At 74.6% G+C, this 40,645-nt stretch carries 33 protein-coding genes and 1 riboswitch; of the genes, 21 read left to right on the top strand and 12 right to left on the bottom strand.

Annotated features, from left to right (window positions below; all coding sequences use genetic code 11):
• Positions 1 to 477 (top strand): 2-phosphosulfolactate phosphatase (locus FMEAI12_RS10890; protein ID WP_200835250.1); only part of this gene is annotated, 477 nt, incomplete at its 5' end.
• Here the strand turns inward: FMEAI12_RS10890 and FMEAI12_RS10885 are convergent.
• The 3 genes from FMEAI12_RS10885 to FMEAI12_RS10875 form a co-directional block, all read right to left on the bottom strand.
• Complete coding sequence (locus tag FMEAI12_RS10885) at positions 465 to 1,700, bottom strand: TIGR00300 family protein (protein WP_112105924.1); 1,236 nt, start codon at positions 1,698 to 1,700, stop codon at positions 465 to 467. The two genes, FMEAI12_RS10890 and FMEAI12_RS10885, sit on opposite strands and share 13 nt — an antisense overlap.
• Positions 1,701 to 1,823: 123 nt before the next feature.
• The gene (locus FMEAI12_RS10880; RefSeq protein ID WP_146776673.1) at positions 1,824 to 3,038 is read right to left on the bottom strand and encodes a hypothetical protein; all 1,215 of its coding nucleotides are present in this window, start codon (positions 3,036 to 3,038) and stop codon (positions 1,824 to 1,826) included.
• Positions 3,031 to 3,849, bottom strand: coding sequence for a carboxylesterase (locus FMEAI12_RS10875; protein ID WP_112105922.1), 819 nt, complete (start codon positions 3,847 to 3,849; stop codon positions 3,031 to 3,033). Before FMEAI12_RS10875 ends, FMEAI12_RS10880 begins: the two co-directional genes overlap by 8 nt.
• A 733-nt stretch (positions 3,850 to 4,582) precedes the next feature.
• On the opposite strand from FMEAI12_RS10875, the gene FMEAI12_RS10870 reads away from it, so the two are divergent.
• The 5 genes from FMEAI12_RS10870 to FMEAI12_RS10850 all read left to right on the top strand — a co-directional run bounded on the left by FMEAI12_RS10870 (position 4,583) and on the right by FMEAI12_RS10850 (position 10,190).
• The gene (locus FMEAI12_RS10870) at positions 4,583 to 5,491 is read left to right on the top strand and encodes a 1-acyl-sn-glycerol-3-phosphate acyltransferase (protein ID WP_112105921.1); all 909 of its coding nucleotides are present in this window, start codon (positions 4,583 to 4,585) and stop codon (positions 5,489 to 5,491) included.
• A gap of 104 nt (positions 5,492 to 5,595) precedes the next feature.
• On the top strand, positions 5,596 to 6,987 hold the full coding sequence (locus FMEAI12_RS10865) for a hypothetical protein (RefSeq protein ID WP_235013885.1): 1,392 nt from the start codon (positions 5,596 to 5,598) through the stop codon (positions 6,985 to 6,987).
• A gap of 57 nt (positions 6,988 to 7,044) precedes the next feature.
• Entirely contained in the window at positions 7,045 to 7,611 is a 567-nt protein-coding gene (locus FMEAI12_RS10860; protein ID WP_112105919.1) for a polyadenylate-specific 3'-exoribonuclease AS, read from the top strand.
• 113 nt (positions 7,612 to 7,724) lie between these two features.
• Positions 7,725 to 8,750, top strand: a complete 1,026-nt coding sequence (locus FMEAI12_RS10855) for a 6-phosphofructokinase (RefSeq protein ID WP_020459439.1) — start codon at positions 7,725 to 7,727, stop codon at positions 8,748 to 8,750.
• A gap of 81 nt (positions 8,751 to 8,831) precedes the next feature.
• Positions 8,832 to 10,190, top strand: a complete 1,359-nt coding sequence (locus FMEAI12_RS10850) for a class II 3-deoxy-7-phosphoheptulonate synthase (RefSeq protein ID WP_112105918.1) — start codon at positions 8,832 to 8,834, stop codon at positions 10,188 to 10,190.
• A 42-nt stretch (positions 10,191 to 10,232) separates the two neighbouring features.
• On the opposite strand, the gene FMEAI12_RS10845 is transcribed toward FMEAI12_RS10850, so the two are convergent.
• Both FMEAI12_RS10845 and pknB read right to left on the bottom strand, forming a co-directional pair.
• The gene (locus FMEAI12_RS10845; protein ID WP_146776672.1) at positions 10,233 to 12,428 is read right to left on the bottom strand and encodes a DUF5667 domain-containing protein; all 2,196 of its coding nucleotides are present in this window, start codon (positions 12,426 to 12,428) and stop codon (positions 10,233 to 10,235) included.
• Positions 12,429 to 12,638: 210 nt separating this feature from the next.
• Positions 12,639 to 14,615, bottom strand: a complete 1,977-nt coding sequence (gene pknB, locus FMEAI12_RS10840) for a Stk1 family PASTA domain-containing Ser/Thr kinase (RefSeq protein WP_235013884.1) — start codon at positions 14,613 to 14,615, stop codon at positions 12,639 to 12,641.
• Positions 14,616 to 14,879: 264 nt separating this feature from the next.
• A riboswitch (TPP riboswitch) is annotated at positions 14,880 to 14,994 on the top strand.
• Between pknB and FMEAI12_RS10835 the strand changes: the two genes are divergently transcribed.
• The 10 genes from FMEAI12_RS10835 (at position 14,989) to FMEAI12_RS10790 (ending at position 23,453) form a co-directional block, all read left to right on the top strand.
• Positions 14,989 to 15,876 carry a thiazole synthase gene (locus FMEAI12_RS10835; protein ID WP_235013883.1) on the top strand — a complete coding sequence of 296 codons (888 nt, stop codon included), beginning with the start codon at positions 14,989 to 14,991 and terminating at the stop codon, positions 15,874 to 15,876. It overlaps the preceding riboswitch by 6 nt.
• The gene (thiH, locus tag FMEAI12_RS10830; RefSeq protein WP_112105915.1) at positions 15,876 to 17,042 is read left to right on the top strand and encodes a 2-iminoacetate synthase ThiH; all 1,167 of its coding nucleotides are present in this window, start codon (positions 15,876 to 15,878) and stop codon (positions 17,040 to 17,042) included. Before FMEAI12_RS10835 ends, thiH begins: the two co-directional genes overlap by 1 nt.
• Before the next feature lie 117 nt (positions 17,043 to 17,159).
• A complete protein-coding gene (locus FMEAI12_RS10825) occupies positions 17,160 to 18,464 on the top strand; it encodes an NAD(P)/FAD-dependent oxidoreductase (protein WP_112105914.1) in 1,305 nt (434 codons plus the stop codon).
• A gap of 166 nt (positions 18,465 to 18,630) precedes the next feature.
• Positions 18,631 to 20,196, top strand: coding sequence for a Gfo/Idh/MocA family protein (locus tag FMEAI12_RS10820; RefSeq protein ID WP_112105913.1), 1,566 nt, complete (start codon positions 18,631 to 18,633; stop codon positions 20,194 to 20,196).
• A gap of 56 nt (positions 20,197 to 20,252) precedes the next feature.
• Entirely contained in the window at positions 20,253 to 20,576 is a 324-nt protein-coding gene (locus FMEAI12_RS10815) for an Rv2175c family DNA-binding protein (protein WP_041253898.1), read from the top strand.
• Positions 20,577 to 20,635: 59 nt separating this feature from the next.
• Positions 20,636 to 20,923, top strand: coding sequence for a sulfur carrier protein ThiS (gene thiS / locus FMEAI12_RS10810; protein ID WP_112105912.1), 288 nt, complete (start codon positions 20,636 to 20,638; stop codon positions 20,921 to 20,923).
• The gene (locus FMEAI12_RS10805; protein WP_112105911.1) at positions 20,904 to 21,593 is read left to right on the top strand and encodes a thiamine phosphate synthase; all 690 of its coding nucleotides are present in this window, start codon (positions 20,904 to 20,906) and stop codon (positions 21,591 to 21,593) included. The genes thiS and FMEAI12_RS10805 overlap by 20 nt, the downstream gene beginning before the upstream one ends.
• A 46-nt stretch (positions 21,594 to 21,639) precedes the next feature.
• Entirely contained in the window at positions 21,640 to 22,053 is a 414-nt protein-coding gene (locus FMEAI12_RS10800; protein WP_071061975.1) for a lycopene cyclase domain-containing protein, read from the top strand.
• Positions 22,050 to 22,352, top strand: coding sequence for a lycopene cyclase domain-containing protein (locus FMEAI12_RS10795; RefSeq protein ID WP_071061876.1), 303 nt, complete (start codon positions 22,050 to 22,052; stop codon positions 22,350 to 22,352). Before FMEAI12_RS10800 ends, FMEAI12_RS10795 begins: the two co-directional genes overlap by 4 nt.
• A gap of 54 nt (positions 22,353 to 22,406) precedes the next feature.
• Positions 22,407 to 23,453 (top strand): hypothetical protein, encoded by a 1,047-nt coding sequence (locus FMEAI12_RS10790; RefSeq protein WP_235013882.1) that lies wholly within the window; start codon positions 22,407 to 22,409, stop codon positions 23,451 to 23,453.
• A gap of 121 nt (positions 23,454 to 23,574) precedes the next feature.
• Here the strand turns inward: FMEAI12_RS10790 and FMEAI12_RS10785 are convergent, their stop codons facing one another.
• From FMEAI12_RS10785 to FMEAI12_RS10775, 3 genes are read right to left on the bottom strand one after another with little or no spacing between them, the layout of a single operon-like run.
• On the bottom strand, positions 23,575 to 28,704 hold the full coding sequence (locus FMEAI12_RS10785) for a hypothetical protein (protein WP_235013881.1): 5,130 nt from the start codon (positions 28,702 to 28,704) through the stop codon (positions 23,575 to 23,577).
• Between the two features lie 10 nt (positions 28,705 to 28,714).
• Entirely contained in the window at positions 28,715 to 29,668 is a 954-nt protein-coding gene (locus tag FMEAI12_RS10780; RefSeq protein WP_071061870.1) for a hypothetical protein, read from the bottom strand.
• A gap of 2 nt (positions 29,669 to 29,670) precedes the next feature.
• On the bottom strand, positions 29,671 to 31,188 hold the full coding sequence (locus FMEAI12_RS10775) for a hypothetical protein (RefSeq protein ID WP_112105907.1): 1,518 nt from the start codon (positions 31,186 to 31,188) through the stop codon (positions 29,671 to 29,673).
• A 276-nt stretch (positions 31,189 to 31,464) separates the two neighbouring features.
• Here FMEAI12_RS10775 and FMEAI12_RS10770 point away from each other — a divergent pair, with 276 nt between their 5' ends.
• Complete coding sequence (locus FMEAI12_RS10770; RefSeq protein ID WP_071061866.1) at positions 31,465 to 32,046, top strand: TerD family protein; 582 nt, start codon at positions 31,465 to 31,467, stop codon at positions 32,044 to 32,046.
• 625 nt (positions 32,047 to 32,671) lie between these two features.
• On the top strand, positions 32,672 to 33,331 hold the full coding sequence (locus FMEAI12_RS10765) for a sulfotransferase family protein (RefSeq protein WP_112105906.1): 660 nt from the start codon (positions 32,672 to 32,674) through the stop codon (positions 33,329 to 33,331).
• A 169-nt stretch (positions 33,332 to 33,500) separates the two neighbouring features.
• Here the strand turns inward: FMEAI12_RS10765 and FMEAI12_RS10760 are convergent, their stop codons facing one another.
• Positions 33,501 to 33,779, bottom strand: a complete 279-nt coding sequence (locus tag FMEAI12_RS10760; RefSeq protein ID WP_071061863.1) for a type II toxin-antitoxin system RelE/ParE family toxin — start codon at positions 33,777 to 33,779, stop codon at positions 33,501 to 33,503.
• Entirely contained in the window at positions 33,776 to 33,961 is a 186-nt protein-coding gene (locus FMEAI12_RS36170; protein ID WP_146776671.1) for a hypothetical protein, read from the bottom strand. Before FMEAI12_RS36170 ends, FMEAI12_RS10760 begins: the two co-directional genes overlap by 4 nt.
• Positions 33,962 to 34,076: 115 nt before the next feature.
• Here FMEAI12_RS36170 and FMEAI12_RS10755 point away from each other — a divergent pair, with 115 nt between their 5' ends.
• Together FMEAI12_RS10755 and FMEAI12_RS10750 are read left to right on the top strand one after the other, a co-directional pair.
• Positions 34,077 to 34,784, top strand: a complete 708-nt coding sequence (locus FMEAI12_RS10755) for an HAD family phosphatase (protein ID WP_071061861.1) — start codon at positions 34,077 to 34,079, stop codon at positions 34,782 to 34,784.
• A gap of 132 nt (positions 34,785 to 34,916) precedes the next feature.
• Positions 34,917 to 35,333 carry a CoA-binding protein gene (locus tag FMEAI12_RS10750; RefSeq protein WP_112105905.1) on the top strand — a complete coding sequence of 139 codons (417 nt, stop codon included), beginning with the start codon at positions 34,917 to 34,919 and terminating at the stop codon, positions 35,331 to 35,333.
• Positions 35,334 to 35,424: 91 nt separating this feature from the next.
• Here FMEAI12_RS10750 and FMEAI12_RS10745 read toward each other — a convergent pair whose 3' ends face one another.
• Both FMEAI12_RS10745 and FMEAI12_RS10740 read right to left on the bottom strand, forming a co-directional pair.
• On the bottom strand, positions 35,425 to 37,872 hold the full coding sequence (locus tag FMEAI12_RS10745; protein ID WP_235013880.1) for a hypothetical protein: 2,448 nt from the start codon (positions 37,870 to 37,872) through the stop codon (positions 35,425 to 35,427).
• A 90-nt stretch (positions 37,873 to 37,962) separates the two neighbouring features.
• Positions 37,963 to 39,630, bottom strand: coding sequence for a glycosyltransferase family 2 protein (locus FMEAI12_RS10740; RefSeq protein WP_112105903.1), 1,668 nt, complete (start codon positions 39,628 to 39,630; stop codon positions 37,963 to 37,965).
• Between the two features lie 339 nt (positions 39,631 to 39,969).
• Between FMEAI12_RS10740 and FMEAI12_RS38015 the strand changes: the two genes are divergently transcribed.
• Positions 39,970 to 40,329: a DUF5999 family protein gene (locus FMEAI12_RS38015; RefSeq protein WP_112105902.1), complete on the top strand. Its 360-nt coding sequence runs from the start codon at positions 39,970 to 39,972 to the stop codon at positions 40,327 to 40,329.
• Positions 40,330 to 40,645 lie beyond the last annotated feature (316 nt).

Below are 40,645 nucleotides of genomic sequence, written 5' to 3'. Positions count from 1 at the left end.
GAGGGGGAGGGGGAGGATCCGGCAACGCCGTGGTCCCTGTCGCCCACCGACCTCGCCCACATTCCAGCCGGCACCCGTCTGGTCCTGCCCTCGCCGAACGGCGCCGCTCTGCCAGCCGCAGCAGCCGACATCGGGGCGACCCTGATCGCTGGATGCCTGCGCAACGCGGCGGCGGTGGGTAACCTGCTCGCGGACGAAGTCGCCGCAGGCCGGTACATCGCGGTCATCGCCAGTGCCGTCGACGCGGGTGCGCTGCCCCGATCACGGGTCTCCCCGGAGGCCCGAGCTGCCATGGCCGCCTTCCGTTCGGCCGAGCCCGACCTTCACGACGAGCTACGTGGGTCCGTCTCCGGGCGGGAGCTGTTGAACCTGGGCTGGGACGACGACGTCGCATCCGCCGCGCAGCTCAACGCCGACCCGATCGTGCCCGTTCTGCACAGCGGCGCGTTCTCGTCCTCCGCGGATCAGGTCTGGTAGTCGGGGACGAGCTCGGTCGCGAGCTGCTCGAGGAACAGCCCGGCGTCTGCGACGACTCCGAGGGCCTGGGCCGAGGTGCGGTCGGTGAGGCCGGAGACGATCGACGGGTTCGTGTCGACGCAGGCCACCGGGACCGACGCCGGCAGGATGTTGCCGGTCGCGACCGAGTGCAGGGTGGTCGCGACCATCACCGTGAAGCCGACGCCGCGCAGCGCGGCCCGCATCGCCCGCTGCCCGGCGACGACGTCGGTGTGGACGTCGGGCAGCGGGCCGTCGTCGCGGACCGAGCCGACGAGGACGAACGACTTGCCGGCCTTCACCATCGCGTGCATGACACCCTTGGTGACCAGGCCGGACTCGACCGCGGCCCGGATCGACCCGGCCCGGCGGATCGTGTTGACGGTGCGGATGTGCTGCTCGTTGCCACGCTGCACCCGCCGGCTGTGCGGCGAGCCCAGGCCCAGCGCGCTGCCGAACAGGGCGCGCTCGAGGTCGAGGGTGGCCAGCGCGTTCCCGCCGAACAGCACGTCGACGTAGCCCGCCTCGACCAGGGCGGTCAGCGCGCGGGAGGCGCCGGTGCTGACCACCGCGCGCCCGGCCACCCACAGCACCTGGTAGCCCTCGGCCTTGACCTCGCGGATCTGGCGGGCGATCGCCTTGACCAGGACGGCCTGCGGCTGGGCCGCGGTGGAGCTGAACGTCGACATCGACGCGAACTCGCCGTGCAGCCGGGTCGAGTGGTCCGAGACGGGCAGGACGACCTTGACCCCGTCGATGCCACAGACGATCACGTCGCCGGCGCGGACGTCGGCCACCGGGACGGTGCGCACCCGGCCGCCGGAGACGATCAGCCCACAGTCCATCTCCGGGTGCTCGACAGGCACCCACTGCCCGTCGAGGTGCACGACGGTCTCCAGGTTCGTCGTCGAGTAGAAGTCCTCCGGGAAGACGCCGTCCGCGTCGGCCACGCACATCCGCGCCTCGCCGGGGACGAGCTTGTTCACCCCGTGCACCTGCACCCGCATCAGGATCCGGGCCAGCCTGGACGCCGACTCCGCCCCGACCGTGACCACGGCGTGCGACTCGTCGTCGTGGGTCCGGCCGAGGTCGATCTTGTCGACCCGGTAGTCACCGCCGTAGGCCAGGACGTCGTCCAGCACCCGCGCCAGCACACCGGTGTCCATCAGGTGCCCGTGCACCTCGACCTGCTCGTGGAAACGCACGCCGCCGTCCTTCCGCCGTCATCTGTCGGTCGCCGTACCCGACGCCGCGCCGGCAGGTCGGGCTGGTTGGAGCAACGCCGACGGACCGGACGCGCCCCAGGCGCGTCCGGTCCGTCGGCGCGATCAGACGACCGCGCCGTCGTCCGGTCCGTCGAAGTCCGTCGGCGGCCGGTCGCCCATGCGGGCCACGAGCGTCCCGACGCCTCCGAGAATGAGCAGGACGCCCGCGACGTCCTGGGAACGTGAATGGTTGAGCCCGATCAGGGTCGGGACCACCAGGATCGCGACGCCGAGCGCGATGGAGCCCAGCGCCCAGCGGGTGACCGGCCGCAGCTTCGGGACCGGCGGTGGTGGCGGCGGCACGTAGTGATCGTCGTCGTCCGCGCCCGGATACTCGGGAGCGTCGCGACCCGCGGTGCCGAAGGCGGCCCGCACGGCGGCGTCGAGCCCCGCGATGCCGTCGAGCGGGGAGCGGTTGTCCCGCCCGCGGCTGTTTCCCGCGCGGTCCGCTTCGTCGGCGGCCCCGGCCTCGCCCCGGCCGCCGCCCTGGCGGCCCGTGCCTGCGTTCCCGGCGCCCGTGCGATCGGTGCCGGTGCGATCGGTGCCGGTGCGGTCGGAACCGGTCAGGCCGGCGTTGGGGCGGTCCTCGCTCGACCCGTCGAGATCCACCGGGGCGGCGCCGTCCGTGCGGCGGCCGAGCGGGGACGCCGGCTCGGTGCGCTCGGTGCCCGGGTCGGTGTCGTCGCCGGCGAGGTGGCGCCCGTCCGGCGGCATGCCGTCGGGCTGCCGACCCGCGGGCCTGATGATGATGACGGACGGCCGTCGGGGCTCGTCGACGTCCTCGGCGGCCGGCCACAGCCGCTCGCCCGGCGGCGGCTCCTGGTCGAACCGGGCGATCAGCTCGAGGAAGGCCGCCTCGTCGGCGGCCGGTGAGCGGCGCTCCCGGGGGGTCCGCCGGCCCGCCGCGCCCGCCCCGTCAGCCCCGCTGTCGGTCAGGCTCGGTGAGGCGGTGTCGGCGCGCGTGGCCCCCCGGTCCGGGGAACCAGCCGTGTCCGGACCAGCCGCCTCCGGGGAACCAGCCGTATCGGGGGAACCAGCCGCCTGCGGCGAACCGGCATCCGGTGCCGTGCCGTCCTCTCGTCCCTCGCCAGAGCCGGCGGCTCCCGCTTCCGCGTTCGGCGACTCCACCGGACGGCCTGAGCCGGGGGCTCCCGCGGAGCCCGAACCACCGGCAGCCGCTTGATCCGCCGCCGCTGCCGCGGGGGGTGACGTCGGCTCGGTGGGGATCTCGTCGGGGTCAGCGTCCGGCTGCCCGAAACCCGCCGGGTTCTCAGGCATGACGGCCCGGCCTCGGCTCGGGCTGGCCGGAGCCGGCCGGCCCCGGTGTCGCGGTGACGAAGTCGATGCTCCCCTTGAAGATCGTTTCCTTGTCGTGGTCGAGGGTGGCCACGTGGTAGCTGTAGTGCAGCAGCTGTTCCTCGGCGGGCGCGGACGTGAGACCCGCGAGCAGCAGACGCCCGGACGTCGGCTCGACCACATGATCGGTCACGCTGCGGTAGGCCAGCACCGGGCACACCACCCGGCCGAGGTCCGCCAGGGTCACCGCCCACAGCTCGCGCAACGAGGCGAACGCCCTGGTCGGAACACGCGAGTAGCCGACCTCCGTCGCGGCGGGATCACGGATGTCGTTCGCGACCCCGGGCACCGTCGGCAGGATCCGCCACAGCAGCGGCGCCAGCGCGGCCGTCCGCCGGTCCGTGCCGAGGCTGGCGTTGACGGTGACCGCTCCCGCGACCTTGTCGCCGTGCTCCTCGGCGAGGCGCAGCGTGAGCGTCCCGCCCATCGACAGGCCCATGACGAAGACCCGGTCGCAGGAGGCGCTCAACCGGCCGAAGGCCGCGTCGGCGGCGCCGTACCAGTCCTGCCAGGTCGTGCCGGCCATGTCCTGCCACCGGGTGCCGTGCCCGGGCAGCCGCGGGCAGCTCACGCGCAGGCCGGCCGCGGCGAGGTGGTCCCCCCACAGTCGCATGCTCTGCGGCGAGCCGGTGAAGCCGTGGACGAGCAGCACGCCCACGCCGTCGACACCGCCGCCGTCGAGATCGAAGGGCTCGGCGCCGGGCAGGATCGCCGGCTCCGGGACTCCCGCCATGGTGATCCGCTCCCTCCGCGTCGAGCGCCCGCGACGCGCCCGCCGCGGTTCATGACGTGGGCGCCTCCGTGACCGTGCGTGCGCCGGCTGGCGTCGACCGCCGGCCCGCATCGCCTGTCGGCCCGCATCGCCTGTCGGCCGGCAGCGACCGCCGGTCACCCGACTGTCACCTGCCGTCCGTCGCCGTGCTGGGAAACGACGCCGACCTTCGCATGCTCGCACGCCCCGGGCCGACTGGCCATGGCCGTGTGCCTTTCCATCATCCTGGACGAACCGGTCGTTGCCGGAGTGTGTTCCCTCCGGTGCGCTCTGCGTGCTCCCGGCGCGTTCCCGCTGGCACCGGCCGGCAGGATGTCGGCGGGACGTCTCCGCGATGTCGGCGGGATGTCGGGGTACGGGATGTCGGGTGAGGCCGGTGGGATCGATGGAGGTCCGCCCGCCCGGCGTGGGCCGGGCCGGCTCTCGCCGTGGCCCGCGGCGGGCCCGCTCCCGGCTCACCGGGCCCGCGCCGGACAATGACACACCGACGTCTGTGCCGCGTGGGTGGACGACGTCGTGAGGGGTCCATATGGTCACCCCGGGCAACCCGTTCATGTCCGATCCCCGTCCCGGGGTCGTGGCGCTCGCCCTGACTCACCGTGTCGGGCACGCGTCCGGCCGTCGGGTGGGTTCGGGCGCGGACGTCCGGGAATGCCGCCAGAGGGCGGTAGGTGCGACGAAGCGGGGAGCTTGCGTGTTGTACTGGGTCGTCAAGGCCATCCTGACGCCGATCCTGCGGGTGTTCTGGCGTCCGTGGGTCGAGGGTCTCGAACACGTGCCCGCGCGTGGGCCGGTGATCCTGGCGAGCAACCACCTGAGCTTCCTCGACTCCTTCTTCCTGCCGCTGGTCGTGCCGCGGCGGATCACCTTCCTCGCGAAGAGTGACTACTTCACCGGTGTCGGGCTGAAGGGCTGGAGCAAGCGGAAGTTCTTCTCCGGCGTCGGCCAGGTGCCGATCGACCGCAGCGGCGGGAAGGCGAGCGAGGGCGCGCTGCGCACGGGCGTGCGGGTGCTCGGCAACGGCGAGCTGCTCGGCATCTACCCGGAGGGGACCCGCTCGCCCGACGGCCGGCTCTACCGCGGCAAGATCGGCGTGGCCCGGATGGCGCTGGAGGCCGGGGTGCCCGTGATCCCGGTCGCGATGATCGGCACGTTCGAGGTCCAGCCGCTGGGCCGGCTCGTCCCGCGGATCCGCCGGGTCGGCATCCGGATCGGCCGTCCGCTCGACTTCAGCCGGTACGCCGGGATGGCCGATGACCGTTTCGTGCTGCGCTCCATGACCGACGAGATCATGTACGAGCTGATGTCCCTGTCGGGCCAGGAGTACGTCGACATGTACGCGCAGCGGCGGAAGGAGGAGCTCGCCGCGGCCCGCGAGGCGCAGGCCGCCTCCGCCGCGCCGGCCGACCCGCGCCCCGAGGCCGGCACCCGCTCCGAGCCGGACCCGCGGCCCGACACCGGCTCGCGTTCCGAGACCGCCGCGCGCTCCGAGACCGGCCCGCGGTCCGAGAACGGTCCGCGTCCGCTGCAGGACCGGCGCGCGGGGGACTCTTCTCCCGGCGTACCCCCTGCCGGTGAGCCGCCGGTCCGCAGGGCGGTCTGAGCGGTTCCGCGCAGGCACGGCAAGATTGCAGGGTGCGCGGCTTTGCGGGTGGTTCGCGAAAGGGAGACGGCCGCCGGGGCGGCCGCCCGGCCAGGTGGGCGACGGTGGTGCTCACGGCCGCCCTCGTCGCCGTCCCCCTCCCGTCCTACGTCGGGATAGGCCCGTCCGGCCGGGCCGCCGCCACGACCGCGCGGGTCTCGACGTCCACCCCGGCCCAGCCGCCGGCGTCCGTGCCCGGCGGTGCCGGCGCGCCGACCGCCGTGGCCCCCCAGGTCCCGTCGGGCACCGTGACGCGCACCGGCACCCACCTCACCGACAGCGCCGGACGGGTCGTCCTGCCCCGCGGTGTCACCGTCCCGGCCGGGCGGGTCCCCACCGCCGGCGAGATCGCGCAGTGGCTCGACTTCGGCTTCACCGGCCTGCGCCTGGAGATCCCGATGACCCGTGGCGGGCTGTTCCCGCCGTCGGGCGAGGCCCCGCCACCGGGCGACCGGGAGCTGGGCGGCCTCGACCAGGCGGGCATGGTCGTCCGGGAGCTGACCGGCCGCGGGTTCACCGTGGTGCTGCGGATCGTCCCGGGCGCCGCCGGCTACACCCCCTCGGCCGCGGATCTGACGTCCGGTCTGACCCGCCTGGCCGGCCGTTTCGGCGGGGTGGCCGGGCTGATCGGCTACGAGGTGCCGGCCGGGGTCGGCTCGGCCGATCTCGCCGGCGCCGTGCGGGCCGTCGACACGAACCACACGCTCTGGGTCGAGCAGCCGGCGCCGTTCGACCCCGCGGCGCGGGTCGCGGCCGCCGAGGGGGCCGGGTACGTCACCGGCTGGGTGGACGGCTCCGCGCGCCGGGCCGCCGCGCTGGCCGACGCCGGGGACGCGTTCGGGCTTGGCTGGTTCTTCGACGGCCCGGCCGTCGAGTCCTCCGCGACCGGCATCGGGCCGGGTGAGGTGCGGGCGCTCACCGCGCCCCCGGCGGAGATCGTGCGGCCCTACCCGGCCGCCGTGGCGGGCGCGCCGGAGTCGTTCAAGCGCGACGGCGCGGGCGTCTTCCGCCTCGTCTACCAGCCGTCCCGGGCCGGCGGCGGGACGTTCGCCCCGGGCACGGCGACGGCGGTCGTCCTGCCCGCGTGGGCCTATCCGTCGGGCTACCAGGCGCGGGTCACCGGTGGCCAGGTCACCTCCCCGCCCGGAGCCGGGGTGCTGTGCGTGGTCGCGGGGGCGGGCGCGACCCGGGTCAGCGTGGAGGTGACGCCTGCCGCCGGCGCGCCGGCGCCGGTCGCGCCCACCCGTGCGGGTGCCGTCAACTGCGCCGCCGCCCCGGGAGCGGGGCCGGGGAGCGCCGGCGCGGCGGCGGGGCAGCCGCCGTCCGGGGCGCCCGCGGCGACCTCCGCGGCCGACGACTCCGACCCCGTCCTGCTCCTGCTGGTCCTTCCGCTGCTGGGCGCCGCCGCGGCGGCCGCCGTGCTCGGCCCCGTCTTCGTCCGGCTACGCCGCCGCTGACCGGCGCCGCCCCCGGCCCCTGGCCGGCGCCCCGGCCGGGCGGAGCACACTGGGGGTGTGGGCGGCCGTTTCTTCTATGACACCGAGTTCATCGAGCGCGACGACGGCGGCCATCACTGGCTCGACCTGGTCAGCATCGGGATCGTCAGCGAGGACGGGACGAGGGAGCTCTACGCCGTCTCGACGGAGTTCGACCCCTCGCACGCCGTCCCCTGGGTGCGCCGCAACGTCCTGGACCGCCTGCCATCGCCGTCCAGCCCGGCCTGGATGTCGCGGGAGCGGATCCGGGACGAGGTGGCGCAGTTCCTCACGGCGGACGGCTCGCCGGAGCTGTGGGCCTGGTACGCCGCCTACGACCACGTCGTGCTCTGCCAGCTCTTCGGGAAGATGCCCGCGCTGCCGCGCCGGTTGCCGCGGTTCACCCGAGACCTGCGCCAGCTCTGGGAGGACGTCGGCAGCCCCAGCCTGCCGCCGCCGCCGCCCGACGCGCACGACGCGCTGGCCGACGCGCGGCACAACCTGGCCCGCTGGGCCGTCCTCGCGCCGCTGCGCGCCGAGCTCGCCCCGAAGGCGCCGGGGCACTCCGCCAACCGACGGAACGATCGGTCGACGGAACGTGTTTGATTGGCCACGCCGTGTTTACGGTGAAGGGCTGGTCGGGGTCTCCGGGGAGCTAGGCTGCCGCCGGCAGATGTGCCGCAGATCGGGGGCGACTCGAACAGAGAGGGCCCTGGGGCGTGAAGATCGGTGTGCTGACCGGCGGTGGCGACTGTCCTGGTCTGAACGCGGTGATCCGTGCCGTCGTACGCAAGGGCGTCGGCGTCTACGGGCACAGCTTCGTCGGGTTCCGGGACGGCTGGCGCGGACCACTGGAGAACGACACCGTCCCGTTGGACGTGACGGCCGTGCGCGGCATCCTGCCCCGCGGCGGGACCATCCTCGGTTCCAGCCGGACGAATCCGTTCGCCTCGGCGGACGGTCCGTCCCGCATCCGGGAGACCCTTGACCGCACCGGCGTGGACGCCATCGTCGCCGTCGGCGGCGAGGACACCCTCGGCGCCGCCGCGCGCCTGCACGCCGAGGGCATCCCGGTCGTCGGGGTGCCGAAGACGATCGACAACGATCTCTCCGCGACCGACTACACGTTCGGCTTCGACACCGCGGTGAACATCGCGATGGAGGCCATCGACCGCCTGCACACGACGGCGGAGAGCCACCACCGCGTCCTCGTCGTCGAGGTGATGGGCCGCCACGCCGGGTGGATCGCCCTGCACAGCGGGATGGCGGCCGGCGCGAACGTCATCCTCATCCCCGAGCGGCCCTTCGACATCGACAAGGTCTGCGCCTTCGTCGAGCAGCGCTTCGCCACCCGCTACGCGCCGATCATCGTGGTGGCCGAGGGCGCCCGGCCGATCGCCGGCACCGCCATGGCCAGGGAGGGCGAGCTGGACGCCTTCGGTCACGTGCGCCTGCAGGGCATCTCCGGCCTGCTCGAGACCGAGATCCGCGGCCGGACGGGCCGGGAGACCCGGGCGACGGTGCTCGGCCACGTCCAGCGCGGCGGGACGCCGACCGCCTTCGACCGCTGGCTGGCCACCCGGTTCGGGCTGCACGCCGTCGACGCCGTGCACGAGGGCGACTTCGGGACGATGGTCGCCCTGCACGGCACGCGGATCGACCGGGTTCCGCTCAGCGAGGCGACCGGCGAGCTCAAGACCGTCCCCGAGCACCTCTACGGCGAGGCGGAGGTCTTCTTCGGCTGACGCACCGGTGGATGAGGGGAGCGCGACCGGCCGGCGCAAACCGCAGGAGATGTCGGCGCCGTAGCCGTACCCTGGTGACTCGTGAGCAACGACCTGGACATCTGGCGGAGCCTCCCAGCCAGGCAGCAGCCCTCCTGGCCCGACCAGGAGGAGCTGGCGGCAGCGTTCGCCGAGCTCTCGGCCCTGCCGCCGCTGGTGACCGCGCCGGAGGTGCGCTCGCTGACCGACCGTCTCGCGATGGTGGCCCGCGGCGAGGCGTTTCTGCTTCAGGGCGGTGACTGCGCGGAGACCTTCGCGGCCAACACCGCGGACAAGATCCGCGACAAGGTCAAGACCCTGCTGCAGATGGCGGTCGCCCTGACCTACGGCGCCAGCACGCCGGTGGTCAAGGTGGCCCGCATCGCCGGCCAGTACGCCAAGCCGCGCTCGGCCGACATCGAGGCCTCGACCGGGCTGCCCTCCTACCGGGGCGACGCGGTGAACGACATCGCGCCGAACGCGCAGGCCCGCCGTCCGAACCCGAAGCGGATGGTCGACGCCTACCACCAGAGCGCCGTCGCGCTGAACCTGGTGCGGGCGTTCGCGACCGGCGGCTTCGCGGACCTGCACAAGGTTCACGAGTGGAACAAGGCGTTCGTGCGCGACTCGGCCGCCGGCCGCCGCTATGAGCTGATGGCCGTCGACATCGAGCGGGCGCTGGCGTTCATGGCCGCCTGCGGCATCGACCCGGACCGCACGGCGGCCCTGACCGGTGTCGAGATGTTCACCAGCCACGAGGGCCTGCTGATGGAGTACGAGCGGGCGCTCACCCGCACCGAGGAGTCGACCGGCGAGGTCTACGACCTGTCGGCGCACATGATCTGGATCGGCGAGCGCACCCGTGACCTCGACGGTGCCCACGTCGACTTCCTCTCCCGGGTCGGTAACCCGATCGGCTGCAAGATCGGCCCGACGGCGACGCCGGACGAGGTCGTGGCGCTCACCGAGCGGCTCAACCCCGACCACATCCCCGGCCGGCTGACGCTGATCGCGCGGATGGGCGCCAAGCGGGTGCGTGACGCCCTCCCACCGATCATCGACAAGGTGAACGCGGCCGGGCATCCCGTGGTGTGGTCATGCGACCCGATGCACGGCAACACCCGTGACGTCGGCGGCGTGAAGACCCGGCACTTCGACGACGTCCTCGACGAGGTCTTCGGGTTCTTCGAGGTACACAAGGGGCTCGGGACGCACCCCGGTGGCCTGCACATCGAGCTGACCGGCGAGAACGTCACCGAGTGCCTCGGCGGCGCGGAGATGATCGGCGAGGCCGACCTCGGTGGCCGCTACGAGACGGCCTGCGATCCGCGGCTGAACACCGGCCAGGCGCTCGAGCTGGCCTTCCTGGTGGCCGAGTCGCTGCAGCAGGCCCGCGTGGAGCGCGACACACACACCCACTGACCGGTGTCCCGCCCGCCCCTGGCACAGGCCCGGGGCGGGCGGTCACGGCTGCCCGGCCGGCGCGTTCCCTCCGGTGACGTCCTCGGTGGCCTCGGTCGTCGGGGTGGCTGCCGCGCTCGCTGTGGTCTTCGGGGTGACCGCGGTTCCGCCGGTCGGTGGCGTCGTGTTGGTCGGCGTCGTCCCGGCGGTCGGGGCCGTCTTTCCGTTCGGGGCTGTCTCGGGGCTGGGTGGTTCCGCGCTGTCCGGGGCGGCCTCGGCCGCCCACTCCCCGAAGACGGCCTTCTCCGCCAGCGGGTCGTCCGACGCCGCCGGTGACGGCTGAGCGACGGGGGACACCTCGGGCCGCGGACCGTCCGACCACGAACCGTCCGCCGGAGTCTGCTCGGCCCCGCCACCGGCGGGATCGTCGACCGCGGGGTCACCGGCGGGGCCGTCGCCGGGGCCGACCGCCTTCGCGGGCGCGTCGAACGTCTCGAGGACGTCCGGCGGCGTCGTGGGGGAGGACTGTGCCGACGTGCCGCCGCCGGGATGCCCGCCCGTCGGCGGCGGTGCCGACGGCTCTGGTTCCAGAACAAGCGGGAGATCGGGTGCCGACCGGTCCGCCGGCGGGGCGCCCGGATCTCCGGGAACCGTGCCGGGCGGCGGCGATGCGGGCGTGGGTGTCGACGCCTGCCCGGATGCCGCTGGCTGGACAGGTGCCGACGGCTTGTCGGACGTCGATGGCTGGTCAGGTGTCAGTGACTGTGCCGGTGTGAGGAAGGGTAGGCCGGGGAGGAACCCGCCGGCCATGCCGCCGATCGCCGCGGGGACGGTCGGCACGGGCGCCGTAGCCCGCGGCCCGGTGGACTGTCGCTGGAAGTCGCCGCGCTCAGTGACCGTCGGGCTGGTCATCCCGTCGGCCGAACGTGCCCGGCTGGTCGGGTCAGGTGAGGTGCCGCCGCTCGCCGTCCCGGCCGTCGTGCCGCCGCGCCCCGCCGCGGTGCCGGCCCCGGACGGCCCGTCGGCCTCCGGGGCGGTGACGGCCAGCGTCGAGTCGACGTCGTGGATGATCCGCCGAGCCTTGTGCGCGCCGGATACCGAGCCGGTCGGCAGCGCGTCGAACAGCGCCTCGAGGCGCGTCGACTGGTCCGCGGCGAACTCGTTCAGGGTCGCCCGGGCGTCGCGGCTGCCCGCGAGCGCCTCCTCGATCAGGACCGCGCTCCCCGCCCCGGCCTCGTCGCACCAGTCGCGCAGCAGCCTGGTCACCGTGCCGATGTCCCCGTCCGCGGCCGGACGCCCCCCGGGCGCCGCGTGGCTCGGGGAGGAAACGGCCGGATCGGGGGTCGCGGCGCCCGCCGGCACCGATCCGCCCGTTCGCACCAGGCCGCCCGCGACCGGGTCGCCCGTCTGCTCTGGCGCCGCCTCTGTCGGCGGTACCCCGGCAGATCCGGGGCCGGGGGTCGTTGCTGGAAGTGGCTGGCCCGAGGGCGATGCGGCGGCACCGCCGCCGGCCGGGTCGCCGTTGGCTGCGTCGCCGTCAGTCGGGCCGCCGTCAGTCGGGCCGCCGTCAGTCGGGCCGCCGTCAGTCGGGCCGAGGCCAGCCGTGGTTCCGCCGGTGGCGGGGGAGTCGGTGCGCGTGCTGGCCGGTGGCCGGGCTGCCGGATGGACGACCGCGGCGAGCTCGTCCATCCGGTTCCGGGCGACGGAGAGCTGGATCTTGGCGCGATCGACGCGGTTGCCGGCCAGGCTGACCTGAATCTGCTCGACCTGCCGCTTCACTCCGTAGAGCAGCTCACCGGGCAGGGCCTGCTCGGCGCTCACGGCGACGCCCACCGTCGCGACCGAGACGGCCAGCGCCCCGACCAGGGCCGGCCGGGCGGCGCGCAACGCCTGCCGGACGCCCATCCCGCCTGGCCGGGTGACGAGCGCGGCGGGCCGAGGAACCGGTCGGGTCGGTCGGGTCGGCTGTGCCCGCCGGGTGCTCTCAGCCGCGCCGACGGTTTCCCTGCCGTTGCCCTCACCAACCTCGTGGGTGCCGCGGGCGCCGATCGGCTCGGCGAGGAGCATCGCCCGGATCTCGGCGCGGACCCGGGGGGACATCGCCGGCGCGGGCAGCGCACCGGGCAGCGCCCGCAGGGTCGCGACCGCGTGCGCCAGTTGCAGCTCGGTCTCGTCGAGGGGCTCACGCCGGCCGTCGAGCACCTCGGCGGTGCGTCCGGCCCGCCCCCCGCGCCAGCGCGGTCCGCGCCCTGCCGCCACGTCGCCCCCCGCGCTCCTCGTTCCCCTGCCCCGGCCCGCGGTCCCGGTGAAGATCGACCGTACCCGATCGTGGGTGCCGGTAACCGCGATCCCGGGCGTGTCTCGTCACGGGGACGAGTGGCCTCCTCACAGCGTGCCGCAATCGGTTCCAGGTGGAACTCACGCGGTGCCAGGTGGAACTCACACTCCGGCCCGCACCCGGCCCAGGGATCAGTTGCCTACGCGGAACTCCGTCTTGAGATGGACGGTGCTGCCCTTCTCGATCTTGCGGCCGGCCTTGGGGCTCTGCCCCGTGACCCGCTCCGCGAACCAGTTCGACCGGTCGGCGTTGAGCCCGAGGCGGTTGAGGATGCGCTCGGCGTCCGGCCAGGACTTGCCCACCACGTTCGGGACCGTGACCATGACGCCGCTGCCGTCGCCGTCGCCGTCGCCGTCGCCGCCGTCGTCGTCGGCCTCCTGGGCGACGAAGAGCGTCACCGCCCCGCCGGCGTTCACCCGCTGGCCGGGATCGGGCGACGAGCGGACCACATGACCGGGATCCACGCTGTCACTGGCGACATTGCTCTGCTGGACCGTGAGGTTGAGGTTCAGCGAGTCGAGGCGCGCCTTGGCCTCGTCGAAGGTCATCCCGATGATGTCGCTGGGGACGGCGACCGAGGACGGCCCGCTGCTGAGTACGAGCTTCACCGACGTGCTCGGGTCGACGACCGCCCCGGCCGCGGGCTCGGTGCGGACGACCTGGCCCTGCGGCACCGTGTCGCTCGCCTCGCTGCTGCGCCCGCCGTCCGCCAGCTTCGCCTCGGTCAGCTTCGGCAGTGCCTGGTCGACGGTCAGGCCGGCGAGGTCCGGCACGGTGGCCTTGGGGACGCCGGAGCTCAGCCGCAGCGTCACGACGGCGCCGTCGCTGACCGCGGCGCCATCCTTCGGGTCCTGCTCGACGACGTGCCCCTGCGGGATCTGGGCGCTGGCGATCTCCGCGCCGTAGGTGAAAGCCAGGCCGGCGTCGCGCAGGTCCTGCTCGGCGTCCGCCTTGGCCAGGCCGATCAGCTTTGGTACCTCGGGCTTCCCGCCGCCGACGAGCGACCGCAGCATGAGCACCCCGAGCACGAGGCACACGACGACCACCGCGGCGATGACGGCGGGGCCGACCGGCAGCCGCGAGCCGGGCCCCGTCCGCTGCGCCCGCCGCCGCCCGCCCGAGGACGAGCCGGAGCCCGTGCCCAGCATGCTGGTCGGGGCGACCTGCGGCCCGGCGGGCGGCCGGGGCGGGGCCGGACGCGGCGGCGCCGCCAGCGGGCCGGTGAAGCCGGAGTGGTACTCCTCCCCGGCGTCCGGCGCCGGAAGGTAGGGCAGGATCGCGCGCAGCTCGGCCAGCAGCGCGGCGCCGTCGGCCGGCCGGTGGTTCGGGTCGCGGGCGGTGGCCCGCAGCGTCAGCGCGTCCAGCTCGGCGGGGACGTCCGGCACGACCGTGGACGGCGCCGGCACGTCACCGTGCACCGACTGGTAGGCGACCGACATCGGCGTCTCACCGGTGTGCGGCAGGTTGCCGGTGATCATCTCGAACAGCATCACGCCGGCCGCGTAGACGTCGCTGCGCATGCCCGCGGTGCCGTGCGTGACCTGCTCGGGGGCCAGGTAGCCGACCGTCCCCATCACCACTCCGCCGGTGAGGGCCGCCGTGGGATTGGTGACCGGCCGGGCCAGGCCGAAGTCGGCGACCTTCACCCGGCCGTCGTCACCGAGCAGGATGTTCTCCGGCTTGATGTCGCGGTGGATGATGCCGGCCGCGTGCGCCGCGGCGAGCGCCTCGGCCACCGGCTCGAAGATCTCGACGACCTCGGCGACGGTGAGCCGCCCGCGCATCCCCAGGTGCTGGCGCAGCGAGCGCCCGCGGACCAGCTCCATCACCAGGTAGTGCAGGACACCGGCCGGGCTGGTGTCGGACCCCTGGTCGAGGATCGAGACGGCGCACGGCGTGTTCAGCCGCGCGACCGCGTTCGCCTCCCGGTGGAACCTGGCCACGAACTCCGGATCGTGGCTGAGGTTCGGATGCATGATCTTGAGGGCGACGAACCGGTCGAGCCGGTTGTCATGGGCGACGTACACCGTCGCCATCCCGCCGACGGCGAGCCGCTCCTGGGCGGTGTACCGCCCGTCCAGGAGACGACCTATGACGGGGTCGGCCACGGTGGAATCCACATGCACAGTTTACGATCGGCCGCCCGATCGGCCAGACAGTGGTCTTACTGCGCATTTGGCCGTGAGATGTACCCGAACGGGCGGGATGTTCGTCACAAAATCTGGAATTCGATCCGCGTGCTCGATCTCGGGCCCGCTCGGCGGGAGCCCGGTCGATCCCGGCCCGGGTGAGCTCCCGGACGCCGTACCGGGACGCGTTGTCTGTCCGGGTTCGCCGGAGCCGCTGGTCCGCCGCGCGCGGCGGCTTAGACTGTGGCGTGACCGGGGAGCCCGCGGACGCGGGCTGAGAGGCCGGCCAGCATGCCGCCGGCGACCCGCATAACCCGATCGCGGTCATGCGCGCGTGGGGAGGAACCATCTGATGACACAGCGGGTCACCGAGGTCCGACGCGAGCCGGACAACTCCGACCATCCGGAGTCCGACCATTCGGAGCGCGGTCATCCCGACCCGTTCCGGATCGCCGGCACCGTCTACGCCAGCCGGCTCCTCGTCGGCACCGGCAAGTTCGCGAGCCATCCGGTCATGCGCGACAGCCTGGTCGCCTCGGGGGCGGACATCGTCACCGTCGCCCTGCGCCGGGTCGACCTGAGCCGCGCGGGGGAGGGCGACGTGCTCGACTTCGTCCCGGCCGGCATGACGCTGCTGCCGAACACCTCCGGCGCGCAGGACGCGGCCGAGGCGCTGCGGCTGGCCCGGCTCGGTCGCGCGGCGACCGGGACGTCCCTGGTGAAGCTCGAGGTCACGCCGGATCCGCGCACCCTCGCGCCGGACCCGATCGAGACGCTGCGCGCCGCCGAGCTGATGGTCGCCGACGGGTTCACCGTGCTCCCGTACTGCTCGGCCGACCCGGTGCTGGCACGCCGGCTCGAGGAGGCCGGCTGCGCCACGGTGATGCCGCTGGGCAGCTGGATCGGTTCCAACCGCGGCCTGCGCACCCGCGACGCGATCGAGGCGATCGTGGAGACCGCCGGGGTCCCGGTGGTGGTGGACGCCGGCATCGGCGCGCCCTCCGACGCCGCCGAGGCGATGGAGATCGGGGCGGACGCGGTGCTCGTCAACACGGCGATCGCGATCGCCGCCGACCCGGTCGCGATGGCCCGGGCCTTCGCGCTCGCGACCACCGCCGGGCGGATGGCCCACCTCGCCGGCAGGCCGCGGGCGGGCAGCGCCACCGTGGCCGAGGCGTCCTCTCCGCTCACCGGTTTCCTGGGCGCGGTGCCCGGCGGTCTGCCCGGCGGGGCCGGCTGATGGCCAGCCCGGCAGGGCTGTTCGCCCGCGAGCTCGCCGCGCTCGACATCCCGGCGCTCGCCCGTGTCTCGGTCGAGGCCGACGAGGCGAGGGTCGACGCCGTCCTGCGCCGGGCCGTCGCCGCCGGGCGGCCCGACGCCGGCGGCCGGCTGGACATCGCCGACCTCGCCGTCCTGCTGTCGCCGGCCGCGACCGGGCGGCTGGAGGAGCTGGCGCAGGCGGCACGGGAGACGACGCTGCGCCGGTTCGGCCGGGCGGTGCGGCTGTTCGCCCCGCTGTACGTGTCGAACGCCTGCCTGTCGTCCTGCACCTACTGCGGGTTCGCCAAGGGGCTGGAGGTGGCCCGGCGCACCCTGACGGTCGACGAGGCCGAGGCCGAGGCGCGCCTGCTGGCCGACCGCGGCTTCCGGCACATCCTGCTGGTCTCCGGGGAGCACCGCGTCGAGGTCTCCGCCGGGTACCTGGTGGACGTCGTCGAGCGGCTGCGACCGTTCGTCCCCTCGATCTCGGTGGAGACCCAGACCTGGTCGGACGACACCTACAGCCGGCTGGTCGCGGCCGGGCTCGACGGCGTCGTCCACTACCAGGAGACCTACGACCGGGAGCGCTACGCGCAGGTGCACGTGGCCGGGTGGAAGCGCGACTACGACCGCCGGCTGTCCTCCTTCGAGCGGGCGGCCCGCGCCGGCGCCCGCCGCCTGGGCCTCGGCGTCCTGCTCGGCCTGGCGCCGGACTGGCGGGCCGACGTCCTCGCGCTCGCCGCGCACGCATCCTTCCTCGCCCGCCGCTTCTGGCGGACGGAGGTCTCGGTGGCGCTGCCGAGGATCAAGCCGAGCGCCAGTGGCTTCCCACCGACCGTCGTCGTCGGCGACGCCGAGTTCGTCCAGGCGCACGCGGCGCTGCGGCTGTTCGAGCCGGACGCGGCGATCTCACTGTCGACCCGCGAGCCGGCGGCCCTGCGCGACGGCCTGGTCCGCATCGCGGTGACCACGATGAGCGCGGGCTCGTCCACCGAGCCCGGCGGGTACGGCCGGCCCGGGACGGCGCAGGAGCAGTTCTCCATCTCCGACGAGCGCTCCCCGGCGGACGTCGCCGCGATGCTGGTCGGCGCCGGCTACGAGCCCGTGTGGAAGGACGCCTTCCCGCTGGTCGACGCCACCGGCTGACCGGCGATCCTCCGTCGCGGCGAGTCCGCGCCGCCCGCCGTTGTGGGCAGCGCGACTAGCGGGCGACACGGGACAGACCTGCCCAGTAGCCTCTCGGCCCATGGAGCGGGTGGGCTGATGGATCGCGTCGTCGTCGTCGGTGGCGGGCTGGCCGGAGGGCGAGCGGTCGTCGAGCTCCGCGCCCAGGGCTTCGCGGGCACGATCACGTTGGTGGGCGCGGAGGAGCATCGGCCGTACGACCGGCCGCCGCTGTCGAAGGCGGTGCTGTCGGGGCGGACGGACGACACCTCGCTGCCCTTCGACCTCGACGGCGTGGAGCTCCTGCTCGGCCGGCACGCGACCGGGCTGCGCCCGGGTGTGCTGGAGACCGACGGCGGCGCCGTCGAGTTCGACGGGCTGGTGCTCGCGACCGGCGCCGCCCCGGTGCGGCTGCCCGGCCCCGGCGAGCAGCGGGTGCTGCGCACCATCGACGACGCCCTCGCGCTGCGCGAGGCGCTGACCCCGGGTATCCGGCTGGCCATCGTCGGCGCGGGCTGGATCGGCGCCGAGGTCGCCACGCACGCGGCGTCCGCCGGCGCGGCCGTGACCGTCGTCGAGGCCGGCTCCGCGCCGCTGCTCGCGCTGGGTGCCGAGATCGGCGGGTACACGGTCCCCTGGTACGCCAAGGTGGGGATCGACCTGCGGCTCGGTGCCGCGGTCGACGAGATCCGGGCGGACGGGCTCGCGCTGGCCGGGGGCGAGTTCGTGCCTGCCGACGTGGTGGTCGTGGGAGTCGGCGTCCGCCCGGACGTCGCCTGGCTGGAGTCGTCGGGTCTGCCGCTGGACCGCGGCGTCGTCGTCGACGAATGGCTGTCGGCGGTGCCCGGCGCCAGGGCGGCCGACGCCGGCGGGCCGGGCACGGCCGACGGGGCCGGCGGCTACCGGCCGGATTCGGTCGTCGCGGTGGGGGACTGCGCCGCGTGGTGGTCCCGGCGCTACGACCGCCGGTTGCGCGTCGAGCACTGGGAATGCGCCCAGGAGTCGCCGCGGGTCGCCGTGGCCACCCTGCTGCGTTCGCTGGCCGGCGGTGACGGGCCGGCGCAGGCCGGCGACCAGGCCGAGATCTACGATCCCGTCCCGTACTTCTGGTCGCAGCAGTTCGGGCGCATGATCCAGTTCGCCGGGATGCCCGGCGCGGACAGCACGCTGGTGCTGCGGGGGGATCCGACCGCCGTCGCGCCGGAGGGCGCGAAGCGGGCGCCGGGCTGGTCGGCGGGCTGGTTCGCCCCGGACGGCGAGCTGGTCGCTCTGGTGACCGTCGCCCGACCACTGGACATGGTCGCCGGCCGGCGGATGCTGCTCGCCGGCGTGGCGCCGGACGCCGAGCGGTTCGCGGACCCCGCGGTCGCGCTGAAGGAGCTCCAGCCCGCGCAGCCGGTGTGAGACGGGCGCCGCCGGCCGCTCCGAGCGGCCGGCGGTCTTTGCCATGCCCGCAGTTGACTACTTTCCGTAAAAGTATTGTTTACTTTTTGTCGTGGAGTGCGTGGCGTGCTCGCGTGTCGTGAACCCACTGTTCCCGTCCGGGTGGGTTCTGACTAAAGTGCCCCCCGTGCCACGCATTCACCTGGTGTCGAACCTTCCCGGCGTGAATGCGCTCGGTGATCATCTACGGGCCGCCGGGCTCGGGCCGACGTCGGCCCGCTCGGCCGACGCGCTGCTCGTCCTCATCGACCGCCCGCTCGACCACGTCGAGCAGGAGCTGCTCGACCGGGCCCGGCAGTCCGTGCCCGTCCTGCTGGCCGGGCCGACCGTCCGGTCGCTGTCGCCGGACAGCCCGCTCATCGACGCCTCCGGGCTCACCCCCGGCCGGGTGACGCCCCTCTACGACCTGCCGCTGATCCCCGGTCCGGACGGCGCCGCCGTGGCCGCCCGCCTCGGGGACTTCCGGCCCCGGGAGTCCTGGGTCATCCCGGAGAAGGTGGCCGAGGACGTCGAACGGCTGCTCATGGTGCGCCACGAGATGGGGGAGCACCCGATCTGCACCTGGCGGCCGTCCACCGGCCTGGGCATCTTCACCCTCGGGGCCGGCGAGGAACTGCTCGCCGATCCCCGCTACCAGCGGCTCGTCGGCCGCTGGCTGCGCCACGCGCTCGGCGTGACCGACGCCGGGCCGGTCAAGGTCGGGCTCATCGGCGCCCCGGACGTCTTCGGCGTGCACATCGACGCCGTCGACGCCGTCGAGGGCCTGGAGCTGGCCGCCCTCTGCGACGGCGGGATGGCCCGCCCGCCCGGCCAGGACACCGACCGGCCGGCCCGCCGGGTCGACGACCCCGACGACCTGGTCAACGACCCCGAGCTCAACCTGGTGATCGTCGCGACCCCCACCCACACCCATGTCGAGTGGGCCCGCCGCGCGCTCGAGGCCGGCAAGCAGGTGGTCGTGCACGCCCCGATGTGCCTGTCGACCCACGAGGTGGACGAGCTGACCGAGCTCGCCCAGAGCCGCTCGCTGCTGCTCGCCGTCTACCCCGACGGCCGGGACGACCCAGGTCACCGGGCGATGCGCACGGCCGTGCACCGCGGGGACGTCGGCGAGGTGATGTGGATCGACGTCTTCTCCGGTGGCCTGCGGCGGCCCACCGGCACCTGGCACGACGACGAGCGGATCAGCGGCGGGCTGATCTTCGACCGGGGCGCCGTGCAGCTCGGCCGCGTCCTCGATCTCGTCGACGACCAGGTCGAGTGGGTCAGCGCCTTCGGGCACAAGCGGGTGTGGCACCACGTCACGAACGCCGACCACGCCCGGGTGCTCCTCCACTTCGCCGGCGGCTGCGAGGCCCAGGTGACGATCTCGGACGTGGCCGCCGCCGCGCGGCCCGGCACCCAGGTGCTTGGCAGCATCGGCTCGTTGCTCGCCCGCGACGCCCGCGACGCCCGCGACGGCCACGGCGGGGCGCCGCGGTCACCGCGGCTGCTCGCCCACGACGGGACGCGCACCGCGCTGTCGACCGGGCCGCACGACGCCACGAGGTTCCATCGCGAGCTCGCGGACTGCCTGGTCGCCGGCTGGCCACTGGCCGAGCAGCAGCCGGAGGACGCCCGCCGGCTGGTCGCGGTGCTCGAGGCGGCCCGCAGGTCGGCGGCGGCCGGCGGCGCGCAGATGGCGCCCGGCTGACCAGCCCGGCGCAGGGGTCAAAGCAAACCGGAACGCAACGGTGTTTACTGTTGACCATGGATTGGCTGAACGTGCCCGACGTGGCCGAGAGTCTGGGAGTGCCCGTCACCCGGGTGCGCCAGATGGTGCGCGACCGCACCCTTCTGGCCCGGCGGGTGGACGGCGTGCTCAAGGTGCCCGCGGCGTTCATCCAGGACGGCGCGGTGGTCAAGGGCCTGCCCGGGTTGCTCACGCTGCTCTTCGACGCCGGCTACAACGACGACGAGGCCCTCGACTGGCTGTTCCGGGAGGATCCGAGCCTGCCGGGCACCCCGGTTCAGGCGCTGGCCGAGAACCGCGGCAAAGAGGTCAGGCGGCGCGCGCAGGCGCTGGGGTTCTGACCGGGCCGGCCCGCCGAACCCGCCCGGCCAGGGGCGCCCGCTCCCGTAGGGTCGGGTGCATGGCCGATCGTCCGAACCGGGCGGAGCTCGATCCGTCCCCGGGACCAGCAGCCGTCAGCACCGCCCCGGCCGGTGGCCCGGGCGTCGCGCGGATCGTCGTCAACGGGCAGCCGCGGGAGGTGCCCGCCGGGCTCGCCCTGCCGGACCTGCTCGTCCAGCTCGGGCTGCGGCCCGGCTCGGTGGTCGTGGAACTGCGCGGCACCGCACTCACCCCGTCGGAGATGCCTTCGGTCCACCTGGCCGACGGCGACACCCTGGAGATCGTCCGTGCCGTCGCCGGGGGCTGAGTCGCTGCGCGCGCGTCGGATGGCCCGCCTCCTCGACGCCCGCCTCTACCTGTGCACCGCGCGTCGCGGCGACGAGGGAAGCTTCCTCGAGGACGTGCTCGGCCTGCCGGGCGCGCCCGCCGTCGACCTCGTCCAGCTCCGGGAGAAGGGGCTGGAGTGGCGCGAGGAGCTCGCCGGGCTGGCCCGGATGCGGGAGGCCGCGGACCGGGTCGGTGCCCTGGTCAGCGCCAACGACCGGGCCGACGTCGCCGCCTTCGCGGGCGTCGACATCCTGCATGTGGGGCAGGATGACATCCCGCCGCGGCTGGCGCGGACCATCGTCGGGGCGGACGCGCTCATCGGGCTGTCCACGCACGATCCCGAGCAGTTCCTGGCCGCGCTCGCGGACCCGGACGTCGACTACGTGTGCGTCGGCCCGGTGCACGCCACGCCGACCAAGGAGGGCCGTCCACCGGTCGGGATGGGCCTGCCGCGGCTCGCCGCGCGGCACGCCCCGCCGTTCGAGCCGGGGGCCAAACCCTGGTTCGTCACCGGCGGTGTGGACGCGCGGACCCTGGACGCCATCCTCGAGACCGGCGCGCGCCGGGTCGTGGTGGTGCGGGGCATCACCGAGGCCGCGAATCCGGGAGCCGCCGCCACCGCGCTCGCCGAACGCCTGCGCTCGGCCTGACCGGGGGAGGGCGTCCGCGGTGAGCCGCCTCGGTCACTTCGGCGGTCTGGGCCACTTCAGCTACCTCGCCGTGCTGCTGGGGTGCCTGGTGGCGACGGCGCCGCTGGAGATCCTGCTGCGGACGAGGGTGTATGCGCGCCCCCGCCGCCTCCTGCTGTCGGTGGCGCCGGTGCTGGTCGTCTTCGTCGGGTGGGATCTGTACGCGATCGCGCGCGGCCACTGGGCGTTCGACCCGCGGCGCACCACCGGGGTGCTGCTGCCCGGCGGCCTCCCGCTCGACGAGGTCCTCTTCTTCGTCGTGGTCCCCGTGTGTGCCGTGCTCGCGCTGGAGGCCGTGCGCGCCGTCACCGGCTGGCAGGCGGGCGACGAGCGGGCTGGCGCCGAGCAGGTGGACGGCGAGCAGGTGGACGGCGAGCGTGCCGGCGACAGGCCGGCGGACGGGGCCCGCGGGCCGGGATGAGCTACACCGCGCTGGCCGTCGTGGGCGTCGTCGTGAGCGTGCTGCTGGACCTGCGGATCCTGCGTACCCGGCTGCTCACCCGCCGGCTGTTCTGGACGGCCTACGCGATCATCGTCTTCTTCCAGCTCGTCACGAACGGCATCCTGACCGGCTTCGACATCGTCGTGTACGACCCGGACGCGATCGCCGGGCCCCGCCTCGTGTTCGCGCCGGTCGAGGACCTGCTGTTCGGGTTCGCGTTGGTAACCCAGACGCTGGTGTGGTGGGTTTGGTGGGGACTTCGTCACGGAAACGAGTGAATCGGGGTCCTGTATCCACTTTTGGGCCTACGCTCGGACCCAATGGAACAACGGATGGCGGACGAGATCAGTCCCGCTGGCCGGCACCGTTCTCCCTGGGGGCGCTCCAAACGGATCCTCCCCATCCGGTGGGGGCGGGTCGCGGCCGCGGTGGGGGCCGCGGCGGCCCTGGCCACGACCCTGTTCCTGATCCACAACAGCGGGTCGGGGCCGGCGTCCGCGGTGCGGGACCCGGCCGGTGCGCGGACCAGCATCGTCGTGTCGACCTCCGTCGCGTCCCCGCCGGTTCCCTCGCCGACGGCGAACGGCCCCGTCCCCGTCGGGGCGTTCGGGGCATCCGGGCCGCCCGAGCCCCTGGAGAGCTCCGGGGTCTCGGCGTCTCCCGAACCGTCCCAGGCGGGCGGCACGTCCGCGCCGGCTCGCCCGGGAGCGGGCACGGGCGGCCCGCGCGGGACCCCGCCGGCCGGGCCGGCGATCGGGCTGAGCCGCACCGACGTCGACTTCGGCGAGGTGGAGTCGACGATCAGGCTCGACGTGCTCGGCGTCGGGACGTCACCGGCGCGCGTGCGCGTTGGCGACACGCCCGGGTGGGTCAGCGTCGTCCCGGGGCAGGACGTCGTCGGTCCGGGCGCGCAGGTGCCGCTCGTGGTCACCCTCGACCGGGCGGTGGCTCCGCCGGGCTCGATCGACCTGGACGTCCCGGTCTCGGCCGTCGACGGCTCCGGCGGCGGGAACCTGCGGATCACCGCGCGGGTCTCCGGGGCACCGGGGCTCAGCGGCGTCTCGGCCGCGCCGACCACGATCCTCCCCAGCGGCTGCGCCGGTGATCAGGGCACCACACAGGCGACAGTGACCGCCACGGTCGTCGACCCGACGGGCGTCCTCGGCGTCGAGGTGCGCACCCGGGCGCCGGACGGACAGGCCACCACCACCCCGCTCCAACTGGGCACGGCGGTGGACGACCGGTCGACCTGGTCCGGGCCGATCGGGCCGGTGCCGGCGGCGGGGACGATCACCTACACCGTGGTGGCGACCGACCTCGACGGCCGGAGCTCGACGACCGACGGGTCCGTCGAGGTGCGCCCCTGCCCGGCAGGCTGACCGCCGGAGGCCTGCGGCTGACCGCCGGAACGGCGCCGCCCGGCTCGGGGGGTGCCGGGCGGCGCGGGCTCATGGTCTCATCCGCCGGGCGCGGGACCAAGGCTCGGTGCGGACTCGATGCTCACGGTCCCGTATGCGCGTTCGCGGCGGCGGGATCGGACCGGTCCCCGTTCGTGGCGGCGATGGCCTCCCGGCCGGTCCCGGCCGGCGCTGATCTCGTGGCTGGCACTGATGCCGTGGCCGGCGGGCCGGGTGCTGTCCGGCGGAACAGGCGGCTGGCGGTGATCACTCCGGCCGCGCCGCCCGCGGCGACGTCCGGCGGGGTCAGTCCCGGGCGCAGTCGTTCCTGTACCCGCAGATACTTCATCCCGGCCCGCAGGTCGGCGTCGTTGCGGAGCCGGATGACGAGGGTGAAGGCGCTCAGCGCGGTGGTGTCGAACAGGCCGGTGGTGTAGATCAGCTGCACTCCGAGCCGATCGGCCACCGCGAGCTGCAGGTCCAGCAGGTAGGCGGCGCTGGCCCGTCCGATCGGGTTGTCGAGGAAGAGGACGCCGGCGTGCCGGGCGCGCAGCCGTCCACGGTCGTTGGCCCGCAGCGCGGCCATGGTGCAGTACAGGATGATCGCCGCGGTGAGCTGCTGGCCGCCGGAGAACACGTCGCCGAGCTGGGAGACCCGCACCCGCTCGGTGCGCAGCACCGCGTCCGGCTTGAGGATCTCGACCCGCACCCCGCCCGGGAGCGCGGCGCGGACGCCGCGCAGCAGCAGCGTCATGCCGTCCCGGCGGGCCCCGGCCGTACCGGGCCCGCCGGGGGAGACCGCGACGGTACCTGTGGACGCCGGCCCTGGGGTGGCCGAACCGCGCGCGGCGGCGTCCACCACCTCGCCGAGCGCGTCGGTGAGCGCCACCGGGTCCGGCTCGGCGAAGGTGATGCGCAGGAACTCCTGGCCCGACCAGTCGCCGAGCCGGTCGGGTAGCCGGGACAGCCGCTGCGCCGAGCGCAGCGTGCCCAGCGAGGCCCGCACCATGCCCTCGAGCCGGGCCACGATCGCGGCCCGGTTGCGGCCGATGTGCGCCAGGTCGTCGTCGAGGCTGCGCAGGCGCGGCGCGAGAGCCGCGGCCCAGTCGGCGGCGTTCGCGGCCACGGCGTCCCGGCCGGCCCGCACCATCTGCCGGCGGGCCGGCGAACGGACGGACTCGAACCGGTCGGTGGCGGCCCAGGCCGCCACGGCGTCGGCGGCGGCCCGCACCCGTCCCGCCGCCTCGCCGTGCGCCGCCACCGCCTGCCGCCAGGACGACCGCAGCTCGCGGGCCATCGCCGTGGCCGCGGCCGTGTCCCCGTCGAACGCCTCCACGCCGCCCGGCCATCCGGCGGAGCCAGCCGGCGCGGCAACGGCGCCGTTGCCGCGTCCGACGCTGGTGCCCGTGGCGTCTCCGGCATTGGTGCCCGCGCGGCCTCCGACGTCGGAGGCCGCACGTTCGCCGACGCCGGTGTCGGAACGCTCGCCGGCACCCGTGCGTTCGCTCGTGCCGGCTACGGCCGACTCGGCGTCCGCGCGCAGCTCGGACAGCGTCTCGGCGACGAGACCGAAGGCGTCCACCTCACGTTCGTGCGCCGCGGCGTGGCGCTCCAGCTCGTCCAGCGCGTCCCGGGCCGCCCGGACGGCGGCCTCCGACTCGTGCAGCGCCTCGACGGCGGCCCGGTGCGCGTCCCGCGACTGCTCCATCGTGGCGGGGCCCTCGTCCCGCGCGAGTGGCCGCGCTCCGGCGTCGGTCACCTCGGCGGCGGTGTGGCGCAGCTCCTGCCGCAGTCCGCCGAGCCGCTCCCGCGCCGCGTCGAGCTCGCGGCCGAGGTCGGCCGCGACGCGCCGGGACGTGGCCTGGGCGGTCGCCCGCGCTGCCGCGTCGCCGCTGTTCGGACCGGCCAGCAGCGCCGCCGAGCGGGTGCGGACGGCGGCGGGCAGCCCCTCCACGGCACCGCGTGCCGCCGCCTGCGCCCGCCGCGCGCGATCCAGTTCGCCGCGGAGGTCCGCACCCACCTCGACCTGCGCGTACGCCCGCTCGGCCGACTCGTAGACAGCGCGCAGCAGCGGAACCTGCGGCGGCGGCCCGCCCGCTCCGGGCCCGGCTCCGTAGCCTCCGTGGCCGTCCCCGGCGCCGTCCGCGCCGTGGATGTCGCTGTCGATGTTGCCGCTGTCGATGTCGGCGCTGTCGATGTCTCCGCCGCCGACCACCTCGGCCGACTCCGCCCGCGCCACCCGGGCGTTGCGCGCGGCGTCGTCGGCCCGCCGCAGCGCGTCCTGCGCCGCCGCCCGCGCTGCCGCGGCCCGGGCGCGGTGCTCCTCGGCCTCGGTGGACCGCTCGGCCGCGGTCGCCTCCAGCCGCGTGATCTCGCTGTCGGCTCCCACCGACTCCCCGACGGCGCGGACGAGCAGGTCGAGCGCGGCGGCGCGGGCCGTGCGCTCCTCCTCCACCGCACGCAGGCGTTCGATCTCGGCGACCGCCCGCTCGGCGGCGCGGACGGCCTCCCCGACCAGCTCGCGGGCGGCCGCCAGCGCGTTCTCGGCGACGTCGACCGCGTCCTGGCCGGCGCGGGCGGCGGCACGCAGCCCCGCGACCCGTCCCGGCGGGTTGGACCGGCGCCAGCCGGCGACCGCCGCGGCGAGCTCGCGGTCAGCCCGCGCCCGCGCGCTCAGCTCGGCCGCCTGCGCGCTGCGCTCCTCGTGTCGACGCCGGACGGACTCCCGCTCGGCCGCGGCGGCGGCCCGGTCGTACAGCGCCGGGTTCGGCGGGACGAGGAACGCCCGCCCGCGAAGAGGGCCCGCGGGGTCGGCGTTGTCAGGGTGGTCGGTGTGGCTGGGCGACGCCGCGTCCGACAGCAGCTCGGCGGCACCGACGACGATCGCGCAGTCGGGGAGCAGCCGAGCCGCGGCCAGCGCGGCGTGCGCCGCGCCGACGTCCCAGCCGGCCGGCACGACGACGCCGTCCACCAGATCGGGGCGGGCCGCGAGCACGCGCTCGCGTTCGGTCGCGGCGACCGCCCGGGAGAGGTGCTGCCATCCGGAGACCGCGGGGATGCCGGCCCGGGTCAGCACCGCGAGGACGTCGCCGACCGCCGGTCGCGCCGGCCGCAGGTCCCCGTCACCGAGCGCGTTGAGCACCCGCAGGTCCGCCTCCGCGTCGACGGACAGCGCCAGCTGGCGTTCCTCGGCGGCCAGGACCGCCGCCGCGAGCGCGTCCAGCGCGGCGGGCGCGTCGGTGTCCAGGTCCACCGCGTCGAGGTGGTGCGCGGCATCGAGCTGGTCCGGCTCGTCCGGTCCGGTACCGAGGCCCAGCAGGGCGGCGATCCGGCCGTCGGCGGTCAGCGCGCGTGCCCCGGCCAGTGCCTGCTCGAGCTCGCTCGTGAGCCGGGTGAGCTCGGCGCGCGCGGTGTCCAGCTCGCGTTCGGCGGCGCGGGCGCCGTCCTGGGCCTGTTCCCGGTCCGTGGAGCGGGTCGCGGCCGCGAGCGCGTCCTGGACGGCGGCGCGCGCCTCCTCCGCCGCCCGCGCGGCCTCGGCGGCCGCCGACTGGGGATCGATGTCAGCGGAGGGGAGCAGGCCGTCCCGGACCGCCTCGGCCAGCACCCGCGCGGACCGGGCGCGTCGCTCGCGCAGCGCCGCCGCGCCCGCGCGTGCCGTGGCCGCTCCGTCGGCGGCGACACGGTCCGCCGCCGCGGCCGACTCGGCGGCCAGATCGTGGGCCGCGGCGGCCGCGCGCGCCCGGCTCTCCTCCGCATCGGAGGCGGCCGCGAGCCGGGACAACCCGACGACCAGGGCACGGGCGGCGGCGTCCCGGTCGGCCAGGGCCGGCGCCGAGCGGGACTCGGCCTCCTCGACGAGCCGGGTCAGCCGCCCGGCCTCGCTCGAGGCGGCCGCGTGCCGGAGGACGTCCTCGGCGGCGCGCCACGCGTCCAGCTCCTCGTTGGCCTCCGCGAAACGCTCGACGAGCTCGTCGCGGGTCGCCTCGGCCTCGGCCAGCCGCAGCTCGGAGACCCGCAGCCGCGCCGCGAGCTCGGTGTCGACCGCGCGCCGCCGGGCCCGCTCGGCCTCCTCGACGGCGTCCCGGCCGGACTGGCCGCGGGCATCCAGCTCGACCGCCCCCACGCGGTCGAGCGCGATCCGCGCCTCGACGGCCCCGGCCGCGCCGCGCACCGTCGTCAGCAGAGTCCGCAGCCCCGCCGCGGACTCCACGCGCGCCCCGACCGCCTCGACCAGCGGGTCGAGCCGTTCGAGCGCGCCGGCGACGAACTCCCGCTCGGCGTCGAGTGCCGCCCGCTCGGCGAGCTTCGCCGCGTAGCCGTCGACGACCTCGGCGACGCCGGCGGGATCCTCCGGCGGGGTGACGGCGCGTAGCAGGAAGTCGACGAACTGCTCGTCGCTGTTGAACGCGAACGCCTCCGCGGCCTCTCCCTCGCCCGCGTTCATCGCCCGCTGGTAGCGGAACAGCTCCGGGTCCAGGCCGATGGCGTCGAGGTTCTCGCTCCAGGCGCCCTGGTTCGTCTCCCAGGTCATCGCCAGTTTCGGGTCCGCCGCGCCGGCCTCGGCCAGCCGGGTGCGGAAGCCGGCGAGCGTGATCAGCCGTCCGTCGCGGACGAGGGGGAGGCTGGCGATGTCCAGCTCCGCGCTCGGCCGGAAGGAGTACCAGGCCTCGGCGAGGCGGGACGCGTCCCCCGTCGCCCGCCCGCGCCACTCGCTGACCTTGCCGGTGACGACCCGTTCCCCGGTGACGGCGTGCTGCCACTCGCAGACGACATGCCCGCAGTCCCGGGCGAGGACGAAGTTGTCCAGCACACGGCCGTTCGAGGTGCCCACGACCTGCCGCCGGCCGGGGAGCACCACCGAAAAGATCAACTTCATCAGGACGCTCTTGCCGCCGCCGTTCTCCAGGAACAGCACAGACGCGGGCGACGGCCGGACCGGGCGGCTCGACTGGCCAGCCTGACCAGGCTGAACGGCCGGTACGGCGGTGTCGGTCACCCCGCCGGCAGCGACAGCGCCGGGAGTCCTCAGGCTGGGTGCGCTCCCGTCGGACGGGGGCGCGCCGCCGGCCCGTTGTGCCGTGTCCTCACTGTTACCGTCCGTCTCCGGGATGGCCACGCCGGCGCTGAAGAGCGCATCCTGGCGGTGTCCGGTGACCGGCGCTCCTACCCCGGAGAAGTCGAGAAGAACATCGCCGAACCGCGCCCCGGGCGGCCCGATCGAATGGAGTCGCACCCTGGAGAGCTCAAACATCGTCCGCCTCCGGTGCCACGCGCTGTGGCCCGCTCGTTCTGCCTGCCTCGGTTCCGGGCAGGACGGGCTCGGCCGCGAGCACCCGGACACCCCCCGAGCCGTCGGCCACCGTCACGACGCCGAGGTCGAGCAGTTCCTCGAGCGCCGCGTCGGCCGCCAGCTCGCGCACCTGTATCTGGTAGCGCGCCGTGGTGCGAAACGTGCCGCCGGCCTGCTCACTCACCGGCACCAGGCAGCCGGAGTCGGCGAGGAAGCCCATCGCCCGGGCGATGATCCCGGTGGTCGACCCGGCGAGCCGGCGGGCGTCGCGGGTCGTTCCCGCCGCCGGGCGGCGCGAGTACAGGCGCCAGGCGGCCTCGAGCGTCCGTCGGCCGTCCCCCGGGTCGGTCTCGGTGTCCGGGTCGGCGGCGACCCGCTCCTCGAGCAGCCGGCAGGCCTCGCGGACGAACGCGTCCACGCCCTCGACACTGACCCGGCCCACATAGGAGTCGTCGAGCAGATCGGCCGGGCGGGGGAACGCGAGCGCGGCGACGGCGAGCTGCGCGACCGCGTGCAGGAGGCGCTCGGCCGACCGGTGTTCCCCGCCAGCCCGCCGCGCGTAGTCCGTCATCCGGACGGTGAAGGCGGAGTCCTCAGCTCCCGCGACCACCAGGCCCGCCCGCTCCGCCACGTCCAGGACGACCAGCCCGAGACCACCGGCGACAGCCTGGGTCAGCGCCGCGAACTCCTGGTCCCGCAGATGCCGGCGCACGAGCTCGGCGTACGTCCCGTCCCGTGCCGGCACCAGCTTCGGCCGCAGGCCGTAGGCGATCAGGCGGGCCGCGTCGAACGCGTCGCCGTGCTCGCGCCGGGCATCCCGCTCGGGGGCAGTGGGGGCCTCGAGACGAGGGCTGGCCGCGCCCGGGGTGTGCTCCAGCGCGGCGATGGGCTCATGGGTGGCTGTCACGACTATTTCCGGATCATGGTGGGTGGGGGAGCGGAGCTGCCGGCATCGGTGCCCTCGGCGCCGATGCGCACCCGGCCGACGAGGAGGTCGGAGCCACCGAACCAGGGGTCATCCAGTTCGACGCCGTCGTCGACGGCGACCGACACGACGTCGTCACCCTGGCGCGCGGCGGCGGAGACCTGCGGGCTCAGCGCGTGCGCGGCGAGCAGCACCACCAGCTCGGCCACGTCCGCGCCACCCGCCCGCCTGGCCTGCGCGAGGAGCTCCGACAGTCGCCGCGGCGCCTCCGGCGCGATCTCCAGGATGGCCGTCGCGGCCGACCAGGTCTCGTCGTCGAACCGTGCCGGCTCGCGCAGCGAGACCAGGTCCGCCTCGACCACCGGAGGCCCGAGCACCTCCTGTTCGGCGGGTGGCGCCAGAAGCCCGTCGACCAGATCGACGAGGCGCACGGCCCGAGGCGTGCGCACTCCCACGGCTGCCGGGAAGAAGGCAGTGGCCGGAGCCGCCGCCGTAGCCACCGGCAGAGCCAGGACGGGCATCAGGACCTGCGTGTAGAGGTCGATCCCGTCGCGCGCGGGAACATCCGCGAACTGCTGGCGGTCCTGCTCGGCGCGGAAGACCGCGCCCGCCTCGAGCAGCCGCGCCTGGAGCTGGGTGTGGCGGCGGACGCAGTCCGCCACGATCGCGACCAGCTTGGCGGCCTGCCGCTTGTGATCGGCGTCGTCGGCCGCGTCGCGGTACCGCCGAATGTGGGTCAGGATCGCGTTCTCGTGCCGGTACCGCTGCTCGACGTGGCTGAGTGCCTCATCCAGCAGCACCGGTACCGCGCGCAGCCAGTCGACCGCCAGCACGTTGCGCCGCGTCGCGTCGAGCTGTCGGCGCAGCTGCTCGGCGTACTGGACGGTCCGGTACCGCGCCGATTCCGCCGCCGTTCTGGCGTCGGCCAGCCGGCCGCGGCGGATCAGGTTGTCCAGCGTCACCTCGGCCGCGATCTGCGCGGAGGTCACGTCCGTGTCCAGCGCGCCGACGAGGACGGTCACCGCCTCGTCCGTGGCGCGCAGATACAGCTCGCCGCCGCTGCCCGTCAGCTCGACGAGCAGCTTGAAGTCGAACCGCCGGCGCACGTAGCGGCCGTCGGCCCGGTAGGTGCCGTAGATGACGTCGAACCCGCGGTCGACGCTGCCGACGTTGATCAGGTTGCTCAGCACCCACCGGGCGACCCGCTCGTGCTCGGCGCGGGGCCGGTCGGGTGCCTGGTCGGCGGCCAGCGGGACGAGCTTGCGTAGCACCTGCTCGTGGTCCGCGCCCCGGTCGAAGTCCATGGCCACGGTGACCAGGTCGATGGCGTGCAGCGCGAGCTCGGCCATCGCGTAGACGTCGAAGTCGGCGCCCTCCAGGTACGACTTCCTGGCGTCCAGGTCGTGCAGCGGCTGGGTGAGCGCGAGCGCCTTGCGGCGCCGGGTCATCCCGGTGTCGGCGACCGCCGCGGGCGCGACGGTCGCGATGGTTCCGGGGTTCATCGACTGGCCCGGTCCCGGCCGACCAGGTGACGCGGCACGACACGGGCCGTCCCGGCCGAGTCCGGCGGCGCCTGGCGGATCTCCATCTCTGGCACCCTAGCCGGGCGCCGATCCTGCCCCGCGCGGGCAGGTGTGGTCCTGGCCAGGGCATGCGCGAACCAACCCACCGGTGCGTGCGCCGGCCTGAATCCGGGGCGGCACAACGAAGTGAGGTCGGAACGAGACAAGTACGGGGAGGGGATGCCGCGGGCCCGAGCTCGGGACTACGCTCACGACATGTCATCGGTGTCGCTGTCCAAAGGCGGCAATGTCTCGCTCAGCAAGGTCGCGCCCAACCTGACGGCTGTTACCGTCGGTCTCGGTTGGCAGGTCCGTCAGACCACCGGCGCGCCGTACGACCTCGATGCCTCGGCGATCGTCGTGGGTGATTCGGGCCGTGTGCTGTCGGACAGCCACTTCGTGTTCTTCAACAACCTGGTCAGCCCGGACGGCGCCGTGACCCACCTGGGGGACAACCTCGTAGGCGGCGGTGGGGGCGACGACGAGCAGATCAACGTCGATCTCCGGATCCTCTCCCCGCAGGCCAGCAAGGTGGTCTTCGCGGTTTCGATCTACGACGCGGACGCCCGGCGGCAGACCTTCGGCCAGGTCCGCGAGGCCTTCATCCGGGTGGCGGACGCGACGACCGGCGCCGAGGTCGCCCGGTACGACCTCACCGAGGACGCCTCGACCGAGACCGCGATGATCTTCGGTGAGCTCTACCGCTACGGCGTTGAGTGGAAGTTCCGGGCCGTCGGGCAGGGCTACGCGTCCGGCCTGCGCGGAATCGCGCTCGACTTCGGCGTCAACGTCTCCTAGCAGGCTGTCCCGGCGTCTGCCGGCGGGCCGCTCCCCGGGCTGCGGGAAGCCGGGAGCGGCCCGGCGGCGGCGCCCGGTGGCTCGCCCCTGGGCGTCCGCGCCGCGGGCGGGTCGTTTGTCGAAAAGCAGTCTGCCGTGCTGCGGTCTCTGGCACGATGGCCGCATGGTGTCTGGAGAGACTCCGAGGCGGCCTGCCGCCGTGCAACTCGGCCCGCGCGGGCTTGCGCGAGGCTTGCCGCCACTGCTGGCCCGGCTGATCGTGTGCGGCCCGGATCTCCGCTCTCGGCCCCGCCACCACCCCCTATTCACGAGTGGCCCGTAACCGTCACGTCGCGGGTCGGCTGTCACTTCTCTCGAGCGACTGTCGCGGTGCTTCCAGCGGGCGTTGTCGCGTGTTTGTTTCTCTGCGTCCGGCCGTCTCGAATGTGGCGCGGGGCGAGCATTTCGGAGGTAGTCTGCGGGTGAATGTAATTCTGCGGTAATTCCCGGATTTTCCCTCGGGATCCGGGTAATTGGCCGAGAGCAAAGCGCCATCAAAACTCCGGGCTACCGGTTGAGGCAATCAGTGTTGGACCAATGCTGGAATAGTCGCTATTCTTGCCTCCGGATCTTCTGAGGAGGAACATTGATCGAGGTCATCGGTGTGGGTTTCGGGCGCACCGGAACGCTCTCGCTCAAGGCTGCTCTCGAACAGCTCGGCCACGGCCCCTGCCATCACATGGACGAGGTCCTCTCCCGCCGGGAGACGGTTGCCGACTGGATAGCGGCGGCAGAGGGCGGCGCCGCGGACTGGGATGCCCTGTACCGCGACTACCGGTCGACGGTCGACTGGCCGGGAGCCTTCTTCTGGCGCGAGCTCGTCGCGCACTACCCGTCGGCCCGGGTCATCCTGACGGTCCGGGATCCCGGGAAGTGGTACCAGAGCGTCTCGAACACGCTGTTCCGGGCCGGCTCGGCGCGGCCGACGGTCGCGAACCCCGAGGCGACGCGGGTCATGAAGATGATGGACCTGATCGTGTGGGACGGCGTCTTCAAGGGCCGCTTCCAGGACAGGGAACACGCACTGCAGGCGTTCGAGGAGCACAGCGAGGCGGTACGCCGTGAGATTCCGGCCGACCGCCTGCTGGTTTTCGACATCGCCCAGGGCTGGGGTCCGCTGTGTGAATTCCTCGACGTGCCGGTGCCCGCCGGTGAGTTCCCGCGGCTGAACGACCAGGAAACCTACGCGGCGAAGCACCGCGCGCGGCTCGCCGCGGCGATGAACCGGGGCGCCCCGCCCGCGTGAAAATACCCAGCTAGGCCGGTCGATCCGGTGGCGGAGCGCTCAGGGGTGACAGATCCCTGCGCGCGGCCACGGGCGGGAATGGCGGCGTCGGCGGGCATCGTCCCGTGGGCGAGCGAGAAACAACGAAGCCGCCCGGTCGGCGTGTCGCCGATTCGGGGGGCCGCCGTTCTCAGAATGGCAGCCGGGACGGGGTGTGTCGGCGTCCGACAATCATCACGCGTACCGTCCGTGTGTTCGCGTCCACCCGGTACAGCACCCGCCAACCGCGCCCCGTCGCCTCGAACATGCCCACCTGGCTCTCGCCGGCGAGCGGCGTCCCAGCCTTACGGGGATCGTTGCGCAGCGGCCCGTCCAGGAACCGGCGTACCTCGGCGCTGAGCAGCTCGGGCAGCTTCGCCAGATCCCGCTCCGCCGAGGGGGAGAGCGTCACCTCGTGCTTGTCGCTCATCCGCGGACGTCGGCCGGGGCAGGGCGGCGTGATGCGGCCTGGGCGTAGGTGACCTGGCCGTGGGCGGCGTGGGCGAACGCGGCCTGGCCGGCTGCCGCCTGGGCGGATGGCGAGGGGATCGACGTCTCCGGGCCGGTCCGCCGGCACCCGGCAGGCGCTGGAACGCTGTGCGCGTTGTGCATTTCCTGACCTTAACGTTTCGGGCTCGCCGATCGCCGGGTCATGTCACACCGGCAGGCACGGCCCCGCCAGGAGGACACGGCCCCGCCAGGGGGAGCGGCCCGGCAGGATGGGCGGGTGGCTCTCCCTCCCGCGCCGGTCACCGTCCAGGCCGTCATCTTCGATCTCGACGGTGTGCTGATCGATTCTGAGCAGGTGTGGGACGAGGTCCGGCGGGCCTTCGTGGCCGAGCGCGGGGGCCGCTGGGCGGCCGACAGCACCGCCCTGATGATGGGGATGTCCACCGCGGAGTGGTCCGGGTACCTGCTCGAGCTGGGTGCCGGTGACAGCGCGGAGGAGATCGCGGCCGAGGTACGCAGCCGGGTCGCGGCACGCTACGGCGACGCGCCGCCGCTGCTCCCGGGCGCCGTGGCGGCGGTGCGGGCGCTCGCGGAGCGCTGGCCACTCGGCGTGGCGAGCTCGTCCCCGCGGACGCTCATCGAGCTGGTGCTGGACCGCGCCGGCCTGGCGGGGGAGTTCCGCCAGGTCGTCTCCTCCGAGGAGGTCGCCCGGGGCAAGCCCGCGCCCGACGTGTACCTGGAAGCCGTCCGCCGGATGCGGGTGCCGGACGGCACGGCGGCCGGTGTGGTGGTCGCCGTCGAGGACTCGGCGAACGGCCTGCGGGCGGCCTCGGCCGCGGGCCTCGCCGTCGTGGCCGTCCCGAACGAGCACTTCCCGCCCGACACGGACGCTCTGGCGCTGGCGTCGGCCCGCGTCGACGGAGTCGCGGGGCTCACCGCCCAGGTCGTCCTCGCCGCCGCGGAGCACCACACGACCCGCACCTGACCGGCCTGTACGACGGCCGGCCTGTACGACGACTTTCCTGACCGGCCCGGACGGCGGCTGATCTGACCGGCCTTGCCGGCGCGTCGGCGAGGCCGCGGGATTGTCCGTGCTGGCCCAGGGGTTGGAACGTCCATGACGGAGAACACGGATGCGGTCAAGCGCAGGGTCCTCGCCGACACCGAGGTCTGGGCGGTTGTCGGGCTGTCCGAGAACACCTCGCGCGCGGCCTATGGCGTGGCCGGGTACCTGCGCAGACACGGGAAGCGGACGATCCCGGTGCACCCGTCGGCGCCGGTGGTCGCCGGCGAGCAGGGGTACGCGACGCTCAGCGAGATCCCGTTCCCGGTGGACGTGGTGGATCTCTTCGTCCGTTCCGACCTGGTCGGCGAGGTCATCGACGAGGCGGTGAAGATCGGCGCCGGTGCCGTCTGGACGCAGCTGGACGTCCGGGACGAGGCCGCGCAGGCACGCGCCCGTGACGCCGGGCTCGACGTGGTCGTGGACGCCTGCCCCCGCATCGACGGGCCCCGTCTGCTGGGCTGGCGCTAGCCAACACCGGCAACCGGCCCACAGCGGCACCATGCCTGGCCGGGCACCCGGCCTGATCTGGTCGGGCACCCGGCCTGATCAGTCAGGATGATCAACCGGGGAACGTCGGATCGTCCCCGGCGTCGGGCTCGACCTTCGTGGGCGGCGCCGTCGGGTCGTCCCAGGCGTTCGCCGCGGCCGGGCCGCGCGCCGCGGGTCGGCTGCCCGGGGTGGGCATCCGGGCGTCCGGGCCGAGGCTCACGGGCCGGCGTTGCGGCGTGCTTCGTCCGGACGGCGTCTCAGGGGCGGCCCCGCCGGCCGCGGCGGGACGCGATCGGCGGTTCCTCGCCTCGAGCGTGACCCCGGGCGCACGTTTCGGCAGCGGCGGTGTGCCGGACGGGTTCTGCCGCCGCGCCGCCGCCGCGCCCGGGTTCGGCCCGCTCCGGAGAGGGGCCGGCCTGGCCGACGCCGCCGGCGGGATCGGATCCGTCGGCGGAATCGGCGCTGGCGGGTTCGGTGCCGGTGGGTTCGGTGTCGTCGGCGGGATGGGTCTGGCCGGCGTGGCCGGCCTCGTGGGCCCGCCCTCGCGATGATCGCCGTGGCCAGCCGGGGCCACGCGGCCCGGCGGCGCGCCGAGACCGCCGAGGCTGAACGGGGCGTCCGGATCGGCGCGATCGCCTGGCGCGCCGAAACCGGTCGCGCCGCCGCCGTCAGGGCCGGTCTCGGTGGCGCTGAGCGTGCCAGCACCGGTCGGGTCACCGTCGGTGTCAGGGTCGGCCGCGCCGAGGCCGGTCGGGCCGGGAGGCGTACGCCAGGGGGTCTCGGCGGCCTCGCGCCGCTCACGCCACGCGACGACCAGCAGGTGGCCCTGGTGGACGGCGAGCGCGGCTGCCGGCGGCAGCAGGAACAGCGCCGGCAGCAGATACCGGTAGTCGAAGCAGACGGTGGCCGCCGGCACGATGATCATCGTTGCCCCGGCGGCGACCAGGAACAGGCAGTCGGCGCCGGTGCGCCGGCGTTCCGCGGTCAGGTCGTGCCAGCGGGCACGCCCGTCACCCCCACGCAGGCCCGCCGGGACGACCCGCGGCAGCGCGGCCAGGCAGGAGAGCAGGCCGAGGACACCGGCCACGGCGAGGGCCGGGCCGGGGGTGAAGCCCCGGCTCTGGTAGGCCCGCAGATAGCCGGCCCACGGCTCGATCACGGTCCGATCCGGCCGGTCGGCCTCCCCGTGCAGGCCCAGCAGCGGCTCGTCGTTGTGCAGGTAGCGGGGCTCGTCCGCGGTCGGGAAGCGCCAGGTGGCGTCCGGCCAGTCCCGGGGCCCGACGCGGCGTCCCGGCTCGAAGTAGTGCGCGATGTCGGAGCCGACCATGCGCAGGTAGTCAACGGGCTGCCGGGTGATGACCTGCCGCGAGAAGTCGTTCAGCAGCCGGTCGCGTTCGTCGACGGGGACGTCGAGCTGATTGCTCGGGCTGTTGCGGTCCCACACGTAGTAGCTCGGGTCGGGCCGCTCGCCGACCGGGTGCGGGGAGCACAGCGAGAGCTGGCTGGGCTCGAGGTCGAGCTGGCCGCAGTCGGCGATCGGGGCGACCCGGCCGTACAGCCAGGCGGCGTCGCCCCCGGTGAGCCCGATCTTCCCGTGCGAGGACTGGAACCAGGACGCGTACGCGATCAGCGGCGCGGCCAGGAAGACGGCGAAGACCCCGAGCCGCAGCCAGCCGACCCGGCGCAGCACCACGTAGCCGAAGGCCAGCAGGCCGATGGCCACGCCGATCGTGCGCACCAGGCCCGACGCGCCGAGGAGCAGGCCGGCCAGGGCGAACGCCCATACCGACGGCCGGCGCGACCACATCAGGGCGACGACCGCGGCGACGAGGAGGACGGCGAAGAGCGTCTCGGCCATCACGAAGTGCTCGATCACGATCTGGTAGGCGTCGAGCAGGATCGGTGCGGTGGCGAGCGCGGCGATCGGCGGGGCCACCCTGCGGTGGACGAGCAGCACGTAGAGGGCCGTCGCGAGCAGGATCCCGAGCACGTGCTGTACCAGGGGGACAACCCACAGGTCGGCCCCGGTCTCGGTCAGTGCGCGCAGGAACGCCGGGTAGCCGGCCGGGCGCATCGGGTCCGGTTCTGACAGCCGGGTAAGTCGGATGTACGCGTACGAGTCGCCGTTGAACTCGAAGACGGGCCGGTAGGCGTAGGTGGTGACGAGCCGCAGCACGACGCCGGCGAGCAGGAAAACTCCGAACACGGAGTGCCGGGCGAGCGGGGAGCGCCGTCCGGTAGCTGACCGCCGGCGGAAGCGCCCGCGCCGGTTCAGCCCGGAGCGGGGCTCGGCCTCGAAGCCGGGCTCGAGCCCGAAGCCGGGCTCAAGCTCGGACGGGCCCGCGGCCGGCCCCAGGGCGGCGTGGCGGCCGGAGCCGCCCTCGTCGTCACCGGTAGCCGGGCTCACGGCGGGCGTGGTCCAGGCGTCGCCGTCGCCGGGTCGGGATCGGCCAGGGGCCTCCAGCGCGCCGCGGGGTCCGGAGGCGTGGAGCTGTCCAGGTGCCGTCACGGCACCCATGGTCCACGATCGTTCCGCGGAATTGTCCAAATGGTCCCCTTTGGGCCCCCGATTGTGTATGTGGATCACGGTAAGACCCGATCGGAGTGGTCAGTGCTGGTGGGCGGGAATTCCACCGAGGACAGGTGCGGGCGCGGCGAGGAACGCCGCATCCTCGTCGCTCTCATGACTTTCCGGGCCCGTGCGGGTAGCCGGACCGGCTCCGCCGTCTGGCGTCGGCGTCCCGACCGGGCCCGGCGCCCCGACCGGCTCGGGGGCGCGGTCACCGGCCGCCGCGTCGTCGCCCGGCTCGGCCGCCACCGGCCTCGCGGCCGGCGGGGCCGCGGCTGGCGGGGGATCGGCCGGCGACGCTGAGGACGGCGAGACTGCGGATGGCGACGCGCCGGTGGCCGCGGCTGAGACGGCGGGTCCGGTCGCGGGTGCCCAGCCGGCCCGGCGGTGGCCGCCGCTCGGCCCGGCCGTCACCAGCCGCAGGAAGAACGACCCGAAGGCGGTCTGCGCGCCGAGCACCATCAGCGACATGGCGAGCAGGGCGGGGCGCAGCTCGTTGAGCGGCCCCATCGAGTTCGCCAGCCATCGGGCGAGTATGACGCAGTCGATCGCGAAGCCGACGGTGAACAGGATCCCGCCGGCCGCCAGGCCCCGCTCGAGCGTGAAACGCCGGTGGATCGACGTCAGCGGCCAGCGGCGGCGCTCCTGCCACCCCGCGGCATGGTTGTGGACGTCGGCGAAGACACCGAGAAGCACCAACTGCCAACCGAGGATCGCGATCAGCGCGAACAGCACGGAGAAGTGCAGGTCGAGCCGGTGGAACCCGACATCGAGCGAACCGGGCAGGAGCGCCAGCTGGCCGGCCGTGCCCAGCCCGAACAGGACCAGACCCGGCAGGACGAACAGGTGCCTGGGCGCCAGCAGCAGCATGAACCGCAGGTGGCGCCAGCCGTCCCGCAGTGAGTGGAGCTTCGACGCCCCGACCCGCGGGTGGTAGGTGATCGGCACCTCCTCGATCCGCAGCTCGGCTCGACGGGCGGCGATGACGAGCTCGGAGGCGAGCTCCATGCCCTCGCAGCGCAGCCGCATCCGCCGGTAGGCGTCCTTGGTGAAGGCCCGCATCCCGGAGTGGGCGTCGGACGAGCGGACGTCGAACAGGCGGTTGAGGATGCCGGTGAGGAGCGGGTTGCCGACGTATCGGTGCAGCCAGGGCATGGCGCCGGGCAGGATCTCACCGGCGAACCGGGAACCCAGCACGTAGTCGGCGCGCCCGGCGCGCAGCGGGGCGAGCAGCGCGCCGAGGTCGGCGAAGTCGTAGGTGTCGTCGGAGTCGCCCATGACCAGGAACCGGCCGTGCGCGGCGGCGAAGCCGGCGAGATAGGCGTTGCCGTAGCCACGCCGTGACTCGGCGACGACGCGCGCGCCGGCCGCGGTCGCCACCGCCGCGGAGCCGTCGGTCGAACCGTTGTCGACGACGACGACCTCGCCGACGACTCCGGCGGCGGCCAGCCCGGCCAGCGCCTTGCGGACGCAGACGCCGACCGACTCGGCCTCGTTCAGGCACGGCATGACGACGGAGACGTCGAGGCGGTCGGCGGGATCACCGTCATCGGCGGAGTCGGCGACGGCAGTGCCGGTGACAGCGGTGCCTGCGACGGCTACATCGGCGACGGTGGCATCGGCGCGGGCGCCGTGGAGGCCGCCGGCGGCGAGCGGGCCGGCGGTCTCCGGCAGCGGACCGCCGGTGGTGCGCGAGTCGTTCACCATGCGTGACCCCCCACAGGCCAGGAGCAGACGTGCGCCGGGCCGAACTTGATGGTCCGCATCCCGGACCGGCCCGGCCGCGACGATCGATCGACGAAGCGGGCCCCGCCTGTCGGCTCGGACCAATCCTCCGGTCCGAGCAGGTCGAACGCTCGGCGTCGGGCTGCAATCTACCCATATGCGTGAGCGCCGGGCAGCGGCCCTCGCCTACGGCCACGGGGAGATACGCCCCGGCCTACCGGACGCCCACACCCGCCCCCGGCTGGCCGCGTACGGCGTGACACGCCGGTGGGCGCACGGGCGCCCCCGTGTGACGTGCCTAACGGAGAGGCGTAACCTCTGGTGCTCGTGCACCAAGGAAGTGTTTTCAACCTGGCCCCGGCCCTGCCGGCGCCCACCACAGAGGCGGAGCCGTCCGGCGACCCCGCCTCCGCCTCCCCCGTCGCGCGGCGGAGGTGTCCGCACAGTCCGCCCTGCCCGGCGGCCGACAGCGCCGACCACGACGCGGCGAGAGTCACCAGCAGACACTGTGACCAGGGCTGGAGTCTGCTCTGCAACGGGGTGATCCTCTTCGAGGACACGGGGGAGATCCTGCCCACCGGGCGCACCGTGGAGCCGCGGCGACCGTTGCCGAGGCCCGGGTGCGTGCCCCGGCCGCCCGCGCCGCGTCGAGGGGCGGTCGCCGCGCCGACACCGGTCTGACCCGCCACGTCCCGCCGCCCGGCTGGGCGGTGCGGCGCGCCCCGGCACCGTCCGGCCCGGGCCGGGGTTCCGCCCTGGCCTGTGCCGGCACCGGGGGGCACGGCCGGCACCTGTGAGCGGTGCCGTGCGCGCTGCGGATGCGCCGCGGGTGCCGCTGGGACGGCGGCGCGGGGGTCACCGGGCCGCTCCGCGCGCCGGCACGACGGACCAGGCTGACGACGTGCTGATGCCGGTCCGGCCTGTGCGAATCACCTGAACGTGGTCCTCCCGGCAGTGAGAGGACCACGTCGCGGGCCACCATGCGCCAACCCGGCAC

The sequence above is a fragment of the Parafrankia sp. Ea1.12 genome (assembly GCF_900465275.1).
In the GTDB taxonomy this organism is placed as follows: Bacteria; Actinomycetota; Actinomycetes; order Frankiales; family Frankiaceae; genus Parafrankia; species Parafrankia soli.
Note: the sequence above shows the minus strand (reverse complement) of the source record. Positions and strands in the feature narration are given on the sequence as shown.

Bases quoted from the DNA above. Each gene is read 5' to 3' on its own strand.
- FMEAI12_RS10880 (WP_146776673.1), bottom strand. From the start codon at position 3,038: ATGCCTGAGAACCCGGCGGGTTTCGGGCAGCCGGACGCTGACCCCGAC.
- FMEAI12_RS10875 (WP_112105922.1), bottom strand. From the start codon at position 3,849: ATGGCGGGAGTCCCGGAGCCGGCGATCCTGCCCGGCGCCGAGCCCTTC.
- FMEAI12_RS10835 (WP_235013883.1), top strand. From the start codon at position 14,989: ATGACACAGCGGGTCACCGAGGTCCGACGCGAGCCGGACAACTCCGAC.
- thiH (WP_112105915.1), top strand. From the start codon at position 15,876: ATGGCCAGCCCGGCAGGGCTGTTCGCCCGCGAGCTCGCCGCGCTCGAC.
- FMEAI12_RS10825 (WP_112105914.1), top strand. From the start codon at position 17,160: ATGGATCGCGTCGTCGTCGTCGGTGGCGGGCTGGCCGGAGGGCGAGCG.
- FMEAI12_RS10815 (WP_041253898.1), top strand. From the start codon at position 20,253: ATGGATTGGCTGAACGTGCCCGACGTGGCCGAGAGTCTGGGAGTGCCC.
- thiS (WP_112105912.1), top strand. From the start codon at position 20,636: ATGGCCGATCGTCCGAACCGGGCGGAGCTCGATCCGTCCCCGGGACCA.
- FMEAI12_RS10795 (WP_071061876.1), top strand. From the start codon at position 22,050: ATGAGCTACACCGCGCTGGCCGTCGTGGGCGTCGTCGTGAGCGTGCTG.
- FMEAI12_RS10790 (WP_235013882.1), top strand. From the start codon at position 22,407: ATGGCGGACGAGATCAGTCCCGCTGGCCGGCACCGTTCTCCCTGGGGG.
- FMEAI12_RS10775 (WP_112105907.1), bottom strand. From the start codon at position 31,188: ATGAACCCCGGAACCATCGCGACCGTCGCGCCCGCGGCGGTCGCCGAC.
- FMEAI12_RS10770 (WP_071061866.1), top strand. From the start codon at position 31,465: ATGTCATCGGTGTCGCTGTCCAAAGGCGGCAATGTCTCGCTCAGCAAG.
- FMEAI12_RS10760 (WP_071061863.1), bottom strand. From the start codon at position 33,779: ATGAGCGACAAGCACGAGGTGACGCTCTCCCCCTCGGCGGAGCGGGAT.
- FMEAI12_RS36170 (WP_146776671.1), bottom strand. From the start codon at position 33,961: ATGCACAACGCGCACAGCGTTCCAGCGCCTGCCGGGTGCCGGCGGACC.
- FMEAI12_RS10750 (WP_112105905.1), top strand. From the start codon at position 34,917: ATGACGGAGAACACGGATGCGGTCAAGCGCAGGGTCCTCGCCGACACC.
- FMEAI12_RS10745 (WP_235013880.1), bottom strand. From the start codon at position 37,872: ATGGGTGCCGTGACGGCACCTGGACAGCTCCACGCCTCCGGACCCCGC.
- FMEAI12_RS10740 (WP_112105903.1), bottom strand. From the start codon at position 39,630: ATGGTGAACGACTCGCGCACCACCGGCGGTCCGCTGCCGGAGACCGCC.